The 52,676-nt window shown below is 70.6% G+C and carries 67 protein-coding genes and 3 pseudogenes; 15 read left to right on the top strand and 55 right to left on the bottom strand.

Annotation, left to right across the window (positions count from 1 at the left end; translation table 11 throughout):
* Window positions 1–31 precede the first annotated feature (31 nt).
* Window positions 32–979, top strand: coding sequence for an SDR family oxidoreductase (locus ACFWR9_RS11810; RefSeq protein ID WP_383839328.1), 948 nt, complete (start codon window positions 32–34; stop codon window positions 977–979).
* A 66-nt stretch (window positions 980–1,045) separates the two neighbouring features.
* On the opposite strand, the gene ACFWR9_RS11805 is transcribed toward ACFWR9_RS11810, so the two are convergent.
* From ACFWR9_RS11805 to ACFWR9_RS11780, 6 genes and pseudogenes are all read right to left on the bottom strand, one after another.
* Window positions 1,046–1,621: a LacI family DNA-binding transcriptional regulator gene (locus ACFWR9_RS11805; RefSeq protein ID WP_383839324.1), complete on the bottom strand. Its 576-nt coding sequence runs from the start codon at window positions 1,619–1,621 to the stop codon at window positions 1,046–1,048.
* Between the two features lie 87 nt (window positions 1,622–1,708).
* Window positions 1,709–2,266, bottom strand: coding sequence for a dihydrofolate reductase family protein (locus tag ACFWR9_RS11800; RefSeq protein WP_383839321.1), 558 nt, complete (start codon window positions 2,264–2,266; stop codon window positions 1,709–1,711).
* Between the two features lie 622 nt (window positions 2,267–2,888).
* Entirely contained in the window at window positions 2,889–3,467 is a 579-nt protein-coding gene (locus ACFWR9_RS11795) for a dienelactone hydrolase family protein (RefSeq protein WP_383839318.1), read from the bottom strand.
* Window positions 3,468–3,539: 72 nt separating this feature from the next.
* A pseudogene (locus ACFWR9_RS11790) lies at window positions 3,540–4,090 on the bottom strand (citrate/2-methylcitrate synthase); the annotation flags it as partial.
* Window positions 4,091–4,422, bottom strand: a pseudogene (locus ACFWR9_RS11785) (tRNA (adenosine(37)-N6)-threonylcarbamoyltransferase complex transferase subunit TsaD); the annotation flags it as partial.
* Complete coding sequence (locus ACFWR9_RS11780; RefSeq protein ID WP_383839315.1) at window positions 4,412–4,582, bottom strand: hypothetical protein; 171 nt, start codon at window positions 4,580–4,582, stop codon at window positions 4,412–4,414. The pseudogene ACFWR9_RS11785 and the gene ACFWR9_RS11780, both read right to left, overlap by 11 nt.
* Window positions 4,583–4,652: 70 nt before the next feature.
* Between ACFWR9_RS11780 and ACFWR9_RS11775 the strand changes: the two genes are divergently transcribed.
* Window positions 4,653–5,621, top strand: coding sequence for a DUF3500 domain-containing protein (locus ACFWR9_RS11775; protein WP_383839312.1), 969 nt, complete (start codon window positions 4,653–4,655; stop codon window positions 5,619–5,621).
* Here the strand turns inward: ACFWR9_RS11775 and ACFWR9_RS11770 are convergent.
* Window positions 5,618–5,740, bottom strand: coding sequence for a hypothetical protein (locus ACFWR9_RS11770; protein ID WP_383839309.1), 123 nt, complete (start codon window positions 5,738–5,740; stop codon window positions 5,618–5,620). The genes ACFWR9_RS11775 and ACFWR9_RS11770 overlap by 4 nt on opposite strands.
* A 149-nt stretch (window positions 5,741–5,889) precedes the next feature.
* Here ACFWR9_RS11770 and ACFWR9_RS11765 point away from each other — a divergent pair, with 149 nt between their 5' ends.
* Window positions 5,890–6,309: a hypothetical protein gene (locus tag ACFWR9_RS11765; RefSeq protein WP_383839305.1), complete on the top strand. Its 420-nt coding sequence runs from the start codon at window positions 5,890–5,892 to the stop codon at window positions 6,307–6,309.
* 54 nt (window positions 6,310–6,363) lie between these two features.
* Here the strand turns inward: ACFWR9_RS11765 and ACFWR9_RS11760 are convergent, their stop codons facing one another.
* Window positions 6,364–8,592: an MMPL family transporter gene (locus ACFWR9_RS11760; RefSeq protein ID WP_383839302.1), complete on the bottom strand. Its 2,229-nt coding sequence runs from the start codon at window positions 8,590–8,592 to the stop codon at window positions 6,364–6,366.
* Window positions 8,593–8,753: 161 nt separating this feature from the next.
* Here ACFWR9_RS11760 and ACFWR9_RS11755 point away from each other — a divergent pair, with 161 nt between their 5' ends.
* Window positions 8,754–9,110: a hypothetical protein gene (locus ACFWR9_RS11755; protein ID WP_383839299.1), complete on the top strand. Its 357-nt coding sequence runs from the start codon at window positions 8,754–8,756 to the stop codon at window positions 9,108–9,110.
* Between the two features lie 94 nt (window positions 9,111–9,204).
* Here the strand turns inward: ACFWR9_RS11755 and ACFWR9_RS11750 are convergent, their stop codons facing one another.
* The 5 genes and pseudogenes from ACFWR9_RS11750 to ACFWR9_RS11730 all read right to left on the bottom strand — a co-directional run.
* On the bottom strand, window positions 9,205–10,206 hold the full coding sequence (locus ACFWR9_RS11750) for a DUF6215 domain-containing protein (protein WP_383839296.1): 1,002 nt from the start codon (window positions 10,204–10,206) through the stop codon (window positions 9,205–9,207).
* 66 nt (window positions 10,207–10,272) lie between these two features.
* Entirely contained in the window at window positions 10,273–11,109 is an 837-nt protein-coding gene (locus tag ACFWR9_RS11745) for a heparin lyase I family protein (protein WP_383839293.1), read from the bottom strand.
* 25 nt (window positions 11,110–11,134) lie between these two features.
* Window positions 11,135–13,144, bottom strand: a complete 2,010-nt coding sequence (locus tag ACFWR9_RS11740; RefSeq protein ID WP_383839290.1) for a PQQ-binding-like beta-propeller repeat protein — start codon at window positions 13,142–13,144, stop codon at window positions 11,135–11,137.
* A gap of 63 nt (window positions 13,145–13,207) precedes the next feature.
* The gene (locus ACFWR9_RS11735) at window positions 13,208–14,188 is read right to left on the bottom strand and encodes a hydroxyacid dehydrogenase (RefSeq protein WP_383839363.1); all 981 of its coding nucleotides are present in this window, start codon (window positions 14,186–14,188) and stop codon (window positions 13,208–13,210) included.
* A gap of 65 nt (window positions 14,189–14,253) precedes the next feature.
* Window positions 14,254–14,670: pseudogene (locus ACFWR9_RS11730) on the bottom strand (carbohydrate ABC transporter permease); the annotation flags it as partial.
* Window positions 14,671–15,028: 358 nt separating this feature from the next.
* Between ACFWR9_RS11730 and ACFWR9_RS11725 the strand changes: the two are divergent.
* The 4 genes from ACFWR9_RS11725 to ACFWR9_RS11710 all read left to right on the top strand — a co-directional run bounded on the left by ACFWR9_RS11725 (window position 15,029) and on the right by ACFWR9_RS11710 (window position 18,358).
* The gene (locus tag ACFWR9_RS11725) at window positions 15,029–16,150 is read left to right on the top strand and encodes a substrate-binding domain-containing protein (protein ID WP_383839288.1); all 1,122 of its coding nucleotides are present in this window, start codon (window positions 15,029–15,031) and stop codon (window positions 16,148–16,150) included.
* A 163-nt stretch (window positions 16,151–16,313) separates the two neighbouring features.
* Window positions 16,314–17,306 (top strand): dihydroxyacetone kinase subunit DhaK, encoded by a 993-nt coding sequence (gene dhaK / locus ACFWR9_RS11720; protein WP_383839285.1) that lies wholly within the window; start codon window positions 16,314–16,316, stop codon window positions 17,304–17,306.
* Window positions 17,307–17,355: 49 nt separating this feature from the next.
* Window positions 17,356–17,955 (top strand): dihydroxyacetone kinase subunit DhaL, encoded by a 600-nt coding sequence (dhaL, locus tag ACFWR9_RS11715; RefSeq protein ID WP_383839282.1) that lies wholly within the window; start codon window positions 17,356–17,358, stop codon window positions 17,953–17,955.
* Window positions 17,948–18,358 carry a PTS-dependent dihydroxyacetone kinase phosphotransferase subunit DhaM gene (locus ACFWR9_RS11710; protein WP_383839280.1) on the top strand — a complete coding sequence of 137 codons (411 nt, stop codon included), beginning with the start codon at window positions 17,948–17,950 and terminating at the stop codon, window positions 18,356–18,358. The genes dhaL and ACFWR9_RS11710 overlap by 8 nt, the downstream gene beginning before the upstream one ends.
* 26 nt (window positions 18,359–18,384) lie before the next feature.
* On the opposite strand, the gene ACFWR9_RS11705 is transcribed toward ACFWR9_RS11710, so the two are convergent.
* Both ACFWR9_RS11705 and ACFWR9_RS11700 read right to left on the bottom strand, forming a co-directional pair.
* Entirely contained in the window at window positions 18,385–18,552 is a 168-nt protein-coding gene (locus tag ACFWR9_RS11705; RefSeq protein ID WP_383839279.1) for a hypothetical protein, read from the bottom strand.
* A gap of 18 nt (window positions 18,553–18,570) precedes the next feature.
* On the bottom strand, window positions 18,571–19,422 hold the full coding sequence (locus ACFWR9_RS11700; RefSeq protein ID WP_383839276.1) for a glycoside hydrolase family 75 protein: 852 nt from the start codon (window positions 19,420–19,422) through the stop codon (window positions 18,571–18,573).
* Between the two features lie 369 nt (window positions 19,423–19,791).
* Here ACFWR9_RS11700 and ACFWR9_RS11695 point away from each other — a divergent pair, with 369 nt between their 5' ends.
* Window positions 19,792–20,847, top strand: coding sequence for a fibronectin type III domain-containing protein (locus ACFWR9_RS11695; protein ID WP_383839273.1), 1,056 nt, complete (start codon window positions 19,792–19,794; stop codon window positions 20,845–20,847).
* A gap of 180 nt (window positions 20,848–21,027) precedes the next feature.
* On the top strand, window positions 21,028–21,261 hold the full coding sequence (locus ACFWR9_RS11690) for a helix-turn-helix domain-containing protein (protein WP_383839270.1): 234 nt from the start codon (window positions 21,028–21,030) through the stop codon (window positions 21,259–21,261).
* Window positions 21,262–21,330: 69 nt separating this feature from the next.
* On the opposite strand, the gene ACFWR9_RS11685 is transcribed toward ACFWR9_RS11690, so the two are convergent.
* The 5 genes from ACFWR9_RS11685 to ACFWR9_RS11665 all read right to left on the bottom strand — a co-directional run bounded on the left by ACFWR9_RS11685 (window position 21,331) and on the right by ACFWR9_RS11665 (window position 24,316).
* A complete protein-coding gene (locus ACFWR9_RS11685; RefSeq protein ID WP_383839267.1) occupies window positions 21,331–22,464 on the bottom strand; it encodes a methyltransferase domain-containing protein in 1,134 nt (377 codons plus the stop codon).
* Entirely contained in the window at window positions 22,461–23,351 is an 891-nt protein-coding gene (locus ACFWR9_RS11680; RefSeq protein WP_383839264.1) for a radical SAM protein, read from the bottom strand. Before ACFWR9_RS11680 ends, ACFWR9_RS11685 begins: the two co-directional genes overlap by 4 nt.
* A 193-nt stretch (window positions 23,352–23,544) precedes the next feature.
* Window positions 23,545–23,757 carry a hypothetical protein gene (locus ACFWR9_RS11675; RefSeq protein WP_383839261.1) on the bottom strand — a complete coding sequence of 71 codons (213 nt, stop codon included), beginning with the start codon at window positions 23,755–23,757 and terminating at the stop codon, window positions 23,545–23,547.
* Entirely contained in the window at window positions 23,754–24,125 is a 372-nt protein-coding gene (locus ACFWR9_RS11670; RefSeq protein ID WP_383839258.1) for a DUF6415 family natural product biosynthesis protein, read from the bottom strand. The genes ACFWR9_RS11675 and ACFWR9_RS11670 overlap by 4 nt, the downstream gene beginning before the upstream one ends.
* Entirely contained in the window at window positions 24,122–24,316 is a 195-nt protein-coding gene (locus ACFWR9_RS11665; RefSeq protein ID WP_383839255.1) for a hypothetical protein, read from the bottom strand. The genes ACFWR9_RS11670 and ACFWR9_RS11665 overlap by 4 nt, the downstream gene beginning before the upstream one ends.
* A gap of 238 nt (window positions 24,317–24,554) precedes the next feature.
* Between ACFWR9_RS11665 and ACFWR9_RS11660 the strand changes: the two genes are divergently transcribed.
* From ACFWR9_RS11660 to ACFWR9_RS11650, 3 genes are all read left to right on the top strand, one after another.
* Window positions 24,555–25,427: a helix-turn-helix domain-containing protein gene (locus ACFWR9_RS11660; protein WP_383839252.1), complete on the top strand. Its 873-nt coding sequence runs from the start codon at window positions 24,555–24,557 to the stop codon at window positions 25,425–25,427.
* Window positions 25,424–25,648 carry a DUF397 domain-containing protein gene (locus tag ACFWR9_RS11655; RefSeq protein WP_383839249.1) on the top strand — a complete coding sequence of 75 codons (225 nt, stop codon included), beginning with the start codon at window positions 25,424–25,426 and terminating at the stop codon, window positions 25,646–25,648. The genes ACFWR9_RS11660 and ACFWR9_RS11655 overlap by 4 nt, the downstream gene beginning before the upstream one ends.
* 313 nt (window positions 25,649–25,961) lie before the next feature.
* Window positions 25,962–26,234: a hypothetical protein gene (locus ACFWR9_RS11650; RefSeq protein ID WP_383839246.1), complete on the top strand. Its 273-nt coding sequence runs from the start codon at window positions 25,962–25,964 to the stop codon at window positions 26,232–26,234.
* A gap of 49 nt (window positions 26,235–26,283) precedes the next feature.
* On the opposite strand, the gene ACFWR9_RS11645 is transcribed toward ACFWR9_RS11650, so the two are convergent.
* The 35 genes from ACFWR9_RS11645 to ACFWR9_RS11475 form a co-directional block, all read right to left on the bottom strand.
* Window positions 26,284–26,943, bottom strand: a complete 660-nt coding sequence (locus tag ACFWR9_RS11645) for an HNH endonuclease family protein (protein WP_383839243.1) — start codon at window positions 26,941–26,943, stop codon at window positions 26,284–26,286.
* A 145-nt stretch (window positions 26,944–27,088) separates the two neighbouring features.
* Window positions 27,089–27,382, bottom strand: coding sequence for a hypothetical protein (locus ACFWR9_RS11640; protein ID WP_383839240.1), 294 nt, complete (start codon window positions 27,380–27,382; stop codon window positions 27,089–27,091).
* On the bottom strand, window positions 27,379–27,564 hold the full coding sequence (locus ACFWR9_RS11635; protein ID WP_383839238.1) for a hypothetical protein: 186 nt from the start codon (window positions 27,562–27,564) through the stop codon (window positions 27,379–27,381). The genes ACFWR9_RS11640 and ACFWR9_RS11635 overlap by 4 nt, the downstream gene beginning before the upstream one ends.
* Window positions 27,561–28,580 (bottom strand): N-acetylmuramoyl-L-alanine amidase, encoded by a 1,020-nt coding sequence (locus ACFWR9_RS11630; RefSeq protein WP_383839235.1) that lies wholly within the window; start codon window positions 28,578–28,580, stop codon window positions 27,561–27,563. Before ACFWR9_RS11630 ends, ACFWR9_RS11635 begins: the two co-directional genes overlap by 4 nt.
* Window positions 28,580–28,858, bottom strand: coding sequence for a hypothetical protein (locus ACFWR9_RS11625; protein ID WP_383839233.1), 279 nt, complete (start codon window positions 28,856–28,858; stop codon window positions 28,580–28,582). Before ACFWR9_RS11625 ends, ACFWR9_RS11630 begins: the two co-directional genes overlap by 1 nt.
* A 19-nt stretch (window positions 28,859–28,877) precedes the next feature.
* On the bottom strand, window positions 28,878–29,174 hold the full coding sequence (locus ACFWR9_RS11620) for a hypothetical protein (protein WP_383839230.1): 297 nt from the start codon (window positions 29,172–29,174) through the stop codon (window positions 28,878–28,880).
* Between the two features lie 2 nt (window positions 29,175–29,176).
* Window positions 29,177–29,536, bottom strand: a complete 360-nt coding sequence (locus ACFWR9_RS11615; RefSeq protein ID WP_383839228.1) for a hypothetical protein — start codon at window positions 29,534–29,536, stop codon at window positions 29,177–29,179.
* 1 nt (window position 29,537) lies between these two features.
* Window positions 29,538–30,413: a hypothetical protein gene (locus ACFWR9_RS11610; RefSeq protein ID WP_383839225.1), complete on the bottom strand. Its 876-nt coding sequence runs from the start codon at window positions 30,411–30,413 to the stop codon at window positions 29,538–29,540.
* Between the two features lie 7 nt (window positions 30,414–30,420).
* Complete coding sequence (locus ACFWR9_RS11605) at window positions 30,421–30,831, bottom strand: hypothetical protein (protein WP_383839222.1); 411 nt, start codon at window positions 30,829–30,831, stop codon at window positions 30,421–30,423.
* 9 nt (window positions 30,832–30,840) lie between these two features.
* Window positions 30,841–31,605, bottom strand: coding sequence for a glycine-rich domain-containing protein (locus ACFWR9_RS11600; protein WP_383839219.1), 765 nt, complete (start codon window positions 31,603–31,605; stop codon window positions 30,841–30,843).
* Window positions 31,602–32,423, bottom strand: a complete 822-nt coding sequence (locus tag ACFWR9_RS11595; RefSeq protein ID WP_383839216.1) for a hypothetical protein — start codon at window positions 32,421–32,423, stop codon at window positions 31,602–31,604. Before ACFWR9_RS11595 ends, ACFWR9_RS11600 begins: the two co-directional genes overlap by 4 nt.
* Complete coding sequence (locus ACFWR9_RS11590; RefSeq protein ID WP_383839213.1) at window positions 32,423–33,502, bottom strand: DUF5047 domain-containing protein; 1,080 nt, start codon at window positions 33,500–33,502, stop codon at window positions 32,423–32,425. The genes ACFWR9_RS11595 and ACFWR9_RS11590 overlap by 1 nt, the downstream gene beginning before the upstream one ends.
* Before the next feature lies 1 nt (window position 33,503).
* Complete coding sequence (locus ACFWR9_RS11585) at window positions 33,504–34,982, bottom strand: hypothetical protein (RefSeq protein ID WP_383839210.1); 1,479 nt, start codon at window positions 34,980–34,982, stop codon at window positions 33,504–33,506.
* Window positions 34,982–37,777, bottom strand: coding sequence for a hypothetical protein (locus ACFWR9_RS11580; protein WP_383839207.1), 2,796 nt, complete (start codon window positions 37,775–37,777; stop codon window positions 34,982–34,984). Before ACFWR9_RS11580 ends, ACFWR9_RS11585 begins: the two co-directional genes overlap by 1 nt.
* A gap of 190 nt (window positions 37,778–37,967) precedes the next feature.
* Window positions 37,968–38,396, bottom strand: a complete 429-nt coding sequence (locus ACFWR9_RS11575) for a hypothetical protein (RefSeq protein ID WP_383839204.1) — start codon at window positions 38,394–38,396, stop codon at window positions 37,968–37,970.
* A 13-nt stretch (window positions 38,397–38,409) separates the two neighbouring features.
* On the bottom strand, window positions 38,410–38,925 hold the full coding sequence (locus ACFWR9_RS11570) for a hypothetical protein (RefSeq protein WP_383839201.1): 516 nt from the start codon (window positions 38,923–38,925) through the stop codon (window positions 38,410–38,412).
* Between the two features lie 3 nt (window positions 38,926–38,928).
* Window positions 38,929–39,411, bottom strand: a complete 483-nt coding sequence (locus ACFWR9_RS11565) for a hypothetical protein (RefSeq protein WP_383839198.1) — start codon at window positions 39,409–39,411, stop codon at window positions 38,929–38,931.
* Window positions 39,412–39,414: 3 nt separating this feature from the next.
* The gene (locus ACFWR9_RS11560; protein WP_383839195.1) at window positions 39,415–39,657 is read right to left on the bottom strand and encodes a hypothetical protein; all 243 of its coding nucleotides are present in this window, start codon (window positions 39,655–39,657) and stop codon (window positions 39,415–39,417) included.
* Window positions 39,654–40,001, bottom strand: coding sequence for a hypothetical protein (locus tag ACFWR9_RS11555; protein ID WP_383839192.1), 348 nt, complete (start codon window positions 39,999–40,001; stop codon window positions 39,654–39,656). The genes ACFWR9_RS11560 and ACFWR9_RS11555 overlap by 4 nt, the downstream gene beginning before the upstream one ends.
* An 11-nt stretch (window positions 40,002–40,012) precedes the next feature.
* Entirely contained in the window at window positions 40,013–40,465 is a 453-nt protein-coding gene (locus ACFWR9_RS11550) for a hypothetical protein (RefSeq protein WP_383839189.1), read from the bottom strand.
* A complete protein-coding gene (locus ACFWR9_RS11545) occupies window positions 40,462–41,289 on the bottom strand; it encodes a hypothetical protein (protein ID WP_383839186.1) in 828 nt (275 codons plus the stop codon). The genes ACFWR9_RS11550 and ACFWR9_RS11545 overlap by 4 nt, the downstream gene beginning before the upstream one ends.
* A 17-nt stretch (window positions 41,290–41,306) precedes the next feature.
* On the bottom strand, window positions 41,307–41,720 hold the full coding sequence (locus ACFWR9_RS11540; protein ID WP_383839183.1) for a hypothetical protein: 414 nt from the start codon (window positions 41,718–41,720) through the stop codon (window positions 41,307–41,309).
* The gene (locus ACFWR9_RS11535; protein WP_383839180.1) at window positions 41,717–42,073 is read right to left on the bottom strand and encodes a hypothetical protein; all 357 of its coding nucleotides are present in this window, start codon (window positions 42,071–42,073) and stop codon (window positions 41,717–41,719) included. Before ACFWR9_RS11535 ends, ACFWR9_RS11540 begins: the two co-directional genes overlap by 4 nt.
* Window positions 42,074–42,140: 67 nt before the next feature.
* Window positions 42,141–42,734, bottom strand: a complete 594-nt coding sequence (locus ACFWR9_RS11530) for an HNH endonuclease signature motif containing protein (protein WP_383839178.1) — start codon at window positions 42,732–42,734, stop codon at window positions 42,141–42,143.
* Window positions 42,735–42,777: 43 nt separating this feature from the next.
* Entirely contained in the window at window positions 42,778–44,265 is a 1,488-nt protein-coding gene (locus ACFWR9_RS11525) for a phage major capsid protein (RefSeq protein ID WP_383839175.1), read from the bottom strand.
* Window positions 44,265–45,260: an HK97 family phage prohead protease gene (locus ACFWR9_RS11520; RefSeq protein ID WP_383839172.1), complete on the bottom strand. Its 996-nt coding sequence runs from the start codon at window positions 45,258–45,260 to the stop codon at window positions 44,265–44,267. Before ACFWR9_RS11520 ends, ACFWR9_RS11525 begins: the two co-directional genes overlap by 1 nt.
* Window positions 45,261–45,271: 11 nt before the next feature.
* A complete protein-coding gene (locus ACFWR9_RS11515; RefSeq protein ID WP_383839169.1) occupies window positions 45,272–46,663 on the bottom strand; it encodes a phage portal protein in 1,392 nt (463 codons plus the stop codon).
* 2 nt (window positions 46,664–46,665) lie between these two features.
* Window positions 46,666–46,869, bottom strand: a complete 204-nt coding sequence (locus ACFWR9_RS11510; protein WP_383839166.1) for a hypothetical protein — start codon at window positions 46,867–46,869, stop codon at window positions 46,666–46,668.
* On the bottom strand, window positions 46,851–48,257 hold the full coding sequence (locus ACFWR9_RS11505; protein WP_383839163.1) for a terminase large subunit domain-containing protein: 1,407 nt from the start codon (window positions 48,255–48,257) through the stop codon (window positions 46,851–46,853). The genes ACFWR9_RS11510 and ACFWR9_RS11505 overlap by 19 nt, the downstream gene beginning before the upstream one ends.
* A 67-nt stretch (window positions 48,258–48,324) precedes the next feature.
* On the bottom strand, window positions 48,325–48,864 hold the full coding sequence (locus ACFWR9_RS11500) for a P27 family phage terminase small subunit (RefSeq protein ID WP_383839160.1): 540 nt from the start codon (window positions 48,862–48,864) through the stop codon (window positions 48,325–48,327).
* Window positions 48,812–49,093: a hypothetical protein gene (locus ACFWR9_RS11495; protein ID WP_383839157.1), complete on the bottom strand. Its 282-nt coding sequence runs from the start codon at window positions 49,091–49,093 to the stop codon at window positions 48,812–48,814. The genes ACFWR9_RS11500 and ACFWR9_RS11495 overlap by 53 nt, the downstream gene beginning before the upstream one ends.
* Window positions 49,077–49,805, bottom strand: coding sequence for a hypothetical protein (locus ACFWR9_RS11490; protein WP_383839154.1), 729 nt, complete (start codon window positions 49,803–49,805; stop codon window positions 49,077–49,079). Before ACFWR9_RS11490 ends, ACFWR9_RS11495 begins: the two co-directional genes overlap by 17 nt.
* A gap of 537 nt (window positions 49,806–50,342) precedes the next feature.
* Complete coding sequence (locus tag ACFWR9_RS11485; RefSeq protein ID WP_383839151.1) at window positions 50,343–50,621, bottom strand: hypothetical protein; 279 nt, start codon at window positions 50,619–50,621, stop codon at window positions 50,343–50,345.
* 175 nt (window positions 50,622–50,796) lie between these two features.
* Window positions 50,797–51,012 carry a hypothetical protein gene (locus ACFWR9_RS11480; RefSeq protein ID WP_383839148.1) on the bottom strand — a complete coding sequence of 72 codons (216 nt, stop codon included), beginning with the start codon at window positions 51,010–51,012 and terminating at the stop codon, window positions 50,797–50,799.
* 29 nt (window positions 51,013–51,041) lie between these two features.
* Entirely contained in the window at window positions 51,042–51,272 is a 231-nt protein-coding gene (locus ACFWR9_RS11475) for a hypothetical protein (protein WP_383839145.1), read from the bottom strand.
* Window positions 51,273–51,325: 53 nt separating this feature from the next.
* On the opposite strand from ACFWR9_RS11475, the gene ACFWR9_RS11470 reads away from it, so the two are divergent.
* Both ACFWR9_RS11470 and ACFWR9_RS11465 read left to right on the top strand, forming a co-directional pair.
* Entirely contained in the window at window positions 51,326–51,997 is a 672-nt protein-coding gene (locus ACFWR9_RS11470) for a hypothetical protein (protein ID WP_383839141.1), read from the top strand.
* Window positions 51,998–52,298: 301 nt separating this feature from the next.
* Window positions 52,299–52,547, top strand: a complete 249-nt coding sequence (locus tag ACFWR9_RS11465) for a hypothetical protein (RefSeq protein WP_383839138.1) — start codon at window positions 52,299–52,301, stop codon at window positions 52,545–52,547.
* The last annotated feature ends 129 nt before the right edge of the window (window positions 52,548–52,676 follow it).

The raw sequence follows: 52,676 nt of genomic DNA, 5'->3' as shown, positions 1-52,676 counted from the left end.
GGTGGAGGCAACGACATCGTTGGGAGCAGGCATGCCACGCCAGGACATCGACATCACCGTTCCCGACCTGACCGGGAAGCGCGCTGTCGTCACCGGAGCGAGTGACGGGATCGGGCTCGGCATCGCGACGCGTCTGGCCGCCGCCGGCGCGCAGGTCGTCATGCCGGTCCGCAATCCGCGCAAGGGCGAACGGGCAGCCGCCGGAATCCGGGAGCGGATCCCCGGCGCGGACGTGTCCCTGCGCGCTCTCGACCTCTCCTCGCTCGCTTCCGTCGCGGAGCTGGGCAAGACCCTCCTGGACGAGGACCGCCCCATTCACCTCCTCGTCAACAACGCCGGCGTCATGACCCCGCCCGACCGGCGGACGACGGCCGACGGCTTCGAGCTGCAGTTCGACACCAACCACCTGGGGCACTTCGCCCTGGTCAACCACCTCCTCCCCCTGCTAAGGGCCGGCCGGGCCCGCGTGACGTCCCAGATCAGCGTCGCGGCGAACCGCGACGCCATCAACTGGGACGACCTGAACTGGGAGCGTTCCTACAACGGCATGCGCGCCTACAGCCAGTCGAAGATCGCCTTGGGTCTCTTCGGCCTCGAACTCGACCGGCGCAGCGAAGCGGCGGGCTGGGGCATCACGAGCAACCTCTCCCACCCGGGAGTCGCACCGACGAGCCTGCTCGCCGCCCGCCCCGAGGCCGGCCGCGCCAAGGACACGCGGGGCGTACGCCTGATCCGCGCCCTGTCCGCCCGCGGCGTCGTCGTCGGAACGGTGCACACGGCACAGTTGCCCGCCCTGCACGCCGCCACTGCCCCCGAGCCCGAGGCCACGGGCGGCGGTTTCTACGGGCCGAGCGGGCCCGGACACCTGGGCGGCCCGCCGGCGGAGCAGAAGCTGTACAGCCGCCTGCGCGGTACGGAGGACGCGCGGCGCGTCTGGCAGATCTCCGAGGAACTCGTGGGCGCCCACGCCTGGAGGTAGACCAGGCACATGGTCAGACCGCGGCCCCGGCGAATCGGGTGACCGCTTCGTCGATCTGTTCCTCGCTCAGGGGGAATCCGGGGAAGCGGGAGAGCCGTGGAAGCCGACCTGTTCCTCGTCGGTCACCAGGGCATGCGCGCCCGCGACCGGCACCGGGCCGAAGCCGAGTACGACCTTGACGCCGGCCTGGTGCAGGACGGCCACGGCGTCCTCGTCCATGCTGTCGTCCCGCAGTGACAGCACGGCGTCGGGCCGCAGTTCGGCCCAGTGGCGGCCGGCGTCCGCGCCCCGGACTCCGGTGGGGCCGTAGAGCACGGCCGTGTGGCCCAGTGCGGACAGCTCCTGCTGCAACTCGGCGAACGTGCGCGCGAAGAGCGGCCCCACGGTGACCGCCGGCGCGGTCAGCAGCACGATCCCGCTGCGTCCGGCCCGCAGGGCCCGCGCCACGGCGTGCGGCACGTAGCCGAGCTGCCGGGCGGCCTCCCGCACCCGTTCACGCGTCGCCTCGCTGACGCGCCCGCCCTCGGTGTCGTTGAGGACGTAGGAAACCGTGGCCCGCGACACCCCGGCGGCACGGGCCACGTCACTACTGGTGGGCGGGGTACCGACGGGGCGGGGCGAGGAGGACGAGGGCGAGGCCATGTTCGTCATCTTCGCAGAGGGGTGAGGCGGGCATCGATGTGGTTGGCGGCCTGGCGTCCGCCACCCGGTGCGACCGACCGGTGCGGGTCAGCGGGTCCGGTAGCGCGCGTAGATCAGTCCGCTGTCGAAGGCACGCTCCTCGACCAGCTCCAGATCGAGGCGCACGCCGTCGGGGAAGAACCGCTTGCCGCCGCCGACCACGCTGGTGGTGACGAAAAGGTGGTACTCGTCCACCAGGCCGGCCGCGATCGCCTGCGCCGCGAGGTTCGGGCCGTCGACGGTGAGGTCCTGGTCGGCCTCGGCCTTGAGCTTGCGCACCGCTTCCGGGTCGAAGGTCCGCTCGATCCTGGTCTTCTCGCTGGACACCGACTCGAGCGTGGTGGAGTACACGACCTTCTCGGCGGCCTGCCAGTCGCGGGCGTACTGGAGGATGTACGGCGGCTGGTCGGGCTCGGTGTGCTCGGTCTCCCAATAGACCATCGTCTCGTACATCCGTCGGCCGTAGAGGTAGGTGCCGACGGGGCGGAAGAGGTCGTTGATGAAAGTGTGCACCTCCGGGTCCTCGGCCCCGGCGCCGAGGTCGCCCTCGGCCGCCTCGGCGTAACCGTCGAGCGAGGTGACCATCGAGTAGATGAGCTTTGCCATGGCTCTCCTTCGGTACGGGCGCGTCAGTCTGTCAGCGGTCCTGCGAACAATGACCCCGACAGGGCCCGGAACTCATCGATCGACCGGCCCTCTGACGGACACCCTGGCCACCATCGGCGATTCGGCCACGTCCGTGCGCGCGGGACCCGCTCCAGCAACGAGCCGCCCCGTTCGCTCCCTTGTGCGGCAAGGGGTCCAGCGCGTCCGGAATCGAGCGCGTTCGATTCCGGGTCCGCGTCGTTGTGCCGGGCACCACCGAGCCGTCCAGGCGCGGTACCGACCTTCAGGAGAGGCGCAGGTGACTGTGACTCACGCCTCGACCGCGAACGAGGGAACGCCGCCCCCTCCGCCACCGGACGCCCTCACTTTCGGGGGGATGCAAGGCAAGAACCCGCTGGCGGATGCCAGTTTCGCGGCGATGTGCCGCCGCCTGCCCTCGGTGCTCGGGCACACCGCGCGGCCGGATCGCCTTGCGGCCGAAGCTGCGTTGCCGAGGTGGTCGCCACGCAGGTCCACGCGGCCGTCCACGCCCTGTTCGACGCCTCCCCGGCAGTGGCCGGCACGCCCGCCACACCAGCCGGGCGACCCGACTGAGACGTCACCGGCGGTCCGCTTGGTGCCCCTACTCGACGCGGTCGAGGAAGCCGAGCACCCGATGGGCGACCTGCTTCGCGGCCTGTTCGTCGTAGGACCGCAGGCTGCTGTCGGTGAACAGGTGCCTGTCGCCGGGGTAGAGGAACAGCTCGGCGTCCGTCGCCGTCTCCACGAGCGCGCGGGCGGCGTCCACGTCGCCCTCTCCGGCGAAGTAGGGATCCGCGTCCATGCCGTGGATCTGGACCGGGACGTCCTGGGGCCAGGCGCCGCCGAACTTCGAGACCGGGACGCATGATTCGAGCAGCAGTGCGCCCTTCGCGCCGGGGCGGGTCTGGGCCAGCTTCTGTGCCGGCAGAGTGCCGAGTGAGAAGCCGACGTAGACGAGTTCCGCGGGCAGCTTCTCGGCGGCGGTGGTTCCGCGCGCGGTGATCGTGGCGAAGCCGGTGTTCCCGGCGTAGGTGAGACCCTCCTCGAGGGTGTCGAACACCTGCCCCTCGTACAGGTCTGGGGCGTGGACGGTGTGTCCGGCCTGTCGCAGCTGCTCGGCGAACTCGCGAACGCCGGTGGTCAGGCCTTGTCCATGGTGGAAGACCAGTACCTCAGCCATGTTGCTCCCCTCGTGCCGCGGTGCCCGGGTGGCGCCGCGGCACGAGTATGGACCACGGCACTGACATCCGGTTCAGCGCACGGGCTGGGCGGTGCCCGGCACCGTGCGTTGGCCCGGGCCGTCGTACGAGGCCAGGGGGCGGATCAGCGCGTTGTGGGCCAGCTGCTCGGTGATGTGCGCCGTCCAGCCGGTGATGCGGCTCATCACGAAGACCGGCGTGAAGGCGGGGATGTCGAAGCCCATGAGGTGGTAGGCGAGTCCGGCCGGGTAGTCCAGGTCGGGATGGATGCCCTTGCGGTCGAACGTGGCGTGCCCCAGGGCCGCGTGCAGGGTGGCGAGCCGGGTCACCTCGGGGTCGGCGGCACGCGCCACCAGCCCGTCGAGGGGGTGCTGCATGATCGGGACCCGGGAGTCGCCGTGCTTGTAGACACGGTGGCCGAGCCCATGATCTTCCGCTTGGTCGCCAGCGCGTCGTCCAGCCACGCCTCGGCCCGCCACGGGTCGCCGATCTCCAGCAGCATGTGCGTCACGGCCTCGTTGGCGCCGCCGTGCAACGGGCCCTTGAGCGCGCCGATCGCGGCCGTGACCGCGCTGTAGAGGTCCGAGAGGGTGGAGGTGAAGACGAAGCACTCCCCCGCCCCGTCGTCGAGGGTGTCCCCCAGGTGCAGGATCGGCTCACGCACCAGGTCCCGCACGAGCAGCAGCGAGGTGTGTCCGCCGGAGACGATCAGCACGACGCACGGAGTGGGCAGCGGCCCGTGCTCCAGCGTGTCCGCGGCGACGTGTCCGGCCAGGTGATGCACCCCGTACAGCGGCACCCCGCCCAGTAGGCGAGCGACTCGGCTCCGGCGAGGCCGACCTGGAGGGCGCCGGAGAGCCCGGGGCCGGTCGTGACGGCGACGGCGTCGATCCGGCCGAGTCGCAGCCCTGCCTGGTCGAGGGCCTCACACACGACCGCCCAGCAGCGTGTCCGTCCCGACCACCGCCAGCTCACTCCTGGCCGCCCGTCGCGACGCCGCCACGAGCAGCTCGATGACGTCCGGAGGTGCCGACGGGGACAGCCCGAGGGTGACGGCGAGCGCGTCAGGGTGAGCGATTCCTGACTGCGGAGACATGCAGGTACGGGAATCTGCGCGCAGAATGAAGCCCGTTGCCGGCCGAGTGGCCGTCAGCGGGAGGAGAAGCGTGGGCGAGATTCCGTCGAAGCACATCGCCTCCGGGATGCGGGAGGCGGCCCGTGCACTGCTGGCCGTCCTGGAGCCGGAGCAGGTGCGTGAACTGCGCGCAGGGCCCGACCGGTTGGACGCGCCGGAGCTGCGCGAGTGGACCTACCTGCCGGGCCCGCGCCCCGGGCTCTCCACCGAGGGGCTCGACGACCGGCAGCGTGAGGCGGTCGACGCGCTCCTGGCCACGGCGCACAGCGTGCCGGGAGCGGAGCTGGCGCGCGGGGCGGTCGAGGTGGAACGGCATCGCCGCGCCCGGCAGGGGTCCGTGGGTGCGGACCGCTACTGGGTGCGGCTGCTCGGCGACCCGGACGGCGACGAACCCTGGGGCTGGCGGATGAACGGCCACCACCTCGCGGTACACGTACTGGTCACGGCGGCCGGGATCCGGATGACGCCGCACTTCGTCGGCTCGGAACCGGCCCGCATCGGCAGCGGCCCCCAGGCCGGCCGCCGGCTCCTGGGCCCGGAGGAGGACCTGGCCAGGGAGCTGATCACGGGCCTGGACGGCGGTGCGCGGGCCGAGGCGCTCTTCGCCGCCACGCCGCCGGACGACATCCTGACCCGGGCCGACCCCTTCGCCGATCCGAGCGTCCTTCCGGACGGCCTGACCCACGACCGCATGACGCCCGGTCAGCAGCGCCTCCTGGAGTCCCTGGTGCGCCGCTATCTCGACCGCGCGCCCGCGGCGTACGCGCAGGAGTGCTGGTCCGACGCCGTGACCCGCGGACTGGGTTCCCTCTCCTTCGCCTGGGCCGGCGGCCTCGTCCCGGGAGACCGGCACTACTACTGCGTCCGCGCCCCGGATTTCCTCATCGAGTACGACAACACCCAGGACGACGGCAACCACGCCCACTCGGTCTGGCGCCACACCCGCCACGACTGGGGAACGGACCTGCTCCGGAGGCACTACACGGAGCGGCACGCCTAGCCGACGATGGCGGTGCCGCGGATCTCCACGCGCATGGCCGCGAGGCCGAGGACCGTGACGCCGGTCTCGGTCCAGATCGGCGCGCGGCCGTCGAGGCGACGGCGGAACTGCTCGGCCATGACCCTGTTGTGGTCGTCGCCGACGGCGTCATCCCCCGGTGGTAGCCGAGGGCCTCGTGGAGCTTCTCACCGAAGCCCGGGGTGACGCCGAAAGTGACGGTGCTCATGGTGCTCCCTCTTCCTGTCCATAGGGCTGCGTTTCCCCTTGCATGAGTTCCGGAGAACACGAGGGTGATGAGGAGCTGCGGTGGCTCGACGAGCAGGAGAAGGCGGCGTGGACGGGACTGATCTCCCTCGTCCTGCTGCTGCCCGGCAAGCTGGAGTCGCCGCTGCGGCAGGAGCACGGCCTCACCCTGTTCGAGTACCTCGTGCTCAGCCACCTCTCCGAGGCCCCGCAGCGCACGCTGCGGATGGGGGAGCGCGGCTGGGTCGTACGGACCCCCGACCCGGCCGACGGCCGCTACACCCTCGCCGCCCGCGCGGGCGACGAAGAAGCCGGCGAAGGTCACCGCGCCGATGAGGATGATCCACGTCCGGTTGCGGGGGTGCTCCCAGGGGTACGCGTCCGCTGCCCGCACCACGCTCCGCACGCGACCCGCGGGCGCGGAAGGCGAAGGTCCCGGCAGTGACACGACTGTCGCTGCCGGGACTGGACGCCGCTGGGGCGATCACTGTCGCAAGGATCAGACTCCCGTCGGGTCCTTCTCGTACGTCCGCTCCGCCACGGGCGCCGGCTCGTGGCCGCCCTCGCTGAGGCCGAAGCGGTCGTGCACCTTCCGCAGGAACGGCGGCGCGTACCAGGCCGAGCGGCCGAGCACGCGCATCGCGGCGGGCACGAGAACGCCGCGCACGGCGACGGCGTCGATGAGGATGGCCAGGCCGCTGCCCAGACCGAACATCTGCATGTAGCTGATGCCGGCCGTCCCGAAGGCGAAGAAGCTCACCGCCAGCAGACAGGCCGCCGCGCTGACGATGCGTCCCGTGTGCCCGAGCCCGTTGACCACCGCGGTCTCGTTGTCCGCGCCCTCGTCGTGCAGCTCCTTGATCCGGCTGGTGACGAACACCTCGTAGTCCATCGAGAGGCCGAAGGCGATGCAGAACATCAGCAACGTCATCGACACCTCCATCGGCTGCGGTGTGAAGCCGAACAGGTCGGAGAAGTGGCCGTCCTGGAACATCCACGTCATGACGCCGAGGGCCGCTCCCAGGCTGACGATGTTGAGCACCAGCGCCCGCAGCGGCTGCACCACGCTGCCGGTGAACAGGAACAGCAGGATGAAGGTGGTGAGGGCGATCAGGCCGCCGGCGAGCGGAATCAGGCTGGTGATGGAGTCCTTGGAGTCGACCAGTGCGGCGTCCCTACCGCCCGCCAAGGGGTCTGTCCCCTCGGGTGCTTCGACCGCTCGTACGTCCTTGACCAGGTCCTGGGCCGCGTCCGACATCGGTGTCAGGTCGCTCACCACGTTGATCCGCTGGGCTTCGGGGCGGCCGAGCGCGGCGTTGCGCGGACTGGGCGCCGCGGCCTGCCCGTCGGTGTAGGTCCCGGTGGATGCCTCGACGCGGACCACGCCGTCGAGCTCCGAGAGCTTGCCCGCGTACGAGTCCAGCGGCGCCTTGCCGACGGACTTGTCCATGACCACGTGGATGGCCGCCGCGTCGCTGCCGTTGAAGTTCTTCTCCAGCGCGGCCGAGACCTGGCGGCTCTTGGCGTCCTCGGGCAGGGAGCGCTCGTCGGCGATACCGATGGTGATGCCCAGCAGCGGGCTCGCCGCCAGCAGCAGCACCGCGAGCACCGGCAGCGCGGTGAGGGCGGGACGCCGCATGGCCGTACGGGCCAGCCGGCCCCAGAAGGGCTCCCGGGAATCGTGCAGCTTCGCCTTCTTCGCCCACGGCAGCTGTCCCTTGTTGACCCGGTGCCCCAGGACCTTGAGCAGGGCCGGCATCACGAACAGGGTGCTGATGGCGGCGATGGCGACCACACCGACCCCGGCGTACCCGAACGAGCGCAGGAAGTACTGCGGGAACACCAGCAGCGCCGCGAGCGCGACCGCTACCGTGGCGGCGGAGAAGGCGACCGTACGGCCCGCGGTGTTCACGGTGTGCCGGACGGCGTCGTCCACGCTCGCGCCCTTCGCGAGCTGTTCGCGGAACCGGCTGACCATCAGCAGCGCGTAGTCGATGCCGAGGCCGAGTCCCAGGGCGGTGGTCAGGTTGGTGGCGGTGATGGAGATACTGGTGGCGCTGCCGAGGAGGAAGAGTTCCGCGAACGTACCTACGATCGCGATGAGCCCGATGACCAGCGGCAGCAGAGCCGAGACCACACTGCCGAAGACGAAGAGGAGCAGCAGGAGGGTCAGGGGCAGCGCGATCGCCTCGGCAAGGACGAGGTCCTCGGAGGAGTAGGCCCCCATGTCGTCACCCACGGCCGCGGTGCCGCCGGCCTCGACGGTGAGCCCGGCGTCCTTCGAACCGGTGTACTCGTCGATGATCTCCTTGGCGTTCTCCCGCTCCTTGGTGTCACCGCCCTTCACATGGGCGAGCACCATCGCCTGGTCGCCGTCCTTGGAACGGAGGTCCGGGTTGCCCGTGTCCCAGTACGAGATCACGTTCGCGACCGTGTCCTCCTTCTTGAGGTCGGCCGCCATCTTCATGCCCTGCAGCTTGACGGCCGCGGCGTCGACGCCGCCCTCGGGGGCACGGACCAGCAGGACCAGGTTGGACTCCCCGCCGAACTTGTCGCTGATGACCGTCTTGGCCTTGCTGGACTGGGAGGACGGGTCGTCAAAGCCACCAGGCAGGAGCTTGCCGAACGCGCCGGCGCCCAGGACTCCCATGAGGACCACGGCCACAGCTGTGATGACGAGTACCAGCCGGGACCGGCGGATCGCCAGTTCGGCTATGCGTTCAAACACGCACTTTCTCCTTGCATTCTGACGGCGTGAACCCTGGGCCCGCGCTGGTGGTGGGGGTGTGGCCATGAAGCTATCCAGGCAGCAAGGGGCTTTGGCAGTGCGAGATTTACTTGACACTGTCAGGTATTTCTCACACCACACCTCCTCCAGGGGGCGCGTTGGTGTCCGCACTGGTGCGGGACATGGTCCAGTCGCTGACCGGACTCCGCGCCGGTGAGGCGCAACGGTCGGGGGCCGCGGTGATCGAGCTGAACTCGGTGGCCTTGGAGGCGCAGTTGCACGACGTGCGCCCGGCTTCCGACGATGTACTGCGTGGCCGGATACTCGGCTACATCGAAGCCCGGCTGTCCGACCAGGACCTCACCCCGGCCAACGTCGCCGCGGCCCACCACATCTCTCTCCGCCGGCCCCACAGGCTCTTCGAGGAACCGTGCACGGACACGCAACGTCCGCACCGGATGTACGGGGCGTGGAACCGTGTGGACGCCCGACGCGCTACGTCATGCAGCCTCTTGTGATGGTCTGGCAGGAAGACCGCTGGACGGTCACGGCCATGGAGAACGCCCGCCTTCTCACCCTGGACGGAATGGCGGCGCTGGAGACCCCGAACGCCTAGGTCCGTTCGGGGATCGTCGGAAGAACCTGCTCGGCGATATCGAGGAGGGCGCTGTCGTCCGGGAGGGCTCCGGACGTGCTCCACACGGTGATGTCGTAGTAGCCGCCCTGGTCTTCCCCGTCAAAGGCCACGGACAGTGTTCTGGCCAGAGGGCCTTGCTCGACCGGTCCGCCGGACGCACCGCTCCCGAGATTGATCTCGATCTTCATGGTGTGATCCGAGGCGAGGACCGCGGGCCGGCCGAGGACCGCGAGCTTCTTGACGTCCGTCTCCTCGCCGAATTTCATCAGGTTCACGTACTGGGCAATCGACAGCTTGTTGTACGTGGCCGAGACGTTCACGGTGTAGGTGTCGAACTGGACCTCAGCCTCCGGCTGGGCGACCTTTCCGTCGGTCAGGGGAGCAGTGTTGCTGGTGCCGGACGCCACAGTGGCGGTCTCCGCGGGCGTTCCCAGGAGCTGGGCCAGGTCGGGCCTGTTGAGCGCCTTGCACAGTTCGTCGCCGGTCACGGCCTGGGGCATCTTCTCGTAGGCGCTCGGCAGCTCCTCGCCTTCCCCGCTCGAACACGAGGCGGCCCGCGGCGTGCTGTCGTCGTCGGAGGGCTGCAGCTGCGGGGCCAGCCACACCGCGGCCCCGAGTGCCGCGAACACGGCCACGGCCGCTACGGCCTGGGCCCACGCGTTGGGTTCCTTCTCCGGAGCGGCCGGGGTGGGACGCTGCCCTGCTGCAGCGTGAGTCTGCGGCTGGGCGGCAGCGCCGGCCACCGCCCCGTCCGCGGAGGCCGCCGGGCTCGGGTTCCGGCGGGCGCGCAGGGCACGGACCACCGTGTGGACGCGCACCGCGGTGAACACCAGGAACACCACGCCGATCCCGGCCGCCACCCATTCGTCGTCGCGGAGGGCGAGATACATGATGCGTACGCCGAAAACGGCCCCGACCACGATGAACAGAGGCTCACGAACCCAGAAGGGCAGGAGCCGGACGAGGAAACCGAGCATCCGGCAATCTCAGCAGGACAAGATCGTATTGGCTGTGGTGGAAGCCACAGTTCCGGCTCGGGCGGTTCAGTCGCTCCGGCCCAGGTCGATGACTCGGATGTTGTCGTGCTGGACCACTCGTGTCACAGGATCGCCCGCTTGCGTCGAGGAGGCCGGGCGGTACAGGCCCCACTTGATGTAGCCGAAGGTCGTGGGGTTCTCCGGGTGGAAGGTGTTGACGTCGGTGTACGTCTTCTTGAGCGTGAAATCCGACTCCCCCGGGAGCTGGGCGGACACCTTGTAGTACCCGGTCCTGTCCTCGGCCCAGCGGACGTCGACACGGAACCGCATCCACTTGTTGGTGTAGTCACGGAAGTCCTCGACCACCGGCGCCTGCAATTCCAGGAGCGGGGAACGGAACGCGATCTCGTTGCGCTTCGCCATGAGGTAGAACGACGGCTTGTTCCCGCCGGCGTGCTTGCCCTGGAAGATGATGTCGCCGGCGCTCCCCTTGCCCGTCTCCCAGTCCTTGAGCATGACGCTGAACTCGTAGCGGTGCACGTCGCCCACATGGATGAGCGACGCCTCCAGCTCGTTGTTCGCGCTCTCACTGCGGGGTGCCCCGTCGGACACGTAGTCCGGGTCGTCCAGCGTCACCTTGTGGGAGATCGAGCGTGAGCTCCCGTCGCCGCCGCTCTCGACCTTGGAGGCGTCGGGGGCCTCGGCGTGAGTCGTGGTGAGGCCCGCGATGCCGGAGTCCAGGGTGCCGGACTCGTAGTCGACCCCGAGCAGGCTGGACGTCGCGAGTGCCGTCCGGGGACGAGGCCCGGCCTCCGGCGTCGCGGAGGCGGTCGCGGCGTATCCGGTGCCGGCGATCGTGGCCATGCAGACGGCGACGCAGATCCTCTTGTGTACTTTCTTCATGGAAGCTCCCTGGAACGGGTTGTCACTACCGGTGGTGGTCGGTGATCTGGACGAGCGTGCGGCCCCGCATCGTGTAGAGACGGCCACGCTCGTCATGGGCGATGTGGGAGCCGCTGTACCAGCCGCCGTCGATGTCGGGGACGACGACGGAGACGGCGAAGGTCCTCGGGTGGAAGCGGAAGACGCTGGTGTCCGAGACGCCGTAGACGACACCGCGGTTGGTCACCATGGCTGCGAAGCCGTTGCTGACCGAGCTGACGTCCGCGCGGTGGATCAGCTTGCGCCGCGGGATGTCGATGACGAAGAGGCCGCCCTTGCGTGACAGGCCGTAGAGGTGGCGTCCGCGTACCGCGAGAGCGGCGGTGCCCGCCGACTGCCGCGGGTCCACCCGCCACAGCTCTTCGCCGGCCACCGGGTCGAACGCGACGACGGTGCTGCGCGGCCCGGTGGGGGTGGTGTTGTCACCGCCGAGGAAGGCGACGCCGTTCCTGCTTGCGATCCCGCGGACGCACTGCGACTCGTCGACGGGGTTGGCGAAGTGCCGGCAGCGGTTGGTCCGGGGATGGTACGTCCACAGTGCTCCGCCCCCTTCGGTGTCGGACTGCACTCCGGCGAGTACGAGACCGTTGTCCTCGTCGAAGGTGACGTCCAGCGGGCGGTTCTGCTCGGACGGGAAGTGTGCCGCCTGGCCGATCTCGCCGGTGCGGGGGTCGTACCGCCAGATGCCCTGGGAGTTGTACTGGCCGGTGTACAGCACGCGGTTGACGACGATGGCGTCCTTGGCCTCGCCGGGGGCGCGGAGGTTGACGACCTCGTCGCTGCCGAGTGTGTGGCGGGCGATCGTCGCGTTTCCGCCCACGTAGACGTAACCGCCACCGGCGGCGATGCCCATCACCGTCTGCGGGGCCATGGGCGCGCCGGCCCTGCCGAGGTCGGTGACGGCTGCGGTCCCCCGCTCCGGATCGATCTGGGCCACGAAGCCGTATGCCGAGGTGACGACGGCCTTGCCCGCGCGGCTGTCCACGCCCCAGATCTCGCCGAGTTCCGGTCCGTCGAACCGGACGGGTGAGATCGCGTTCGTCCTCGGCCGGTAGGCGAGCAGGCCCTCTTCGTTGGCGTAGTAGACGGTGTCGCCGATCATCGCGAACGATTTGGCGACCTTGCCGATCGATGTCGCGACCTGGTACGAGGACAGATCGTTCAGGTCCAGGAGCGCGACCTTGGCGTCTTCCGTGGAGCCGGCGGTACTCACGGCGAGCCTGTCACCGAGGACCGCGAGATCACGGATGCTCGGATCGCCCAGCAGCTCCGAGGGCGCGATCGAGGTGAAGGACTTCGCGGACCGGTCGTAGACGTAGAGGGCGGCCCTGCTGGTGTCGCCGCCGCCGTTGAACGTGGTGCCCGCGCCGAAGAAGGCGTGGGTACGGGTCGCCGCGACGGCCCGCGCGAGGGTGACTTCCGGGTCCGGCGTCCCCACGTTGCGGATCTCGCCGGTCGCGGGGTCGTACTCCCACAGGGCCGGGGCGGTGCCGCTGCCACCGCCGACGGCGTAGACGACACCGTCGGGTGCGACGGCGAGTGCGCGTACGTCACGGTCGGCGATGGAGCCGAGGGGTTCGGCCGGCCTGTCGGGCGAGTGCAGGTCCCAGCGGAAGAGATTGGCACTGCCGCTGGATGCCTTCTGCAGGATGCCCGCGTACAGGTACCTGCCGCTGTCATCGGCGGCGAGTGCCTGGATGGAGTGGCCGTTGGCCAGGTCGGTCCGTGCCACCATCTTCTGGGTCGGCAGGTCCACGGCGATGATCTGGGCGGGCTCGATGTTGCGAGATCCGATGTAGGCGGTGTCTCCGATCAGCAGCGCGCTCATGAGCGAGAACTGGCGCACGGCCGGGCCCAGGTCGACGATGTGCGGGGCCCGGTCGGCGGCGGCGGGAGCCGCCTGGGCCGAGTGGGCGGTCAGGCCGACGGCGGCCGCGAGGCCCGTCACGCCGCCCGCCCGCAGTACGGTCCTCCGGCTGGGGTGCGGATTGTTCATGACTCTCCTCCTGAGCTGAATGGGCATCTGGGACATCTGGTCGGTGTTCGGCCGGGGACCCGGTCATGCCTGCACGGTCAGGGACTGCCTGGTGACCGGTGCGAGTGGGGGCAGACCCGTGGCGTAGCGCTCCAGTTCGGTGAGTGCGGCGCCGGCCATGGTGCGGGTCTCGGAGCCGAGGGAGCCGGCTATGTGCGGAGTGAGGACGACGTTGTGGAGGTCGTACAGGATGCTGTCGGCGGGCAGCGGTTCGGGGTCGGTGACGTCCAGGACCGCGTGGAGGCCGGCGCGGCAGGCCGCCTCCAGCGCGGCGGCGTCGACCAAAGACTCCCGGGCGGTGTTGATGAGCACCGCACCTGGGGGCAGCGCTGCCAGTTGCGCCGCGCCGATCATGTGCCGGGTCTCGGGCAGTTCCGGCGCGTGCAGGCTGAGTACGTCGGCCTGTGGGAGCGCCTGCGCGAGCTGGGCCGGTTCGGCTCCCGCCGCGGTGATCTCGGCGGGGTCCGCCACGGGGTCGACGACCAGGACGCGGGCCAGGGCCAGGGTGTTCAGGAGGTCGACGACGCGGCGGCCGGTGCGGGAGAAGCCGACGATGACGACGGTGCGGTCGCGGCCGCTCAGTTCCCCACGGCCGTGCAGGTAGCTCCAGTCCTCGCGGAAGCGGCGTGCGTCCATGGCGAGGAACGGCGCCTTCTTGAACGCCCAGAGGACCGCGCCGAGCGTGTACTGGGCGACGGGCTCGGCGTTGCTGTCGGCGGCCGTGGTCACGAGCAGGCCACGGTCGAACACGGCGTCCGGGACGTGAGCGCGCACCGATCCCGCGGCGTGCAGCACCGCCCGAAGGCGCGGAGCCGCTCGCAGCACTTGACGGTCCAGAACCGGGCAGCCCCAGGAGGTGACGAGTACCTCCACTTCGGCGAGGCGGGCGCGGACGGTGCCGGAGTCCAGGTGCGAGGCGCTGAGCGGTTGCCCGAGGGAAGCGGCGGCACGCAGCCTGGCCAGTTCTTCCCGTCCGAACTGGGTGCGCAGAGTCCGGTCGTTCATCAGCAGCAGGGTTTGGGGTCTGCGGCGGGACGCGTTCGGACCGGTGTGGGTGGGTACGGTCGCGGTCACTTGACGCTCCCTGCGGACAGGCCGCTGCGCCACTGGCGTTGCAGCACCACGAAGGCGGTGATCAGCGGCACGACGGCGAGCAGGGAACCGGTGATGACCAGGGGGTTGTAGTCGGGGAACTGCGGGGCGCGGGTGTTCCACTGGTAGATGCCGAGTGTCATGGGGAACAGCTCGGGGTCGGTGAGCATCACCAGCGGCAGGAAGAAGTTGTTCCAGATGCTGACGAACTGGAACAGCAGGATGGTGACGAACCCGGGCGCCATCATCGGCAGGGCGACGGTCAGGAAGATGCGGAACTCACCGGCCCCGTCGAGGCGCGCCGCCTCCAGGACCTCGTCGGGCACGGCCGCGTCCGCGAAGGTACGTGCGAGGTAGACGCCGAAGGGATTGCTCAGCAGGGGGAGGAAGACGGCCCGTACACGTGTGGCTCCGGAGGCCCGGCTCGAACAACTGGTGAGTGCGCCGCCGGCGAGAAGCGCGGCGCCCAAGCCCGAGGAGGTCCGCAGCAGGGACCTCCGCGACCAGTTGCCGACGTCGGAGGAGAAACCGAACACCTGGGGTTTCCTTTCAGGCAGGAAGGTGTTCGCACACTTCAGCCGCTGCGCGATTTTCGGTCAACGAGAACGAAACAGATCGATCAGAATCGATAGCGAAAGAAACCCAAAGTGGCCCCCCTGGGCACCGGTGCACAGGATCTGAGCCTCCCGCGATAGAACTGAGGGGACACAACAGCAGCCGAACGAAACGAAACGATCAGAACGAAGGGTCACCATGGTGTTGGCATCGGAGCGGCAGGAGTTCATTCTCGCCACCGTCCGGGAGCACGGCACCGTGCGCCTGGCCGATCTGGTCGAACGGCTCGGCGTCACCGCCGTGACCGTCCGCCGGGACGTCACGACGCTGGCCGACCGGGGACTGGTCACGCGGGTCCACGGTGGGGTCACCGTGCCCTACCGCAGTGCGGGAGCCGACGAGAGAGTCACCCGGGGGATCCTCGCCCGCGGTCGGCTGCCCGACCAGGCCATCGTCGGCATGGTTGTCCCCACCGTCGAGTACTACTGGCCGGCCGTCATCCAGGGAGCGCAGGCGGCCGTGGCCTCCACGGGCGGGCGACTGGTGCTGCGCGCCTCCGCCTACGACGCGACGGAGGACCGGCGCCAGGTGACCGGACTCCTCGACCGCGGCGTGCGCACCCTGCTCGTCGCACCCACCAACACCGGCGACGCGGGCCAGGACCTGCTGCGCTGGCTCGGCACGCTGAACGTCCCCGTCGTCCTCGTCGAACGGCTGCCGCCGCCGACTCTGCCCACCCTGCCTCTCGACGCCGCCACCACCGCCCACAGCCTCGGCGCGGGCCTGGCCGTACGGCACTTGGTCACACTCGGCCACCGCCGCATCGCCTTCGTCACCGCACGCTTCAGCCCGACCACCAAGGCCCTGCGCGAAGGATGGCAGGAAACCATCGGCTCACTTGGCCTCCCGGACCACGCCGGTCTCGCACACGACGTGCCTCCGTACGGATCCTCCGGGTGGGCGGACGCCTACGACGCCACACTCCGCACCTGTCGCGAAGCGGGCGCCACGGGGCTGTTCGTACACTCCGACAGCGAAGCCATCGGCCTGATCGAACGCGCCCACGAACACGGTCTCACCGTCCCGGACGACCTCGCCGTCATCACCTACGACGACGAAGTGGCCGCCGCCGCCGACCCTCCCCTGACGGCCGTACGCCCGCAGAAGCGTCGGCTCGGCGCCCTGGCCGCCGAGATGGCTCTGGCCCGTGCCTCCGACCCGGTCGAACGACCCGTCCACCGCGTCCAGTTGTGGCCCACCCTGGTCGTCCGCGCATCCTGCGGAGGCACCCCGCCCATGACCGTCCCCATGAACCGGTGACCTTCACACATGAAGCGGTCCTTGTACGAGGGCACGCCCAGGACCTTCCGGCGCGTGACCTTCGCTGTCGCAAGGTCGATACTGCCGACAGCGGCGCCCCGGCCGCGAACTGCCCGGTCGTCCGAGCAATCCGATGACCCGCCACCCTTCCCAGGAGGTACCCATGAAGATGCTCATCAACGTCCCCGAGACCGTGGTCGCGGATGCGTTGCGCGGTATGGCGGCCGCCCATCCCGAGCTGGCCGTGGATGTCGAGAACCGGGTGATCGTGCGGCGGGACGCGCCGGTGGCGGGGCAGGTGGCGTTGGTGTCGGGGGGCGGGTCCGGGCACGAGCCGCTGCACGGCGGGTTCGTGGGGCCCGGGATGCTCACGGCGGCCTGTCCGGGTGAGGTGTTCACCTCACCGGTGCCGGACCAGATGGTGCGGGCCGCGGCGGCCGTGGACAGCGGGGCGGGGGTGCTGTTCGTCGTCAAGAACTACACCGGCGACGTGCTCAACTTCGACATGGCCGCCGAGCTGGCCGAGGACGAGGGCATCCAGGTCGCGAAGGTGCTGGTCAATGATGACGTCGCGGTGACGGACAGTCTCTACACGGCCGGGCGGCGCGGCACGGGGGCGACGCTGTTCGTGGAGAAGATCGCCGGGGCCGCCGCGCACGAGGGACGGCCGCTGGAGCAGGTGGAGGCGCTCGCCCGGCGGGTCAACGACAGCTCCCGCAGCTTCGGCTTCGCGCTCAGTGCCGTCACCACGCCCGCCAAGGGCACCCCGACCTTCGACCTCCCGGCGGGTGAACTGGAACTGGGCATCGGCATCCACGGGGAGCCCGGCCGTGAGCGGCGTCCCATGATGACCTCGGGGGAGATCGCCGAGGCCGCCGTGGACGCGGTCCTGACCGACCTCGCGCCGCGCAACCCGGTCCTCGTCCTGGTCAACGGCATGGGCGCGACGCCGCTGCTGGAGCTGTACGGCTTCAACGCCGAGGTGCAGCGCATCCTCCGCGGGCGCGGGGTCGCCGTCGCCCGTACCCTCGTCGGCAACTACGTCACCTCGCTGGACATGGCGGGCGCCTCCGTCACCCTGTGCGAGATCGACGAGGAGCTGCTGGGGCTGTGGGACGCGCCGGTGAGCACCCCCGGACTGAGGTGGGGCATGTGACGGTGGACGGGGAAGGGATCGCAACGTACCTACCAGGCAAGGAGACCCTGTGCTCGACGCCGACTTCTTCCGCCGCTGGATGACGGTCACCACCGCGTCCGTCGACCGCGAGGCGGAACGGCTCACCGCCCTCGACTCGCCCATCGGCGACGCCGACCACGGCAGCAACCTCCAGCGGGGGTTCAGGGACGTGGCGGCCGCGCTGGAGAAGGAGGCGCCGGACACCCCCGGCGCGGTCCTGATCCTCGCCGGGCGCCGGCTCATCTCCACCGTCGGCGGTGCCTCGGGGCCGCTGTACGGGACGCTGCTGCGCCGTACCGGCAAGTCGCTGGGGGACGCCCCCGAGGTCAGCCGGGAGCGGTTGGCGGAGGCGTTCCGGACGGGCGTGGACGCCGTAATGGCTCTCGGAGGTGCCGCGCCGGGTGACAAGACGATGATCGACGCCCTGGTGCCGGCCGTGGACGCCCTCGGTAACTCGTTCGCCGCGGCGCGTACGGCGGCCGAGGAGGGGGCCGAGGCGACCACGCCGTTGCAGGCCCGCAAGGGCAGGGCGAGCTACCTCGGCGAGCGCAGCATCGGGCACCAGGACCCCGGGGCCACCTCGGCGGCACTGCTCGTCGCGGCACTGGAGGAGGCGGCCGGTGAGTGACGACAAGCTGGTCGGGATCGTGCTGGTGTCGCACAGCGCCGCCGTCGCCGCGTCCGTGGCCGAGCTGGCCAAGACGCTGTCGGGCGGTGGCGCGGCCGTGCCCGTCGCCCCGGCGGGCGGGACCGCGTCCGGCGAGTTCGGCACCAGCTCCGAGCTGGTGTCGGCGGCCGCCGCGTCCGTGGACCGGGGCGCGGGCGTCGCCGTCCTCACCGACCTCGGCAGCGCGGTGCTCACCGTCAAGGCCCTGCTCGCCGAGGGCGACGAACTCCCGGACCACACCCGTCTGGTGGACGCGCCCTTCGTCGAGGGCGCGGTGGCCGCCGTCGTGACGGCCTCGACGGGCGCCGACCTCGCGGCCGTGGAGGCCGCCGCCGCGGAGGCGTACTCCTACCGGAAGGCATAGGCGCCGCGACCGGGGCGGGCGGGCGGTCAGGTGAGCCCGGCCGCCGCGGCGCGCAGCGCGCTGCGCAGGGCCGCGGCCAGTTCGGTCCGCGCCGCGCCGTCCGGGGCGTCGGCCGTGGGCCGCAGCTCACCGGCGGGCGGGGGCGTGGTGGTCGACACCGCGGCGTCCGAGCACGGCGTGGTGGGGCTGACCAAGTCTGGTTCGTCTCGGTCTCAGTCCTCGCCCATGAACTCCCGTACCAGCCGCTCCCCCTCCTTCTCGGCGGCTCCCAGGTCCTCGATGGGCTCGGCCTCGCTGCCCTTGAAGATGATGTACGTCACGTCGGACGCGGCACCGCCCCCGTGCGGGTCGGCCGGGACGCCGAGCGCCTTCGCGGCGGCGTAGGACGCCTCGCCGATGAGGTCACGCGGGCCGATGTCGCCGACGACCGCGTAGCGCACCCGGTCCCCGTGGACGAGGACGGCGAGCGATCCGCCGCGCACGCCGTCCTCGCGGTGGTCCCAGATGTCGCTCGGCTCGGGCACGACGACGTAGGGCAGGCGTTCGGCGTCCAGCGGGCGGCCGTCCGACCCGGTGAACGCGGTGGCGGGGCTGAAGTGCGGGTCGCTGCGACTGTTGCACCGGTCGCCGGGCACCCCGTCGCAGTCGACGTCCAGGTCGGCCTTCCAGTACACGGCATCACGCTTGCCGCAGACCGGGATGTCCGCCGGCGACCCGGAGTCCTTGCGGTAGCGCCCGCGCGAGACGGGCGTGCAGTCCCGTAACTCGGCCAGCAGGTCGGCGGCGCGGACGGGCGCCTCTCGCCCGCTTCCCTTCGGGCGGGCACCCGCCCCGGGGCCCGGCCCGACCCGAAACGGGGGAACGGGCGGCCCGGCCGGGCGGTCCGGGACCGGTCCGATCCGGACTCCGGACCGGTTCGCGCGCCCCGGGACGTCCTGGGACCGGTCGTCGGCCAGATGCCGCGCCGGGAGGTCGGCGCGGAGCGGGTGCGGAGCGTCGGGGAACGCCGTGGGGGCGATCAGGGCGGCACTGGCCGCGACCAGCGTCAGCGACTGGACACGCACGATGTGGCCTCTCCTGGGGGACATGGGCGGGCACTCGGCCCCATCTGTCCCCGATTCGGCCGTGCGGCCACCTTTCACAGGGCCAGACGGTGCACGCCCCGTCCTCCGCGCCCGCGTCAGGGGTGCGCGACCGGGGGCGGGCGGGGCGGGCCTGTTCCGGCTCCCGGCCCGCCCCGCCACCCGCGCCGGCACGGGATCCGCGACGACAGCGGTCCGCGCCACCGGCCCGAACCCACCCAGACTCCTCCGGCCTCTTTCGGGGCGACATCTGTGACGGCCCTCTTGATGTGATCGCGTCACGGGCGTCATATTGGTCCGGACCATTGCCGTCGCATCGAATCGGACCGACGCCCCACCGGAGGCTGAGCCGTGCGAGACGTACCCGTTCCCGCTGTTCCCGCTCCCGCCGCCGTCCCCGGGGTGTTCCTGCGCCGGTGCGCCCTGCCTCTGCTCTGCGGCGCGGCCGTCCTGCTGACCTCTTGCGGCACCGGCGCGGGCGGGGAGGGGGAGGCCGGTGGGCTGCCCGGCGTGCCCATGGGCGTCACCGCCGAGGCGGGCAGCGCGACGACGGTGCACGTGATGTGGAACGCGCTGGACGGGGCCGAGACCTACGAGGTGTACCGCGGCGGCACGTTGGTGAAGAAGGTGCCGGCGTCCGCGCGCATGGTGGACGTCACCCGGCTGCGCCCCTCGACGGCGTACGCCTTCGCCGTGCGGGCGCGCGACGCCGACGGGCGGCTCGGACCGCGCAGCCGGGAGGTGCGGGCGACCACGCCGGCCGCCGTGTCGGACGACTCGGCCCCGACCCGCCCGGAGGACGCCAAGGGCCGGGCGGCGGGTGGCCGGGCCGTCCAGCTCACCTGGTCCGCCGCGAAGGACGACCGCAAGGTGGCCTCGTACGACGTCTACCAGGGCGACACGAAGGTGCACAGCGTCGGCGGCTCCCAGACGGCGGCGGTGGTCACGGGGCTACGGCCGGGCACTCGTTACGCCTTCACGGTGCGGGCGCGGGACGCCGCCGACAACGTCTCCCCCGCCAGTGCGGTCGTCCGGCTCTCCACCCCGGGGTCCGACGACGGCCGCGCCCCCGCGCCCACGGATCTGCGCGCGGCCTCCCATCTCGCCGACGGGGCGTACCACCTCGACCTCACCTGGGTACCGCCTTACTGCGGAAGTACAGGCGGGACCTGCGGAAAGGCGCAGCGTGGGGACCCGGTCACCGAGTACCAGATCCACCTGGACGGCCGTCCGGCGACCTCCCTGGTCTACGGCGCCGAAGCGCCGCGCGACCTGGCCGAGTACAGCTTCTACGCGGGCCGGAAGGCCGGTGTCACGCACCGGGTGCGGATCCGGGCCAAGCTGGCCGACGGCACCTGGGGCGGCTTCTCGCAGGAACGGAAGGTCACGTTGGGCGCGGGCGGCTGACGTACGTCCGGCTCAGACCGGGCGAGTTCAGAAGGCCGTCAGAAGCCCGCCCCGACGGAGGCTTGCGGACCTCCAGCGGGGCGGGCGCCTTGAGAGCCCGAAGCACGGACATGACGAACCGTCACGAAAAGCGCCAGGGCTGGCGCTGACATCTGAACATGCACCCTCCACTTTTGTCGAGTGCCTAATGATCACCCGGACTGGATCACCGAAGGGCGCCGGGCGCTGGGCGAACGCATCGCGGACATGCGCGCCGCCGCGCACTACACCCAGGAGTCCTTCTGCGAGGCGACCGGGCTGAGCCGGCGCAACCTCCAGCGCATCGAACGAGGGGAAGCCGATCCCCGCTTCAGCGAGCTCATGCGCATAGCCGCCGCACTCGACACGCGGGTGACCGTCCTCATCAACGACTGACACAGGAAGGCCCCGCCCATCTGCCCTTGGGGGGGGAGCAGACGAGCGGGGCCGCTCTGGTGGGCGCCGTCAGAGCACCGCGCGCCACTTCCCTCTGGCGAGGCGGGTCTCCCCCTCCGGCGTGATCAGGACGCGCGCGCCCCGCGCCGGCAGTTCGCCGTGCTGGAGCCAGTACGCCCGGATGCCGTCCAGGATGTCCCACAGGCGCCGCGGGCCGCCCTGGTGGACGGTGGGCGCCTCGCTGCCTACGGACGTGGCCCGGGCCCATGACCCATCGGCGTGAGCCATGACGGCAGTGCGCCGGTGGCCGTCGTCCCGATAGGCGTGCTCGATGCCCGGTGCCACGATGCCGAGCATCGAGTCGAGATCCCACGCGTTGGCCACGTCGACGACCGGATAGGTGCCGGCGGTGACCTCCTCGCCGTCGATCTCGTGCGCGGCGGCCAGCAACCCGAAGGAGCCGGGAGGGTAGTTCTCGCCGTGGCGGGCGTGCATGAACCCTGCCCGGTCCCACTCCACGCGGCCGACGGCGGCCCCGTCCGCCCGTTTGTCCGCGGTGAGGATCAGCGACGTCCCGGCGATCGTGGTGACCAGCCGGCCACCGGTACACAGTCCGGTCAGCCAGCTGGCGGGCACGGTGCGTACCGCGACGGTGGCCACGATCCGGTCGAACTTTCCGGCCTTCGCCGGCAGCGGCCCGGTCGCGTCGACGGCCTCCACGGTGGGGTGCAGGCCGATCGTGGCGAGACGGTCGCGTGCCGCGTCCACCAGGTAGGGGTCGACGTCGATGCTCGTCACGGCGTCAGCTCCGAGCCGGTGCACGGCGAGCGCGGTCCCGTAGCCGCTGCCGGTGCCGACGTCGAGCAGCTCGTCACCGTCGTCGATCCGAGCGTGCTGGAACATGCGCACGACGAGGCTGGGCAGCGTCGCGGAGGACGTCGGCCGACCCGTCGGGTGGTCGTCCGGCTTCGCCTGGTCGGCGTGCAGCGCGCCGACGCGGGTGACCAGCGAGCGGTCGGCGTAGGCGGCCGGGTACCACTGGTCCTCGTTGACCGGGTCGCGCAACTCCCAGCGGCCGCCCTCGGCTTCCCACCAGGCGGGCACGAAGACGTGGCGTGGGGTGCGTGCCACCGCGCCCCGCCAGCGCGAGGACCGGTGGGTCACTCGGCTGGCGAGGTCGGCGGCTGAGGATTCCCAGATCACGCGGTCACTCCGAGGCTGGGCGTCGGGTCCGGGGCGTAGTAGGCAGGATCGCACGCCTCGGTGTTCGCCGGGTCGCAGTCGCCGGAGTCGTCCGGCGGGCAGGCCGCGCGCGGCATGGGCACGGCGTCGGTGAGCTGCTGCCACCGGTCGCTGTCGAGGATGTCGGCCAGGCGCTGCTCGCGGACGTTCCCGGCCACGAGGAACCGGGACAGGATGCACCCGGACACGGCGCCGTCGGGGTCGACGGACACCCGGTAGCGGAAGCAGTTCCCGCACAGTTCGCCCGTGCTCGGGATCGTCGCGGCCTGGTCGGCGGCGCGGCCCACCTTGCGGACGCGGTCGACCTTGATGCTGGTCACCCCGAGCCGGCGCAGCTCGTCTTGCGCCTGGTCGACGCGCTGCCCTTCGAGGACGTCGACGATGCCGACCCGCAGCGGGATGCCGCGCCGGACCGCTTCGACGATGTTGTCGCGGGTCCGCCGGTAGCTGCCCGGCCCGCGGGTGATCTCCTCGTGCTGCTGCGCCTGGTCGCTGTAGTAGCTGGTGGCCAGACACACGCCGGGCTGCGAGAACGCCGACCACAGGCCGGGCCGGACGTGGGCGAGGTTGGAGTACACCTCCACGCGCAGGCCGGCGGCCAGGGCGTGGTCGATGTACTGCGGCAGGTAGGGCGTGAGGGTCGGCTCGCCGCCGATGAACTGGACGGCGGGGATGCCGAGGCGCGCGATGTCGGTGATGACACGCTCCCAGTCCTCGCGCGTCATGGTGCCGCTGCTGGCCTTCGGGCCGGAGCTGGTGCAGCAGTGCGTGCACTGGAGCTGGCAGCGTCCCGTGATCTCCAGTTCGACGGAGCGAATGCCCGCGATCGGGGTGGTGGCAGTCGTCATTCAGTCCTCCAGGAGGTGGTGAACGTGGGCCCGCCCCGGGCGCTCGACCTGTCCAGGGTTGGGGGCTCGGGGCGGGTGTCTTGGGACCCGCCCCGCCAGCGGCTTGCGTTCCGCTGGCGGGACGGGCGTTCATCGGGTGCGACCCTGACCCGGCGGTCGCCCGGGGCCCCGTACGCCGGGGCAGGCGGGGCGGTCAGCCGCCCTGGGGGAAGACCCGCGCGAGCAGGATGCGGGCCAGCGCGCGGACGGCCACCGGGTGCATCCCCAGCTGGCCGGCGTGAGCGCGGTGCGCCCACACGTTCCAGCCGGGCCCGGAGTTGCCGGCCTCCTGCGCCACCAGGACCGCGTCGCCCGGGTCAGTGATCGGCTCGTCGCAGTACCGGCAGACGCGCACCTCGGGCGTCACCGGGACTCGCCGCTCATGCTCTCGTGGTGGTCGCAGAGGGCGGTGAGGACCCGGGCCAGGCGCCGGGCGTAGGCGAGCGGCCCACCGGGGCGCGGCAGCGGCTCCGCCTGGAGCTTGCGGCGGGCCTCGCCGACGCAGGCGAGCGTGCAGTACCGCGCGATGCTGTCCGGCTCCCCGACCGCGTCCTCCACGACCGGGATCAGCCGTTCCAAGTGGCCGCGCAGGTCCTTGATCGCCGCCGTTGCCGCGTCCTCCGCCTCCAGCTCTACGGGGCTCCCACCGTCGGGAAGGAGCACTGCATGCACGGTCTTGCGCATGGCCTCCAGGTCGACGGGAGCGGGCGCCTTGCTCTTCTCGATGGCGCTCACCGGGTCGCTGCCCGTTCGGCACGGTGGCGCGGGCACGTGCAGGGCGGGTAGGCGTCATTCTTCGGCGGCAGCTTCTTCCTGCTCCCGACGTTCACCGTGCCGCGGTCCTCGGTGACCGCGCCGGCCTGGTTCACCCGGTAGACGTGCAGGGTCATCTTGACGCCTGGCTTTCGCGGGGCGGTAGGTTTCATGGTGTCGGCGCTCCTCGCAGCGTTGGCCACGCCCCGGGAGGCCTCCACCTCGCCGGGGTCTTCTCATGCCACCGTGCTCCTCACCTCCAGAACCCGCAATAGAATCTGCCAGGAACCAGCCTGAGTTGAAGAATTGGCACATGCCACGGCGTGCGCATGGCTTCCGCTATGCGCACGAGTCGTGGAGAGTTGAACCCAACGCAGGGACCATGCGCACATGCGCGGGATTGGAGGGCACATGGCGGCGAAACCTCAGCCAACCGCCAGGCGCATCGGACTCGGCCACGAGCTACGCCAGTTACGCAAGGCCGCCGGACTGACCATCGCCCAGGCCGTAGAAGGGCTGTCGGTCGACGAGAGCACGCTCCAGCGCGTCGAGACCGGCTGGAAGTCCCTCCGACAGGCCGGCTACCTGCGCGAGCTGCTGGAGCGCTACGGCATCACCGACGATGCCCAAGTGGACCGGCTGGTCGCGCTCCAGCGCGAAGCATCCAGCCGGGAATGGTGGGCCGACGGCAGCACCAACATGCTGTCGGGCATGCCCAGGTTCCTCGGGATCGAGGCAGCCGCCCGGGAGATCCGGGCCTTCCACCCGACCGTCATCCCCGGTCTCCTCCAGACCAGGGACTACGCCCAAGCTGTCCACGAGCTGCACAAGCACATCGACGAAACCACATCCGAATTCGTCGACCAGAGCATGCAGCTCCGCATGAAGAGGAAGGAGGCACTGACACGCAAGGACGACCCCGTCAAGCTCTGGGCGGTCCTCAACGAGCCCGCCCTGCGCTATCCCGTCGGCACCGCCGACGTGATGCGTGAGCAGTACGGCGAACTCACCCAGCTGGCCGAGCTGGAGAACGTCACCATACAAATCCTGCCCGCCGGGGAACGGGGCTACGTGGCCTTCCACGACGTCAACATCATGGTCCTCGAAGACGGTCTGCCAATGACCATCCAGAGCGACACCGCGATGAGGACCGTCGCCGTCACGGACAAGCCGCGAGAAGTCGGCCGGTTCTCCCGCATGTTCGAAGCCATGTCGTCGAACGCTTTTCCCCCACGGGACACTCCGAAGATCCTGCACCAGCTATCGCGAGAGATCACAGAATGAACGATCTGCCTACCACGATCACGGCAACCGATCTGGAGGGCGTGGACTGGGTCAAGTCCTCCTACAGCAACAACGGCGGCAACTGCGTTGAGGTCGCCGACCTCACCGGCGCGGTCGCTCTGCGCGACTCCAAGCAGTCCGACGGGCCCGCCCTGATTCTCCCCGCCGACTCGTTCGGCTCCTTCATCACCGGCGTGCGCGAAGGCGGCTTCGACGCCTGACGCCGCATGAACTGTGACCCGCTCCAACCGAACTGGAGCGGGTCACTTTCATCACCACGCTACGTCAGACACGCCCGGGCACACGATTAAGCCCCCGCTGAGGGGCACACAGCGGGGGCAGCGGCGCCACGTCCACCTGGGAAGCGACACGGGGCACCAGCCCACCGCCCCCGGGAGGTGCCGGTCCCTTGCGGAGCGCACCGGTGAGGCGGTGGGGCGACCACAATGCGCCACCCTGGCCAGAAGGCACAAGACCCTGGACATGCCGAGCTACTCGCCCGCCCCAGACACGAGCGGGGCGCACACTGAGCCCATGGCTATCTACAACTGCCCCGCAACGATCATCGCGGACGGTAACGAGATCTCTGTCGAGGCATCGCTGGGCAGCAGCCACGACGGGACCTTCCGCAGTTGGGAGGGCAGTGTGGAAGCGACGGAGGACGGTGAGGACTTTTACGACGTCATGATCAGTGACGACGTGAAGATTCGGATGCCGGATGGCAGAGAGGGAGTCGTCGTGCCCACGTACACATCGGTGGGCTCAGGCCGCTTGGATGTCACGGGCAGCGGGCCTGCTCCGTTCTGATACAAGACGACGTCCCGCCGCCCGAAGGCGGCGGGCACGGGTGGCTGGACTATGAAGCTGGCTCGTACGTCACGGTCTGGTCGGGGCAGCCCATGGCGACTTCCCGCAGCGCTGCTGCTTCGGCTTGGTCGGCTGAGAGGGTCCAGCGGAGCTTCGTGCCCACCCACTCAGCGACGTAGCGGCAGTGCACTGCGGCGGCGGGCGGCAGCCATTGGGCCGGGTCTTGATCAGCCTTGCTCCGGTTGGAGCGGGCGGTGACAGCCACCAGGCTCGCCTCGGCGCCCTGGTCGTTGGCGTAGGCCTCGCGGCGTTCCGGCGTCCAGCCGGATGCTCCGCTGTCCCATGCCTCAGCGAGCGGCCCCATGTGGTCGAGGTCCGCGCTGGACGCGGACGTGATCCAGGTCTGGTCGTAGTACGACCACCATCGGCCACCCGTAATGCGGCACCGGGGCCCGACGGTGGGTGGTTCGACAGCCTCGGAGATCAGCACCTCGGAGCGGGTGTGGCACCCGTCGGCGGGATCTTCGCCGGAATTCCAGTGGCGGAAGAGGTCGCGGTCGTAGCCGGTGCGGTCCTCGGTGGCCACCGTCAGTCTGTCGATGGCTGCGGTCAGTGGGATGGTCTCTGCCGCGTGGGCGGGCGTGGAGACGGTGAGAGGCAAGACGGCGAGGGAGGCCACGGTCAGGCCGCGCAACACTGCGTTCAGCATGCTCTGTTGATAGCGGCATGAGTAGGGGCGCAGTCAGGCGCATTCCCAGTGCGCCGCCCGTGTGGGTGGAATGGTCGTACTGGAGAAACGAAACGCCCCCGCCGCCCTCGGGCGGCGGGGGCTGGCTGTAGACCTCTACGTGCCGTCAGGCCAGGAACAGAGCGATCACCGTGGCGACTACGGCGGCTACAGCGGCGAGGGCGCCGATCTGCGCGAGGGGCCATCGGCCCTTGTTCAGCTCGTCGATCTGCTTCTGGAGATCCTCGATCTCCTTGTCCATGTCGACGCGCAGCTGGCGGACGTCGGCGTCGGTGCGGTTCGTTCGCTCCACGAGGACACCGAGGGTGCCCTTGATCTGCTCCAGGCCCGTGTGGATCTCCCCTCGTAGCTGCGCCAGCTCGACTGCCACGTTGGTCGTCGGGTCCGGAGCGGCGGTCATGCCGAGTCCGCCGGCTTCCGGTTCGGCACCGCCCACGTGAGGCCGAGCGCCCCGAGGACGGCCAGGACGACGGTGACACCCTCTCCCGTCGTCAGTGTGCCGTTCTGCACGGCGGTGCCCAGCGCCGCGGTGCCGGCCGCGGCGCCGGCGACAGCAGCCTTCCAGTAGCGCGAGATCCTCATGACGCCTCCCAGTACAGGCCGCGCACCTTGACGTCCCCGACCTCGATCGGGGTCTGGTCGCTGGAGTCGGCCGGGTAGTAGATGAACTCGAAGCGGAGTCGCTCGTTGGCGACGATCGAACCGCTGTTGGAGAAGTCCGGGAACGAGCGGCCGTCGGTGCCGACCCGTTCGACGATCGGCGCGTTCCAGCGGGAGCCGTCCGGACGCAGGTGGTAGAAGCGACCCTGGAGCGTGGAGCCCGGCGGGACGGCCGCCTGGACGAAGGCCGTGGCCTGGTAGTGGGACGCCCCGGTCAGCAGGTCGGCGCCTTCGACGCTGAGGGTCTTCCACTTCCGGGGCGTGATCTGCTGGGCGTCGGCGACGTGCCGGCCGATCGCTCGCGGCATGTCTTCCTCCTCGGGATCGCCGGGTGTCCAGCCGGCGGGGTGGGTGAGGCGTTCTTCGACCCGGGCGCGCATCCCGCTCATGGTGAAGCCGCGCGGGTCGACCTTTCCGGGCTGCCACTCCAGGTGACCGATCACCGAGCGTTCGTTCCAGCCGTGGTGCCGGCAGACCGCGGCGGCCGCGCGCTCGATCGCGTCCAACTGCGCCGCCGGCCAGGGGTCGTCGCCGTCGCCCAGGTTTTCGCACTCGAAGCCGTAGAAGTGCCGGTTTCCGTCGGTGTTCGACTCGTTGTCCGCCGGTAGTGGAGTCTCGTTGATGACGGCGCGCAGGACGTCGTCGTCGCCCAGGCCGGCGTGGTTGGCGCGGCCGTAGCCGACCAGGTGCACGCGGCCGTCCTTGGTGATGACGCCGTGGCACAGGGGGCCGGGCAGACCCTCGTAGCCCTTGCGGCAGATCTCCACGGTGCGGGCGCTGCCCTTGGTCACGGTGTGGTGGATCATCACGCCGTTGACGGGTCCGAAGGGGCCCTTGTGGTTGCGGTTGTGGTTTCGCCAGTCGCCGACTTCGACGACGACCAGGCCCTCGTCGCGGAGCGCCTGGCGGAGGCTGCCGGCGGTCATGGGGTTGGCCATCACACACGCTCCGGCCAGGACCAGGTGCCGGGCTGGTCACCCGGGAGACGGGAGGTCGCCCACACGGGCGGGTCCTGTCCGTCCAGGAGCACGCGGAGGTTGACGGCGGCGTCGGGGCCGCCGGACCGGACGCGGACGACGACGGCCGGGTACTGCTGCCCGGCCTCAACGTGGTTGCCGGTCAGGCCGGACTGCACGCGCTGGTGGGCGATGTGCCGGGCGTCGTCCTCGCTGAGCCGGTACATCACAGTGCGGCCCGGGCTGGGTGGCTGGGGCATCGGTTCCTCCTTCTGCCGGTCAGGCGGGGATCCACTCGCCGCCTCGAACGAAGCCGTGGGTTCCGCAGCAGCGCCACAGCAGGGACGGCTCAAGGTGCAACGGCTCGCGGGAGACCAGGCGGTGGTCGGGCGCGGCCTGCGCCTGCCAGCGGCCCTGCTGCGGGCACCAGTGCCAGAACCAGGGGTTCGGGTCGGTGAGGTCGGCCGTGAGGTGCGGGGGCACCCAGCCGTACGCGATATTCGCGGCCAGCTGATGGACCTCGGTCCACCAGTCGCACCACTGCGTGGGCGGGGCACTGCGGTCGGTGAAGCCCACGATCACAGCACGGTGATCATGTCGGCCTTGCGGATGATGGACTCGCCGGGCCGGGTATCGACGCCCTCGGTCTGTACGAGGACCCACCGCTGGTAGGTGCCGGCCACGAGCGCCAAGTCCGCGCCGACGGCCGGGCCGATCAGGGCGACGACATCGATGACGCCGTCCTGGGCGAGCGGCCCGTCCGGGTCGGCGACGCCGTTGACGAGCTGCACCGTGGTGAAGTCGGCGACCGCAGGAATCTCTTGCAGGTCGGTGGTGTGGTAGACGCCGACCGCAGTGACCTGCGTCGGCCCGCCCCGCGTGAACGTCAGCGCGTTGGACGTGTACTCGGTCGCGGTGCTGTACAGCTCAACCGGCATGTCAGGGCTCCCTCTCCAGGATGGTCTCCGCCACGTCGGGGCTGAGGACGGTGGCGCCGACACCGAGCGCTGCTATGCGGGTCGGGCCGACCGACACGGTGACGTCTTCCGCGCTGGACTCGAAATGCCCGGCGGCCGCGAGGCCCACGCCTCCGAGGACACCGGCGAGGCTCGTGCGGCTGACAATCCGGCCAGCGCCGGAGGCCTGCGGTCCACCGAGCGCCAGCGCCCCGGAAGCGGCTGACGACAGGTCGCCTCCGAGTTGCGCGCTGGCTCCCCCGGGGGCGGCGTTGAGGCTGCCGGACAGGGTGTTGGTGGCGACGCCGACGGTCTGCATGCGCATCTCGCCGCCGCCGGACCCGGAGAAGTAGCCGTTGACGAAGTGGACCTGGACGTTGCTCAGGTCCCAGGCGGGCAGGTTCTCGATGCCGGCGCCGCCGCCGAAGGGGTTGACCCAGGTGGCCCCGTCGGCGGACGTCTCGAAGTGCATCTGGGTGGCGGTCGTACGGATGCGGCACCAGCGGTGGTCGGTGCTGTTCCACGGCAGGAACCCGTCGTCGGCGCCGACGAAGTAGCCGAGGCTGGTGGAGAACCGGCCGTAGTGGATTTCCTGGCCGGTCACGCCGTTGCCGATCGAGCAGTACTGTTCGACGCCCGCGACGGCGCTGCCCGTGAACGTCCACTCCCAGGTGAAGGTGTCCTCCTGGAAGTCCCGGGAGGGCGGGGTGAAGCCCATGAAGTGGTAGTCGGTGGACGCGGTGATCGCCGCGTACCCGTTGCCGGCCGACTGGGAGACGCCGACGCTGTTGTCGTTCCACAGGCCGGTGTTGAGGGCGGCAGCGTCGAAGGCGTCGAAGAGTGTGGAGAGCTTGGCCACGGTCGCCTCAGCCGGAGGCGGGGATCGAGAGCGTGCCGTCGGTGATCTCCACGTCCAGGCCGGTGCTGACCGTGGTGGTGTTGACGACCAGGTCGGCGCTGGACACGCCGACGCTGCCGTCGATGCGGGCTACCCCGGCAGAGTCGAGGATGCGGAACCAGGTTGCCGTCCCGTCGGCGACGGCGGTCACCGACAGCGGGGTCCCGGCCAGGGCCGCGGATCCGCCGGAGGAGGCGGCGAAGGCCGTGGCCGCGAGCGTCACTTCGGCGAGCAGGGTGCCGGTCGCGGTCGCGTCGGGCCCGGCGGGCTGTGTGCCGGAGCGGATCTGCAACTTGCCGCCGGCAGCGCCTGCGTCGACCAGCGCGGTGATCGCGTCGGCGGCGGCGTTGCGAGCGGCACCGGAGATGAAGACGGTCATGGGGCCCTCTCAGAAGTAGGTGGTGACGATGCAAATGCCGTCGGCGCCGTCGCCGCCGTTCGTCGCGCTGTTGGCTGCGGTGCCGGATACAGCGCCGCCCCCGCCGCCGCCGTAGCGGCCTTCGTCCTGGGCGCTGGTGCCGGGCGCGGCCCCGGAGGTGATCGCTGTTGCGCGCTGCTGGGTGCCGTACAGTCCGGCGCCGCCGTAGCCGGTGGTTGCGGGGGATGCGTCGACGACCACACCGTTGCCGCCGTCGCCGCCGCGGACCAACAGGTCGCCGGCGGTACCCACTCCGGCATCGCCACCGGCGACGGCTCGCGTCGTCGTTGCCTCGATCCCGGCGAAGCCACCGCTGCCGCCGGCCGCGACCACGGTCGACCCGAACGATGTGGAGCTCCCGGTGTTGCCGTTGTTCCCGCCGGCCGCGCCGCCGGTGCCGCCCGCGCCGATGACCACGGTGACGGTGTCGCCGACCGAGGCTGCTGGGATCATGGATTCGGCGTAGCCGCCGCCCCCGCCGCCGCCCGCGCACGCCGACTCCGTGGAGCTGGTGGCAGGCACGCCGCCTCCCCCGCCTCCCCCGCCGACGACTTGGACGTGCATCCACTTCGCGGCGTCTGGCTTGGTCCAGGTCCCGGAGACGGTGAAGATCTCCCGCTGGGGCATGCCCAGCTGCGGGTTGATCGACCCGGCCATGGTCGCGAAGTGCTCCCACAGGCGGGTGTTGTCGGTGCTGGTCGGGTAGACGATCCCGTTGGACGTCGTGTCGCTCAACTGCCTCTCCTCCACGAGATCGTGAGAGCCCAGGCCGCCGACCAGGAGGCCCGCCCGGCGAACTTCAGATACGGGCTGTCCGAGTTGACCGTCATGGCGATGCCGCCGCGAGTGCCGTCGACCATGGCCTGCGCCCACGACTTGGGGATCTCGAACTTGCTGATGGACTGGTTCGGCTTCAGTCGGGGCCCGGCGCCGGTCTCGTTCAGCGTCGGCTCGTTGAACTGCGGGGTGGATTGCGTGACCAGACGCAGCGTGGGCGCCCGGGCGGCGAAGTCCCCGCCAGACAGGCGGCGCAGCCTCAGCGTGGCCTTGGTGACCTTGGCCCCTTCGATCGAGCGGGGCCGGGAGCCGTAGAAGGCAACGCCGGTGTTGCGGCCGTGCGCGCTGCCGCTGTAGCGGCCCTGGTAGGTGTCGGTGTTCGTCGGCGATCCGACGTCCGTGCGCCAGCGGCCATCGCGCCACGTGGACGTGGCGACGGGCAGGATCAGGAGAGTGCCACCGGTGATGGTGGGCTTCGGGTCGGGGGCGTCGTCCCCGCTGGGGACCTCGGGCGTCTCGTCAGGTCCCTGCTCCGGCGGGGCCGGGGGCGTGTTGGGGTTGGCCTGGAGAACGGCCTGGACGAAGTAGGTGGACAAGCTGCGGGTGATGAGCAGCGCGTCCCCGGCCGCGACGGTGAGACCGGCGATGACGCGGGCGGTGATTCGGATGCCGGCAACGTCGACCAGGCAGGCCCCGCCGGACACAGCACTGCGGGCGGTGCCCACGATGCTGCCGTACCCGGCCAGGCTGACCCGGTTGTCCGCGAAGTTCGCCATCAGAGCGGCACCCGGACCGTGGCCGTCATCTGCCCCGGCGTGAACGGCAGCGTCAGCGTTTCCACGGTCCCCGGCGCGCCGGTCAGGCTGTTGTTCGTGAGGGCGACGGTGTCACCGACCTGGAGGCCGGGGTGCGGGACCATCGTCACCTCCAGGCGCCGGTCGGCGTTACGGCGTAGCCGGATGAGCGTGGTCTGCGCTGCCTTGCGGCATTGCTCGATCGTCTTGAGCAGGGGCGAGGAATAGAAGTAGGGCACGGGCAGAGGGCTGAAGGCCCCGCCGACCTGATAGGGGCTGGTCTGGTCGTAGACGGTGCCTCGAAGCTGGGTTCCCTCGGTGTCCTCGCCCTGGGCGACGACGACGTTGAACGCGCCGTCGCGGCTGCTGGAGCCCTGCCAGCGCATCACCGTGCCGCCCTGCCCGTCGGTCAGCGCGAGTACCGGAGTCCCCAGATCGACCACGGGCTCGATGAGCAGGTAGCCGTCCTCGTGCATCCGCGCGTCCGCCGGCCAGGCGAGCAGTACCTCGGTGAGTGCCGCGCGCCTGTCCTGGTCCCACTGCATGGCGAGGGGCACGTCGCGGTCGACGAGCGTGGAGTCGAAGACGACCGTGAGCGCAGGTTCGACCAGGCCGCGCACCGTGGAGACGAGCGTGTCCCCGGCGGCCGGCTGGTAGGGGGCGACGAACTTGGCCTCCTCGATGAGTGCGAGCAGACCCTGGGCGGTGACGGTGACCTGGTCGCCCTCCGCGCGCGAGTCGGTGATGAGGAACCAGCCTCGGTCGATCCACTCCATGCCGGCGCCGATATCGACGCCGTACGCGATGTGCAGCTGCTGCCCGAACGCGGCCAGCGGGTGATCCGGGTTGCTGTCGGGGTCCCAGTCGATGCCGCGGTCCCTGCGGGGGACGGTGAGGGTGACGCGCTCGGGGACGGTGAGGGATCGGTCGCGGGTCTCGGAGCCGTCCGAGATCGGCACATCGTCGGCCAGGAGTTCGCCGCCGCGCCAGGATGAGACGCGGATCTCCATGACGTAGCTGCGCTGGGTGATGGCGAGCGCTTCGGCGGAGAGGTCCAGCACGTCAGCCGCCGAAGTCGTAGATCGCGATGTCGAGCAGGTTGCCCGGCGTGAAGAAGTCAGCGAGGTCCTGGAGGGTGGAGAAGTTCGCGGCCAGGTCCTCAAGGGTGAAGCCGGCGGCTTCGAGGACGTCAGGCCAGGCTTCGACCTTGACGACGTCCAGAGTCCAGAAGGTGATCTCGTCGAACCAGCGGGGGGCCTCAGCGTCTTGGGGCACGGCGTAGTGGCCGTCCAGGCGCGGCGTGTGCACGGCCTTGCGGATGAGGACGATGCCTTCGGTGGCGTCCTCCAGGGTGGCGTTGAGGGCGTCGCCTGCCTCGTCAGTGAGGGTGCGTAGCGTGATCTGCCCGGACGGCCCTGACCGCTTGCGGCTCACGACGACCATGCGGCCGCCGACGTTGAAGACGGTGGCGTCCCGGTTGCGCTGCTTCTCCGGGTAGGTCTGGAGCGTCACCGAGGCGCCGACGCCGCGCACCGCGTCCGAGATGACGTCGGAGTCGACGACCGAGGTGATCGCCTCGGACGTGACCTCGTTCTCGTCTCCGAGGCTGTCGACCAGGCGGGCGGTGTAGGTGACGGGCACCCCGAACGGCTGTTCCGCGTCGACGCGAACGATGGCCGTCTGGCCGGTGGCGTCGATACCGACCGCGCCGCGGAGCGCCGTACGGTCGCTGCCGACGTTCCGGTACAGGCTCGCGGTGGCGACGTCCCCGGCAAGCAGTTCGGACACGACGATCTGGATTCGCGGCGGGAACACGGACTGCTCCGTCAGCGTGATGACGCCCTTGGGCACGTCCTCCCGCAGTCGCAGTACGCCGGCGGCGCCCGGAGACGCGGCCGACAGGGTCGCCAACACCGTCGGCGCCTGGGCGGCCGCGCCCGACGTCACCGAGCAGTACGCCTGGGCGTTGCGGACGCCGTAGCCGCTGAGCTGGCCTCCGTCGCCCGACTCGGTTACCGACCCGAAGGTGACACCGGTCGCGGTGACCGTGTGCGCCGACACTCCGGCGGATGTGTTCGGTGCCGCGTAGCCGAGGATGGCGAAGTCGCCGGGCCGCCACGTCACCGTGTCGGCGCAGGCTGCCGAGAAACCGGTCCCCGACGACGTGTCCTCGCCGAACGACGCAGACCACAGCCATCCCGTACCGGCGGACCGCTCCAGCACCCAGATCCGGCCCGAGAGGACCGACCCCGTCGACCCGGCCGGGATGCTGGTGGTGGGTGCCGCGTCGCCGCCGTCCAGGACCCGCACGAACCACGTGAGCCGGCGCGGCCCGGCTCCGGAGGCGAACGTGCCTCCGCCTCCGGAGAACGTGCCCACCCGGGTCCACCCGGACGGCGTGGACGGGACCGCATCGTCGGCGTGGCCGCTGGTGACCTGAAGGACCGCGAGCCGCCCCGCCGTCGCCCCCGACCCGTACCCGGGGGTGATCGTGTCCTCGTGGCCGACCCCGGCCCCCGTCGACACGTGCGAGATGCCCATCAGCCGACCACCCTTCCCACCTTCTGCCGGTAGGCGGCTTCGTCCTGCGCCTCGCGGATCAACGGCCGCACGGTGCCGCGGATCACCCCGAGCAGCTCGCCGGAGTCGAGGACCAGCTGGCCGGTGAACTCGCCGCCGACCGGGGCCGGCGCGGGAGCCGCGACCGCCGATGCCACGGTCGATGCCGGTGCGCTGCGCGGCATCGCGACGGCGGGGGCCCGCATAGCGTTGAGCACGTCGAACATGCGCACGCCGTACTTGGCGACGGCCGCCGCCTTGATGACGTACTCGCCGTTGGACAACCACGGGGCCGGAACGCTGTCGGAGGTGCCGGTGCCCGGGCCGCGGACCAGGCCTCCCGTGTCGTAGTGGGTGCGGAAGCCACTACCCGTGTACAGGCCGCCTGTCGCGCCCACGATGTCGTGCTGGGAGCGGCCGGTCAGATACTGGGTCACGTACCGGGTGGTGATGGTCAGCGTCGTGTTCTTGCTCGCGGGCAGGGAGTTGATCTGCCCCTGAGCTGACCGGATCTTCGACCGCCAGTCGTCGATGTTCGCGGTGAGCTGAGCCTTCTTGCTGCCCTTGGCGGTCTTCAGCTGGTGTTCGGCCTGAGAGACCCGGGCGCGCCACACGGCGATGTCGGCGGTGAGCTTCGCCTTCTTGTCGTCCTTGGCCGTGATGAGCTGTCGTTCGGCCTGTGCGACCTGCGTCTTCCAGTTGAGGATGTCGGCGGTGAGCTTGGCCTTCTTGTCGCCCTTGGCGGTCTTGAGCTGCTTCTCCGCCTCGGAGATCTTCGTCTTCCAGTCGGTGATGTCCGCCTTCAGCATCGCCGTCTTGTTCGGCGTCTTCAGGATCTGGGCGGCCAGCTTCTCCGCCTCGGTCCGGGTGAGGCCCATCTGCATCGCGTTCTTGACCAGCTGCTGGCGGCCGCGCTCGTAGATGCCGATGGCGCCCTGCCACGAACCGGTGGACTCGCGGTTCGCTGAGGCGGCCTCGTCGGTCTTCTGCGCCAGGTCCTGGAGAGCGGTCGCCGCCGCCTGCGCCTTGGGGCTGTTGAGGTCCAGCTGACCGTTCACGTAGCTCAGCGAGCCGGCGTTCTCCTTCGCCGCTTTCGCGGCGGCGTCGACGCTGGCTTCGAACGCGATCATCCCTCCGAGGCCCTGCCGCTGCACGTCGTTGAGGGCGACGATGCTCTGTCGAAGGCCGTCGGCGGACAGCTTCTGCGCAGCGAGCGCCTGCTGAGTCTTGCGTGCCTGCTCGCCGAACAGCCCCATGGACTGCGCGGTGAGTTCCGCTTCGAGCCGCTGGTCAGCGAGCGCGCTGTTGTAGTCGTCCAGCTGCGACTTGATCTCTTCGGAGGTGTATCCCTGCTTCTTCAGGTTGGCGGTGATGCGCTCCAGGGCGGCCGCGGCGAGGTCGGCCTTGCCTCCCTGCACGAGGTTGGTCAGCGCCTTGTCGACCGCATCGAAGTCCTTCTTGGCGTCCTTGACCGGGGTGCTGTCCATCCCGATCAGGGACGTGAGGAACTGCTGGGTCTTGTCCAGGTTCGAGGGGCGGCTGAGGGTGCGGAGGCTGTCACCGAGACCCTTGAGGTCGGTGCCGAAGACGCGGGCCGCCTCACCGCTGACCTTCCCGGTGCGCCCCAGCTCACCGAGGGACGTCGTCAACTTGTCCACGTCGGGCGGCGCCTCCTGCCCGATCTCGGACAGCTGCATCAGCCCAACCACCAGCAGGCCGATCCCGGTGGCAGCTACCGCCAGCTTCGCCTTCGTCGACAGCGCCCCGAACGCGGCGGTGAGAGTCCCCACGAAGCCGGAGGCGCCGATCGCTGCCCGGCCAGCAGCGATGATCTGCGCCCGGATGATGCCGTACGCGCCGGCGACCAGGAGCAGCCCGGCCCGCGCGAGGGTCACCGCGCGCATCGCGACGGCCAGTTGCAGCACGATGGTGAGGAAGCCGGGCGGCAGCGCGGCGACGACCCGGGCCGCCGCGTTCGCGATCTGGAGGAGGCCGACACCGACGTCGGACGCGGCGGTCAGCAGGTGGACCGCGGCGATGGCCACCTGCTTCAGGGTGTCACCCACGAGCGGGCCCTGCTCACGGGCGAAGTCCATGAAGTCCTTGACGCCGCCGCCGATCTCACCGCTGTCGGCGACCCGCGCGAAGTGCACGAGGCCGTTGACGGCGTCGCGCATTGAGCCGACCGCGAAGTCCTCCACCTTGCCCATGAACGTGTCGAAGCCGGGCGTCGCCATGCCCCCGCCCGCGATCGTCATGAGCCGGTCCAGCTGCCCAGAGGCGCCCTTGACCAGGCCCGACGTGTGGGGCAGGAGGGCGTTGGTGAGCTGGAGGCCCTTGGTGACCGGGGTCATCGTGACGCTGGCGAGACTGTCCGACCAGTCCCGGGTCTCGGTCTTCAGCACCGAGAACGCGGCCGCGGACTCCCGGGTGGCCGACGGCATCTTGGACACCGTGCGGTGGTAGGCCACTTCCGCCTTCGCGGCTTCCTCCGAGGCGGCCCCGGATTCCTCCACGGCCTCCCGGTACTTCTTCTGTGCCTGAGATGCCTCCGCCAGCGACAGGATCTGTGGGACGACCGCGGCCCCGAACGCGGCCACGGCAACGCCGGCCCCGGCGATCGCGCCGGCGAACGGGGCGATCGACGACGCCACGGGGATCGCCGCGCCGAACGCGGCGAGCCTCCGCTCCGCCCGGCCGGCGGTCCGGGACGCGTTGTTGAGTACGCGGGACAGCCGGTCTCGACCTTCGAGGACGAAGGTCATGGTCGTGGCCATGGGGGTCATCCACCCCCTTTGGCCTCCTGCGCCGCCTGCGCGGCCAGATAGTGCTTGACGTGGAGAACGGCCTGGTAGAACCGCTTACGCGGCAGGGACCCGAGTTCGGTGGGGCCGACGTGCAGGAGCTGTGCGATCAGCGTCCAGTACTGGTCGAACAGGTCCGTGATGCTGCCTCGCGGCCGGGCGACTACTTGGAGGTCTTGGTCGTCCCCTTGCCACCTTTTGGGCTCGCCAGCTCAGCCAGCACCGCGTCGACGTCTTCAGGGTTGTGGGCGAGGATCCGGCACTGCCGTGCCGCCTCTTCCACGTGCTCCTCGCCGACGTTCTCACGGACGCCCTCCAGCAGATCGAGGATCTCCTCGCGCTCCAGGCGGGCCTTGAGGCGGCGCTTCCACTGGGGAAGGGAGAAGCCGTCGAACTTCAGGCCGGCCTCCTGCCGCCGGCGGAACACCCAGATGATCGCGCTCATCGGGAGCGGCTTCTGCGCCTTCAGGGCGTTTTCGACGTCGTCCCACTCAAGGCCGGTCACCCGCTCGACTTCGGCGGACTCGATGGTGGCCATGTCCTGCGTGGAGTACTCCTCGACACGGTCGTCGTGAGCAAAAGAGACGATCATGTGGTGCTCGCTTTCATCCGCCCAGGCGGCGTTCGACGTCGTTGAGGATGCGCTCCACGTCCCGCCGTAGGCGGGGCATGTGGGGCCGGATGGTGTTCCACCACCAGTTGGCTTCGGAGTACTGGTCGGCCCAGCCGCCCCGGGACTTGTTGCCGAAGGTGGGGTGCCGCCAGTGGCCCTTGTCCAGGTTCTTCGGCATGGTCTGCCAGTCGGCCGGCAACTGGCCCTTGTCGACCCACAGCTTGGCGCCGCTGCCCGTGGTGACCGACAGGCGGATCGCCGCGGCGATCGTCGCGCGCAGCGGCGGCCCGGAGCGGCCCGGCCGGCTGGCGCGCCCGGCGCGGCTGCCCGGGCCCCAGACCCGCAGGGTGCGCATGGTGCGCTGAAGGTCACGGTGGATGGGGGTGGCGGCGTGCCGGATGCGCCGGTTCAGGTTGTTCTTCAGGGTCCCGTCACCGGCCTGTCGGAGGCGCCGCTGGAGCGTCGCGAGGTCTCCGGTGTTGGTGATCCAGAAGTCTCGCTGCGCCATGGCTCAGGCCGGGATGGTGACGTTCTCGGACGGTTCGCGGGTCACGGCGAACTGCACCTGGACCATGGCGGCGTCCTCCAGGTTCCGCTGCTTGGCCTGGGTCAGGACGCGTGCCGGGAAGACGTCCATCGTCCGGCCCGGGGTGTCGCCTTCGTCCATCCACACCACGTGGCCGTCGGCACCACGCTGGAGCAGGTCGCGGACGTCCGTGCCGGTCTTCGACGCGTACAGGGTCAGGGAGCTGTCGTCCGCGGAGATCGGGCCGTCGATCTTGCTGTTGAACTTGGTGCCCAGGGTCGGGGTCTCCACGACCTCCGAGGTGACCTGCCAGCCCTCCACGGCGCCGACTTCGACGGACAGCTCGGTGCCGGCGTTCAGTTCGGCACGCGTGGGCGCGGCCGCGTTGGCGATCGTCGGCACCCAGGACACCTTCGTCAGGCCGCGCCGGTAGTAGCGCACCGACGACGCGATCGGCGTTGCGGGCATGGGTCACTCTCCTTCGGTGGCGCGCCGGCGGGAGCGGGCGGGCTTCGGGTCGGGGGCTGCGCTGGCGGCGGCCGGCGGCTTGGGCGTGTCGGCGGCCGCCGGGTCGGCCGCGTCCTGCGGTTCGGGGGGTGGGGGGTCGACGGGCACCCAGCCGGCCGCGCGGTGGTGCGGCACCGCCGACGCGGCCACGGTGATCGTCTGGTCCTCGGGGAGGGTCGGGTGGCGCAGGGTCACGTAGTCGCTCATGCCGCTGCCGTCCTGATCACGCAGACCTTCACGCCCGTGACACCGCCCGGGTACGTGAGGGCGGCGCGCCCGGTGGACGGATCCCGGTACCGGTCAGTGACGGGGATGACGGTGAGGCCCGTCGTTGCGGCCACCGTGACGGTGCGGTCGGCGACGGCCAGGTCACCGTCGAGGACCTCGGGAGTCGCCAGGGTCACGTCTTTCGTCGCGGCGTCGGTGTTCTGCACCACCAGGAGGACGCCCGCGCCGGTGGCGCAGTCGTCCCCGCCCGATGCGGCGGCGGTGAGGAGGTCGTCGAAGCGGAGCCCCGTGAGGGGCACCACGTTCGTGGTGAGTGCGGCCATGGGCTGTCCTCTCAGATGGTCCGGCAGACGAGGGTGAGCAGCAGCCGGACTTGGACCCCGGAGGTGGTCTGTGGCTGGTGCAAGGCGGTGGCGCCGATCGCGCACAGGGCGCCGGGCAGGCCGATGCTGGGGTCGCCGTGCAGCACGTAGCGGATGACCCGGGCCATCTCGTAGACGCGGGCCCGGGCCGCGGCCACGTCGCCGTCGCCGCGGCGGGCCAGCAGCGCGACGGTGAGCCGAATGTTCCGCGCGCGGGAGGGGTCCAGCGCCGCCCAGTCCTCCTCGGTCGTGCCGGCGAGGAACTCGCCGTCCTGGTCGCCGTCGAAGCCGACCAGCACCCAGTCGTTGCGGTCGGAGCCGGTCAACTGCGGTCCGTCGGTGACGCCGGCGTCGGCGAGCCCGTCCTCGGTCCCCAGCCGGGCCACGACCGCGTCAATGAGTTCGGGCAGGTCGATGTCGCTCATGCCACTCCCGGGGGAAGTCGGTCCGGTTCTAGAAGCTCCAGCGCCCTGTTGGGGATGGCGTAGCCGAGGCCACTGATGGGCTCGCTCACGGCGTAGTCGTCGCCCCCGGCGACGACCGGGCCGCGCGCGCTGCCCCGCTGGGTGCGCCACAGGTGCTGGAGGATGACCCGGCCGGCGGCGGTGATGTTCGCCTTGGCCTGGGCGCGGCCGGCGGTGTACGTGAAGCGGAGCGGCCCGTACAGCACGCCGCCGTCGAGGCGTTGCACGATGCCGGTGTCCGGGTCCAGGTCCAGGGTGGCCGGGTCGTAGGAGGTGCCCCCAGCCAGGACCGGCACCACCGATGTCAGGGCGATCGCCGGAGTGTGGCGCAGCACCCGTGTGTCGGCCGTCGTGAAGCTGTGGCGCTCGGTGATGGTGCGGCGGGCGACGGGGCCGACGAAGTGCTCCACGATCCACGTGGTCGCCGCCGACCAGTCGCGGATCTCGTCGTCGTCGCCCGTGGCCCCGGCCGCGATGTTGAGGTGCTTCTTCGCGTCCGCCAGCGAGAACAGGAACCCGGGGTCGGCCGGGCGGACGTCGAAGACGTCGGCGTACGCGGCGGTCGGGCTGGCGAACTGCCAGTGCACGATGTGCCGCCCCGGCAGCGCCGCGGTGTAGTCGACGCTGTAGCGGCCCACGGTGGCCGGGGGATTGGTGACGGCCGGGCTGGTCGTGGTGCCGTCCGGCAGGGTGACGGCGAGCGTGACCGAGTCGGCGTTCGCCGGTACGCCGCCCGCGTCCGTGCAGCTGGCGGTGAGGCGTACCGCGGCCCCGAGATCGATCACGGCTCAGCCCCTCGCCGTCAGGCCCGCGCGGGCGGCATGCGCCGCGGCCAGCCCAGCAGGATCACCGCGTCGTACAGGCCGCCCGTCACGGGGCTGCCGGTGACGGTGACGACGACCCGCAGGTACCGCTGATGCCCGACGTAGCCGATCTCGAAGACCCGCTCGTCGTTGGCCGACGTGATCGCCGGTTCCGCGCCCTGGAGGAACTCGTCGGCAACGGCCGTCCAGTCGCTGCCGTTCGGGGAGTCCTGGACGGCGACAGTGTGCGTGCCGTCGGTGACCGTGCCGACGTTGACGACGACCAGCGCGGACCGGAAGCCGCCCTCGTCGGTCATCCGGTCCACGGCCACGCCGGTCGCGGTCGCCGAACGGGCGGCGGCCGGCGCGAGCGCGGCCTTCGCCAAGGCCACGCTGTACAGGCTGTGCCTCATGATGCGGTCCCCTCCTGCTGGTCGCCCGCACCCTTCGGCCCGGCCTGCTCGGGCTCGGACTTGGGCTTCGGCTCCGCCTTCGGCGCGGCCTGCTTCACGGGGGCCTTGGCCTGCTTCGTCGGCTTGCCCGCGGCCCGCTTCACCGCGGCCCGGGTCAGCGACCGGCGTCGGCCGGGCGCAGCGGAGGCGTCCTCCACCGGGGCTTCGCGTACGGCCGCTTCGACGTCCTCGAAGAGGTGTTCGCGGCCCTTCAGGACCGGGTCGTCGTCGTTGACGAGCGCCCCGACCTTCATCACGCGCGGCACGCCGCGCACCGACGTCGCGAACGACGACTTGCACCGCTTGATCGCCACAGCGGTTCTCCTTTCTGGCAACACAAAGGGCCCGGCATTGCCGGGCCCTTCGCATGAGGTTCGACTCCTACACGGCTTCTGGTGGCAGGTCCCCGTACCGAGCCAGGAGTTCCCTCGCCCAAGCCACCTTGTCGGCGACGCGCTGCCCCCTGGGCTGCCACGACGACCACAGTTCGAGATTGGCGATCCGGTTGTCTCCCTTGTCGCCGTTCTTGTGGTGCACCGTCTCATCGGGGAGCAGAGCCCGACCAAGGTGCGCTTCCATCACCAGCCGATGTTCCGCGTAACGCTCGCCACGGCGCAGCGTGTGAAACCGGTAGCCACGCGGATCCGTGGTGCCACCGCTGAAGTCCCCAGACAGCAACTGCTGCTTCAGCCCTTCGACCGTCCGGAACTTGCGGGGTTGGGCTGACCCCAGCGGATCCCCGTAGAGGCGATTCCGGTTCCAGTGCGTAGGGCAGAGGCCCTTCGCGTGTGCCCGCCGGGTGCAGCCATCCACGGTGCACGCCTGGTTTGATCCGTTCGGCGCGCGCAACCGCTCCGCGCTGCCGGGATCCCCCGTTCGCCGCCACCGGTAATAGTGCATCGAGCACATCCGGCGCGCCTGTTCAGGCTTGTCGCAGCCCTCGATTGAGCACTTCTCTGTCCCCTTGCGGCCCATGCCCCAAGTTTAGCTAACTCAAAGCATGGGCGTTCAGGATGCGTCAGACTGACGTCGCCAGATTCAGAACGCGCATACCTGCATCGTTAACCGAATCTGCCCCGACCCGGTAGTACGCGTACCAGCCGCGCTGGCCGGTGGGACGCCGGTTGGAGCCGACGAGGTGCGGGATGAACTCGATCGTCATCCCGAGCCGGTCGGCGATCACGTAGTTCGACAGGTCGCCGAAGACCGTGATGTAGTTGTCGCCGGCCGCCGCCGTGTTCCACGTGGCGTCCATGTCCTCGGACTCCAGCGCCGCGTAGCCGAGCAGCTCGTTCGGCTGGCCGTTGCCGATCCGCTCCCACAGGTCGGCGCCGCCGTTGGTGTCGAACTGGCGGACCAGGTTGTAGATCCGCTTGTTCGCGACCCAGGAGGCGTTGCGCCGGTAGCGGGCGGGGAGGGCTTCCTCCATGCCGTAGATGTCCGCGGACGCGAACGTCTCCGCCGTGGCGACGGCGACCTCGCTGGAGGTGCCGGCCAGGGCGGTGATCAGGCCGGTGGGCTGGCCGGACCCCGTGCCGGTGGCGAAGGCCGCCGCCTCCAGGATGTCCTTGCCCTCCGCCAGGAGACGGCCGACCTCGGTGGTCACGTTGGCTTCGTCCATCAGCGCCTCGATGCTGATCGGGACGAAGCCGTCGGCCTTGTGGACCGGCACGGACGGCTGGTCGAAGCCCGGGGAGTTGTCCCCGGCCTCCGAGCCTTCCGCGGACCAGCGCCACGACACGGCGCCGGCGGACACGCCGTTCCAGACGTCGCCGGTGGCGACGACCTTCCGCGCGGCCATGCGGATGTCGGACTTCGAACCATCCGACGTGAGGATGATCGTCGGGTCCAGCTGGAACGGGACCAGGTAGCCGCCCTGGGTGTCCGTGAGGGACATGGCCCGCTCCAGGGCCCGCTGCTCGTCGCTGGAGATGAGGTGGGAGTGGCCGCGGGCCATCTTCGACCAGGCGCGCAGGTACTCCGGCGAGGACGTCGCCAGGCACAGCTTGGCGATGGTGGCCTCGTCGTCGTCCCAGCGCTCCAGGATGTCCGTCGCCGTGCCACGGATGCTGTCGTTGCAGCCCCGCATCTTCTCGATCGCGGACAGCGCGCGAGCGCGCAGCTCGGTGCCGACGTCCTCCTTGGACCGGCCGAACGTGCGGACCTCGGAGAGGTCCCACGGGTTGCGGAACCGGTGGTCCTCCACCGAGTCGGGGTGCAGGATCGGGTCCAGGTCGTAGGAGTCGCGGGAGGACAGCGGCGTGCCGCCCTCCACCTTCGTCGCCGCCGGGCCCCGCTCGGTGGCCTTCGTGGCGCTGCGGACGCGGTCCAGAGCGGACTTCCGCTCCAGCTGCCGGCGGTGGTTGTCGACCTCGGCGAACTCCCTGGTCAGCTCGTCGAAGTTCTGCTCGTCCTCGGCGGTCAGCTCGGGCTTGTCCCCGATCCGCTCCAGCTCTTCCTTGATGTCCTTCAGGCGGATGACCGCCTGAGAGTGGCTCAGCTCCATCAGTCGTCCTTGACGGTGATGCGCGCGATCTTCTCGTCCATCAGGTCCGCGATCTCTCGGATCTGGCCCTTCAGGCGGTTGGTGCGCGCAGACGGGGACGGGTGCTCTGGGGCGAGCGGCGCGTCGGAAACAATCAGCGGGTGGCCCTCTTCGGCCGGCTCGCTGGGTACTTCGGTGGTGCGTGCGGGCAGGTGCCCTGGGGGCGGCGTGCTCGGCTTGGGGCGGGCAGGGGCGGCCGCGGGCGGCGTCCCCTCCCCGTCGTCGGGGTCACCGAAGAGCAGGGCGCGGGCGACCTCGCGGCGCGTGGCCGGGTCTTCGAGGCCCTGCTGGACGGTGAGGTTCTGGGCGAGGCTGTGGCGCAGCTCGCGGGTCAGGTCCCGGTCGCCGGTGATCTCCTGGGCGAGGTTGGCGGCCCGTACGTCTACCGAGGTGCCGGCGTAGGCGGGGAAGACGACGGGCCCCAGCTCGTGGAGGCGGACTTCCACGAGGGTCCGCTGGAGGGGGCCGCGATCGCCGGGCTTCCACAGGAGCTTGGACACTTCGACGGGGCTGAGGACCTTGTTGTCCTTGTCGCGCCACTCGTCACGGATGACGTTGAAGCGGAAGCTCATGCCAGTCACCGCACGGTCGCGGATAGCGTCCCGTACCGGCTCGATCAGCCAGTTGTCGGAGAGCCGGGAGCGGACGTACAGGCCCTGGTCGTCCTCGGTGAGTTCCTCGAAGGCGCCGATCGGGATGGACCCGATGAGCCGGTGGTAGCCGTGGTCGAACTGGAGGACCGGTGTCTTCTCCCGGAGCGACTTCCGAAAGGCGCCCTTGCGGATCTGCTCGGTGAACTCGCCCTCCCAGGAGTCGATCTGGGTGGGCTGGTCCCAGACCGCCGCGTAGCCTTCCAGCGTCAGCCCGTCGCCCGCATCGTCGTCCTGCTCTGCGCGGAAGGTGAACGGCACTGAGCGTTCGAGGGCCTGGCGCCGCATGGCGTCCATCGGGTCCATGAGGTCGTCTCCTAGCTCTCTACGGCGTGGGGGTAGGCGGGCTCGTCGGGGCCCTCGGCTTGCAGGTGGGGGGCCAGCGCTGTGGCCAGGGCACGGAGGGCGCCGGCGTCGGTCTGGCTGGTGCCGGGCGGCTGGAGCTGGACTGAAAACAGACCAGTGTGAGAGAGCAGCGACCAGTCCTCTGCGTCGACGGCGCGCTGCACGGACACGGGGGTGAAGCCGGCGTCCACGAGGGTGCGGATCGTCTGTGCCTGTCGGAACGCGATCTCGGCTGCGTCCTTGCGGTCTTCACGGAGGAACGGCACGTCGCGGCTGTCGTACCAGAGGCGGACGGCGCCGGAGGTGGACTGCGCGCGTACGAGGGTCGCCAGCGAGCCGGCCGCGTTCTGCCACAGCGGGTGAATCGTTCCGTCAGCGAAGCGGCGGCGCGCCTGGCTGTAGTTCGAGTACGTGGCGGCGGCCAGGCCCTCGGAGAGGCCGACGATGACCGGCGGTACCCCGGCGGCCGCGGCGATGCGGGTCTCGCCCGCGCCCTGGACCTGCGCGAAGTCCAGCTCCTTCATGCTGGAGCCGACGACCGTGATGTCCGCGCCGCCACCGACGTACATCGTCTTCCCGGCGTTGCGGGGGCCCTTGTGGTCGGAGTCCATGCGCGCCTGGAACTTCGCGAGGGCGTCGGGCTTGACCTCGCGGTCGAAGGCGACGATGACGTTCGGGGTGGCCCGGTTCTCGAAGTGGGCTTCCTTGTGCGCCGTCATCAGGTTGTCGTTGCGGATGTCACGCACGAGCGGCGTCATCCACGACATGCCCCGGTAGGTAGCCAGCGGGTCAGCGCGCGGCGCGAAGTGGCACACCTCGTCGGGCAGCAGCGGCACGGGGTCGCCGCCGGGCTCCGTGTACAGGTAGCCGATGCGCCGCCAGCCCAGCACGCCGCCGCGCAGCAGCCGCGGTTCGAGGACGATCTCCACCCAGTCCGGGCGCAGCCGTACGAGGTCGCCGTCCAGGGCAGTCCAGTACGAGTTCCCGACCAGGTCGGCGTCTTGGATCATCCTGACCAGGAGGTCCTGGGTGGTGCCGCCCGTCCAGGGCTCTTCCAGAGGGCGCAGGTCGGTGTTGCCGAACATCTCGGACGGCCGCCCGTTGTTGAGGCGCTGCCACTGGAAGCGGGCCGCGGAAAACACGTCCTGGCGCACGGCCAGGCAGGCGAAGAGCACGCCGTTCGTGGCGGCCTGGATGGCGTAGCCGGTGAAGTCGGCGGGCGCCTTCTCCTTGGCCTGGCCGGGCATGGTCTGCTGCACGGCCATCTGCGGGACCGTGTAGGTGTTGCCCGCGTACTGCACGGCCTGCACGTAGTCGTCGATGGTCGTGATCGATCGGCGGGCCGCCCGCCACAGGCTCACCACGTCTACGGCCTCCCGTCATCAGCGCCAGGAGTGGCGACGTCGGCGATCAGCAGGCAGTAGGCGATGAGCAGCACGCCGGCGGCGATGAGACCGATGCCGGCACCCCAGGCGAGGCCCGCGCCCACGGCGACCAGGCCGCCGCCGCTCCAGGTGCCGGCCCGGGCCCGCGCGAGGCGGCCGGGGACGTTCAGCCGTAGGCGACCCACGGTTCGATCTCCTCCTCGGTGTCGATGCGCGGCAGGGCGAGGAAGACGGCCATAACCATGGCGATGCAGGCGTCGATGTGGCGCTTGGACTTGCCCTTGGACAGGCGCCAGCCGCGGTCGGTCTCCCGGGTCGCGGCAGCGAGTACGTGGTCGGTGAGGATCGGGTCGTCGCCGTGCACGAGCGTGCCTTCGGCGATGGACCGGTAGGCGTCCTGGCAGGCCGGCACCATGTGGGAGGCCGACTGCGGGAACTCAGCCATCGGCAGGCCTTCGTCCAGGAGGACTTCAGCCGACCGCTGGAAGTAGGCGGGGTCGTAGGCGACGGTGACCAGGTTCAGCGTCCGGTGCCGCTCGCGCAGGTGCGCCTCTACGGCCGCCACGTCGATCGTGGAGGCCTTGGTCGGCGTCCACACCTTCGCCTGCACGCGGACCTTGCCGTCGTCCCCGAGCTGCGCGACGACGACCGCCACCGAGTCGTGCTTGTACGCCATGTCGACGGCCGCGTACGCCGACTGGTCGGGGTCCAGGTCGACGTCCCCGGCGCATGCCTCCCATGAGCCGGGCGGCAGCCACGACTCGTCAGCCCGCGTCCACTGACCGAGGTTGTACCGCCGGTACTCGAACTCCTGAACCTGGTAGTACCGGGCCACGGTGTCGTCGACCCGTACGAACGCCCCAGCTGCCGGGTTCGCGGCGAGCACAGCAGCGCGCAGCTGCTCTTCGTCCTGGAGGTCGAAGTTGCCGTCCTTGACGCCGTAGTGCACGAACAGGAACCGCGAGTCCTCGATCTTCCCGGCGTTGACCTGGTACCCGTACAGATGCTTCCGCCCGGCAAGCGAGTCGAGATCGGCGCCGGGCGTCGTCGTGTTCAGGACCAGGCTGTTCGCACGCTTGACCAGGCCGTTCGCGATGACCAGGTGGACGCGCTCCTTGTTGCCCACCCACTCGTGGATCTCGTCCGCCGCGAACATCGACGGACGAGGCCCGTCGTTCGTGCCGGCCGCAGCCGCGATCCGGTACGCCCGGCCGGGCCCGGACTTCACGAGGATCTCCGTGTCGTAGGCGTCGACGTGGTGCTTCAGCGTCGGCGACTCGGTGCAGCAGTTCCGCATGTCGCCGAACAGCAGGTCGGCCTGCTCGAACGACGCGGCGCCGACGGGGATGACCGGGGAGCCCTTCGGCCCGAACAGCGGCGGCCCCAGCAGCTCGAACAGCATCACCCAGGCGCTGAGCGGGGTCTTGCCGTTGCCCTTGGGGACTTCGAGCATCGCCTCACGGAACCGGCGCTCCCCGGTCGTGGGGTTGTACTCATACAGCCAGTACAGGAACTGCTTCTGGAAGCGCAGCAGCCGTACGGGCTGGCCGAAGTAATCGCCCTCCCCGTACACACAGTGCTTCTCGATCCACCGGCAGACGACCGGCCCGTGCGTCGGCCAGCCCAGCGACCGGGGAGCGCTAAGCGGTCTCGCCGTCGATGACGTCCTGCCCTGCGATGACGTCGAAGCGGGGGTCATCGTCGTCGTCGCCCCCCGCCATGAACTCGGAGTTGAGGTCCGATAGGGACTTGGCGGCCTCACCGAGGGTGACGCCCAGCGACAGCCGGGCCCGCGGCGACAGTCCGAACCGGTCCTCCAGCTGACGCACTTCGGCCTGCACCAGCTGCATGTGCTTCAGCAGCGGGTTCATCACCGTCTGGTCCCGGTAGCCGCGCACCATGTGCCCTTGCCTCCGCACCGTGGCGTGCGACCGCTCCAGGTCGTCGTACAGGCGGTACAGCCGCTCCAGCGCGGGCAGGTCAGAAACCCGGTCGGCCAGCTGCGCGACCGGCGACTCCCAGTACGCCGCCCACCGGTCCCGCACGCTCTTCAGCAGTCCCGCCGGTGGCGCCGGCCGCTCCGCAACGCCGGCGTTCTCGGGGATGGCCTCCAGGCCCTGCGCCCGGTTACGGCGCTGGCGCTTCTCCGGGTCCTTCGGCGCCGGTCCTCTCCCAGCCATCAGGACCTCCCGCCTCGCCCGGCCTGTACACGTCGATGCCGTCCGCCCCGGCCAGCAGCAGCACCTCAACCCCGGGCAGCCGCTCGCGCAGGACATCGGCGAGCCGCTCCAGCTGCACGGCCGGCACATCCCGGGCCACGCGCACCAGCGCCGTGTCGCCAGGCCGGATCACGGACAGCTGCGCCTCGAAGTCCACGCGCACGGTGACCTGCTCAGGCGTCGTCGCCACTGCCACTCCTCTCGCCCGCGGCCTGCCAGCTGCGCAGCACCTCGTCGGCCGGGTCCTGCTCGTACCGGTCGAACCAGCGACGAACGTACTCCTGCCACTGCGGGGGCCGCTCGTTCATCGCCCGCAGCAGGCACGTCTCTTCGGACCACCACAGGACCACCGACCGCGCCCCGTACCGGTCCCGGTAGTACGCCCGCCGCTTCCGCTCCGGCGCAGTCGAGATGATCCAGCAGCGGCGCACCTGGTGGTTGCCGAGCAGGAGCCGCTCAAGCGCCGCGTCCCGGGCCTCGGTGACGATCGGCAGGTGCGCGTCGATGAACTCGTACGTCCCGGCCAGCGACATGGCCTCGGAGAGGGCGTCCAGGTCCAGGATCAGATCGTCCGGGTCGGCGTGCTCGCTGATGTACCGGTTCTTGCCCGCGCACGGCGGCCCGGCCACGAGCACGATCTCCAGACCGGGGCTCCGAGTGTCGGCCATCGAGGATCCGCGAGTCGAGTTGCAGGCGCGGCACAGGACGCGCAGCTCACCGTCCTCGCGGCCGCCGGCGCCGACAGCGACGACGTGGTCCGCGGTGAGGTTCTCCGCAGGGTGGGAGTCACGCTGCCAGCCAGGACAAACCCACCCGAACTGTTCCACGTGCGCGCGGACCGCGTCCGCGCGCCGGATCCGCTCCCGCCGCGTGTACCCCTGACGGGCCCGGGGCCCGGCCACGACCCGGCGCCGACCACCTTGATCGCAGCGCGGGCACTGGCCCCGAACCGGCAGGCGGCACCCCGGGCAGATCGACGGCGGGCGGCTCACGATCACCGCCCCGCTAAGAGGTCCGAACTCAGTTCGCGATGGATAGCCGCATAGCCATGCATGTATATGCGCTGCATACTCATGCAGCTAATCACCCTGAGCGGGGTTCGGGTGAATAGCCAGACCCGTACAGGATCATTTTCAACAGCGGAGCGGGGTCGCTGGGGGTGCGGCCGGTCTCGCGGGGGGTAGGCCCCCCTCCCCCACCCACACATCGCACCCTATGTCCGTTTCGAGCGGTTCTAGGCGCAGCGATGGTCGGTGAGTGCATAGCGATGCATGGATATGCGGTGCATGAGTATGCGGTGCAGTATGCAGGTGGTGATCCACTATGCAGTGCCATGCATGGGGGGGGTGGCAGGGGGGTGGCTGCCTGCCGGTGGCCAGCCGTGCCGGGCCGGGGGGCCGGGCGGGTGGGGGTGGCGGCGGGGGGCTGGCCGACCCTGTCTACCCGCCGGCCCGGAGGTCGGCGGTCCTCATGTCGCGGCAGACGCGGTGAGCCAGGTGGCTGTTGCTCCGGTCGTACGGGTTGCCGCCCAGCCAGAGGGGTCGGGTCTGGTCCACGGTCCTGGACCACGGGTGTGTGGTGCCGTCGTACGCCGGGTCGGCGTAGCGGTGGCAGAGCCAGCAGTCGGTCTCCTCTGCGAACACCTGGGCTTCGAGGCGCAGCCGCTGGAGTTCGGCGAGGGAGGCCCGGGGGTTGTAGGCGGCGAGCGCTTCGGCCATGCCTGCCCCCTCGGAACGCAGTGAGCCCAGCGCGTGGGCTGGGCTCGGAAGGCTGGGGCGGGTGGCAGGTGGGGCGTTGAGACCTACCCCGACAGCGCTGGCACCGTCTCACAGAATGAGTGCGCGCTGACCGCCTGTCAAGTAGTGGCTGGTCACGGGCCTTGACAGGTGTGGGTCAGGCTGGCTGTGGGTTGAGGGCGTCGGCGATGTCGGCGAGGTCCCACAGTGCGAGGGCCTGACCGCGGCTGGGGTTGGGCATGGAGCCGACCGGGGCGATGGTGCGGCGGCGTGCCCAGCTGCGGTACTGGGCTGGGCGCATGCCGAGGGAGTAGGCGGCCTGGGCGGTGGTGACTAGGGGCCGGCCGTCACGTCCGGTGCGGGTGGTGCTCACGCGTCCAGTGTGCCGCCCAGGGCCGGGGTTCAGCCGTAGTAGGTGTCGGTGTACCGAGGCCCGCCGGGTTCGTCTTCGCAGCCCTGGTCTCGGTCGGGGCTGCCGGTGTGGGTGATGACGAATGCGTAGCCCTGGGGCAGCGTGCAGCCCTTGTCGGTCCACGTGTTGGCGATGGCCGTCCAGATCATGAGCAGCACGAGGGCCGCGATGATCTTCTGGGGTCGGGAAGGGCGCCAGGGTCTGGCGGTGAGATCGGACATGCGCCGCATTGTGGCGCGCCGTGAGGCTGGCGTGGAGGGGGTGTGACGGGGTTGTGACGTACGGCGCGTGGCGTCGCGGCGCCTACCACGAGGCGGCGCTGTGCGTCCAACTCCTGCTCGTGGCCAAGCTGCTTGGTGGACACTGCCCTGGTGGTAGATCCGATCAGTGTGGCCGGCACTCCGCGGCGAAGGCTCTGACCTCCGTCCTGACGAAACGGCTCCAGTCCAAGGCCGGCATACGCCTCGGTAGCCGAGACGAGCGGCGGCAGGTGTACGCACGTTTCCAGTCGGCAGCGACGGACACGTACTCCGTAGTCACGGCCGTGAGGCTGGAGCAGCGCCTGTACACGACGTGGGTGGGGCGGGGACGCTGGGCGCTGACGTACAGGCCGTTCGCGGCGCAGCGCGCGGCTGCTGAGGCTTTGACGAAGGTGCACCAGGTGCAGAGCGAGCTGCTCCAGGCCTACTTGGATCTGCGGCTGGTGACGAATCCAGCGCCGAAGCAGGCGGCCGATGCCGTCCTGGACCGACTCAACGCGATGCTGGCCCTGCCTACGTCCACACCGGATGCCGAGTTGTTCGGGGCGACCAACCTGGTCGTGGAGGCGCAACGTGAGTTCACGGACGTGTGCCGCGATGATCTCTGGTACCTGCCGAAGCGGTGGCAGGCTTACCGGCTCGACTGGTGGAGGGGCCGGCGGTGGCGGCGACACCGGCCAACTTGATCGACCGCTGGGCGAGGCCTGGGCCGTTGTCGGTGGCCGTGGCTATGGTGCGGTCATGGACTGGGGAGATGTACCGGGGTGGGCCGGGCTCGTATTCGCGCTGGGGGCCCTTGAGATCAGCCGACGAGCACGCAGAGACGGAAGGCGGAGCGCCGATGCTGCGGAGCAGTCCGCTACCGAGGGGAGGCGTAGCGCGGACGCAGCGGAGCGGTCCGCCACCACTGCGGAGCAGACGCTCGCTGACCAGCGTCGTGACGCGACCGAACGCCGGGCGGCCGAAGCTGAAGCAACTCGCCCGAGGGTGAAGCTGCGCATCGACGCCGCCAGCGGGGACAACTACCGGCTTCGGAACTGGGGCAACGCGGCCGCCACGGGCATCAGGAACGTGGAGCCGTGCGGGGCGGTCGATGACTGGCCGGACTCGCTGTCCCTGCGACCGGGCGAGGCACACCCGTTCATGATCGCTGGTGACTACGACAACCAGGAGCCGACGCAGATCCGCGTCACCTGGGACGGCCAGCAGGAACCGGTCGTCCTGCCGGTCCCGTGATAGACGGAGCGAGGCCCCCCCCCCACCCGGGGGGGGGGGGGGTCCAGGGGGGGGGGGGGAGGGGGGCGGGGGGGAGGGACAAAAACTCCACCCCCCCGGCGGGGGCGGGGGTGGGGCGCGCCCCCCCCC

Source organism: Streptomyces sp. NPDC058534, assembly GCF_042717365.1.
GTDB lineage: Bacteria > Actinomycetota > Actinomycetes > Streptomycetales > Streptomycetaceae > Streptomyces.
This window is presented reverse-complemented; position numbering and strand designations above follow the sequence as displayed.

Coding starts and splice junctions, on each gene's coding strand:
- ACFWR9_RS11810 (WP_383839328.1), top strand. CDS start 32: ATGCCACGCCAGGACATCGACATCACCGTTCCCGACCTGACCGGGAAG.
- ACFWR9_RS11805 (WP_383839324.1), bottom strand. CDS start 1,621: ATGGCCTCGCCCTCGTCCTCCTCGCCCCGCCCCGTCGGTACCCCGCCC.
- ACFWR9_RS11800 (WP_383839321.1), bottom strand. CDS start 2,266: ATGGCAAAGCTCATCTACTCGATGGTCACCTCGCTCGACGGTTACGCC.
- ACFWR9_RS11795 (WP_383839318.1), bottom strand. CDS start 3,467: ATGGCTGAGGTACTGGTCTTCCACCATGGACAAGGCCTGACCACCGGC.
- ACFWR9_RS11780 (WP_383839315.1), bottom strand. CDS start 4,582: ATGTCTCCGCAGTCAGGAATCGCTCACCCTGACGCGCTCGCCGTCACC.
- ACFWR9_RS11770 (WP_383839309.1), bottom strand. CDS start 5,740: ATGGCCGAGCAGTTCCGCCGTCGCCTCGACGGCCGCGCGCCGATCTGG.
- ACFWR9_RS11765 (WP_383839305.1), top strand. CDS start 5,890: ATGAGTTCCGGAGAACACGAGGGTGATGAGGAGCTGCGGTGGCTCGAC.
- ACFWR9_RS11750 (WP_383839296.1), bottom strand. CDS start 10,206: ATGCTCGGTTTCCTCGTCCGGCTCCTGCCCTTCTGGGTTCGTGAGCCT.
- ACFWR9_RS11745 (WP_383839293.1), bottom strand. CDS start 11,109: ATGAAGAAAGTACACAAGAGGATCTGCGTCGCCGTCTGCATGGCCACG.
- ACFWR9_RS11740 (WP_383839290.1), bottom strand. CDS start 13,144: ATGAACAATCCGCACCCCAGCCGGAGGACCGTACTGCGGGCGGGCGGC.
- ACFWR9_RS11735 (WP_383839363.1), bottom strand. CDS start 14,188: ATGAACGACCGGACTCTGCGCACCCAGTTCGGACGGGAAGAACTGGCC.
- ACFWR9_RS11725 (WP_383839288.1), top strand. CDS start 15,029: ATGGTGTTGGCATCGGAGCGGCAGGAGTTCATTCTCGCCACCGTCCGG.
- dhaK (WP_383839285.1), top strand. CDS start 16,314: ATGAAGATGCTCATCAACGTCCCCGAGACCGTGGTCGCGGATGCGTTG.
- ACFWR9_RS11680 (WP_383839264.1), bottom strand. CDS start 23,351: ATGACGACTGCCACCACCCCGATCGCGGGCATTCGCTCCGTCGAACTG.
- ACFWR9_RS11665 (WP_383839255.1), bottom strand. CDS start 24,316: ATGAAACCTACCGCCCCGCGAAAGCCAGGCGTCAAGATGACCCTGCAC.
- ACFWR9_RS11660 (WP_383839252.1), top strand. CDS start 24,555: ATGGCGGCGAAACCTCAGCCAACCGCCAGGCGCATCGGACTCGGCCAC.
- ACFWR9_RS11655 (WP_383839249.1), top strand. CDS start 25,424: ATGAACGATCTGCCTACCACGATCACGGCAACCGATCTGGAGGGCGTG.
- ACFWR9_RS11650 (WP_383839246.1), top strand. CDS start 25,962: ATGGCTATCTACAACTGCCCCGCAACGATCATCGCGGACGGTAACGAG.
- ACFWR9_RS11645 (WP_383839243.1), bottom strand. CDS start 26,943: ATGCTGAACGCAGTGTTGCGCGGCCTGACCGTGGCCTCCCTCGCCGTC.
- ACFWR9_RS11640 (WP_383839240.1), bottom strand. CDS start 27,382: ATGACCGCCGCTCCGGACCCGACGACCAACGTGGCAGTCGAGCTGGCG.
- ACFWR9_RS11635 (WP_383839238.1), bottom strand. CDS start 27,564: ATGAGGATCTCGCGCTACTGGAAGGCTGCTGTCGCCGGCGCCGCGGCC.
- ACFWR9_RS11630 (WP_383839235.1), bottom strand. CDS start 28,580: ATGGCCAACCCCATGACCGCCGGCAGCCTCCGCCAGGCGCTCCGCGAC.
- ACFWR9_RS11625 (WP_383839233.1), bottom strand. CDS start 28,858: ATGCCCCAGCCACCCAGCCCGGGCCGCACTGTGATGTACCGGCTCAGC.
- ACFWR9_RS11615 (WP_383839228.1), bottom strand. CDS start 29,536: ATGCCGGTTGAGCTGTACAGCACCGCGACCGAGTACACGTCCAACGCG.
- ACFWR9_RS11605 (WP_383839222.1), bottom strand. CDS start 30,831: ATGACCGTCTTCATCTCCGGTGCCGCTCGCAACGCCGCCGCCGACGCG.
- ACFWR9_RS11595 (WP_383839216.1), bottom strand. CDS start 32,423: ATGGCGAACTTCGCGGACAACCGGGTCAGCCTGGCCGGGTACGGCAGC.
- ACFWR9_RS11585 (WP_383839210.1), bottom strand. CDS start 34,982: ATGGGCATCTCGCACGTGTCGACGGGGGCCGGGGTCGGCCACGAGGAC.
- ACFWR9_RS11580 (WP_383839207.1), bottom strand. CDS start 37,777: ATGGCCACGACCATGACCTTCGTCCTCGAAGGTCGAGACCGGCTGTCC.
- ACFWR9_RS11575 (WP_383839204.1), bottom strand. CDS start 38,396: ATGATCGTCTCTTTTGCTCACGACGACCGTGTCGAGGAGTACTCCACG.
- ACFWR9_RS11570 (WP_383839201.1), bottom strand. CDS start 38,925: ATGGCGCAGCGAGACTTCTGGATCACCAACACCGGAGACCTCGCGACG.
- ACFWR9_RS11565 (WP_383839198.1), bottom strand. CDS start 39,411: ATGCCCGCAACGCCGATCGCGTCGTCGGTGCGCTACTACCGGCGCGGC.
- ACFWR9_RS11560 (WP_383839195.1), bottom strand. CDS start 39,657: ATGAGCGACTACGTGACCCTGCGCCACCCGACCCTCCCCGAGGACCAG.
- ACFWR9_RS11555 (WP_383839192.1), bottom strand. CDS start 40,001: ATGGCCGCACTCACCACGAACGTGGTGCCCCTCACGGGGCTCCGCTTC.
- ACFWR9_RS11550 (WP_383839189.1), bottom strand. CDS start 40,465: ATGAGCGACATCGACCTGCCCGAACTCATTGACGCGGTCGTGGCCCGG.
- ACFWR9_RS11540 (WP_383839183.1), bottom strand. CDS start 41,720: ATGAGGCACAGCCTGTACAGCGTGGCCTTGGCGAAGGCCGCGCTCGCG.
- ACFWR9_RS11530 (WP_383839178.1), bottom strand. CDS start 42,734: ATGGGCCGCAAGGGGACAGAGAAGTGCTCAATCGAGGGCTGCGACAAG.
- ACFWR9_RS11525 (WP_383839175.1), bottom strand. CDS start 44,265: ATGGAGCTGAGCCACTCTCAGGCGGTCATCCGCCTGAAGGACATCAAG.
- ACFWR9_RS11520 (WP_383839172.1), bottom strand. CDS start 45,260: ATGGACCCGATGGACGCCATGCGGCGCCAGGCCCTCGAACGCTCAGTG.
- ACFWR9_RS11500 (WP_383839160.1), bottom strand. CDS start 48,864: ATGGCTGGGAGAGGACCGGCGCCGAAGGACCCGGAGAAGCGCCAGCGC.
- ACFWR9_RS11485 (WP_383839151.1), bottom strand. CDS start 50,621: ATGGCCGAAGCGCTCGCCGCCTACAACCCCCGGGCCTCCCTCGCCGAA.
- ACFWR9_RS11475 (WP_383839145.1), bottom strand. CDS start 51,272: ATGTCCGATCTCACCGCCAGACCCTGGCGCCCTTCCCGACCCCAGAAG.